The sequence below is a fragment of the Luteimonas sp. Soil_N_1 genome (assembly GCF_057656255.1).
This window is the reverse complement of sequence record NZ_JBDGKS010000003.1, coordinates 1-55,864: the sequence shown is the minus strand read 5'-3', so window position 1 is coordinate 55,864 and position 55,864 is coordinate 1. Positions and strand designations below refer to the sequence as shown.

General features: G+C 66.2%; 54 protein-coding genes and 2 pseudogenes (1 of these 56 cut by a window edge). 35 read left to right on the top strand and 21 right to left on the bottom strand.

Annotated elements, in window-relative coordinates:
• On the top strand, nucleotides 1-53 hold the end of the coding sequence (locus AC3A4E_RS16035; RefSeq protein ID WP_487632484.1) for a hypothetical protein. Its footprint begins 325 nt before the window's first position; only the last 53 of its 378 coding nucleotides appear in the window; the start codon falls outside the window, past its left edge; the stop codon is at nucleotides 51-53.
• 66 nt (nucleotides 54-119) lie between these two features.
• On the top strand, nucleotides 120-731 hold the full coding sequence (folE, locus tag AC3A4E_RS16030; protein ID WP_232148388.1) for a GTP cyclohydrolase I FolE: 612 nt from the start codon (nucleotides 120-122) through the stop codon (nucleotides 729-731).
• Between the two features lie 19 nt (nucleotides 732-750).
• Here the strand turns inward: folE and AC3A4E_RS16025 are convergent, their stop codons facing one another.
• Entirely contained in the window at nucleotides 751-1,527 is a 777-nt protein-coding gene (locus AC3A4E_RS16025; protein ID WP_487632483.1) for a sulfite exporter TauE/SafE family protein, read from the bottom strand.
• A gap of 97 nt (nucleotides 1,528-1,624) precedes the next feature.
• Between AC3A4E_RS16025 and argS the strand changes: the two genes are divergently transcribed.
• Nucleotides 1,625-3,325 (top strand): arginine--tRNA ligase, encoded by a 1,701-nt coding sequence (argS, locus tag AC3A4E_RS16020; protein ID WP_487632482.1) that lies wholly within the window; start codon nucleotides 1,625-1,627, stop codon nucleotides 3,323-3,325.
• Nucleotides 3,325-4,116, top strand: a complete 792-nt coding sequence (locus AC3A4E_RS16015) for an SPOR domain-containing protein (RefSeq protein ID WP_487632481.1) — start codon at nucleotides 3,325-3,327, stop codon at nucleotides 4,114-4,116. The genes argS and AC3A4E_RS16015 overlap by 1 nt, the downstream gene beginning before the upstream one ends.
• A 73-nt stretch (nucleotides 4,117-4,189) precedes the next feature.
• Here the strand turns inward: AC3A4E_RS16015 and AC3A4E_RS16010 are convergent, their stop codons facing one another.
• Complete coding sequence (locus AC3A4E_RS16010; RefSeq protein WP_487632480.1) at nucleotides 4,190-4,735, bottom strand: glutathione peroxidase; 546 nt, start codon at nucleotides 4,733-4,735, stop codon at nucleotides 4,190-4,192.
• Nucleotides 4,736-4,887: 152 nt separating this feature from the next.
• Nucleotides 4,888-6,339: a DNA recombination protein RmuC gene (locus tag AC3A4E_RS16005; protein WP_487632479.1), complete on the bottom strand. Its 1,452-nt coding sequence runs from the start codon at nucleotides 6,337-6,339 to the stop codon at nucleotides 4,888-4,890.
• 82 nt (nucleotides 6,340-6,421) lie between these two features.
• Here AC3A4E_RS16005 and AC3A4E_RS16000 point away from each other — a divergent pair, with 82 nt between their 5' ends.
• The 5 genes from AC3A4E_RS16000 (at nucleotide 6,422) to AC3A4E_RS15980 (ending at nucleotide 9,121) form a co-directional block, all read left to right on the top strand.
• Nucleotides 6,422-6,667 carry a hypothetical protein gene (locus tag AC3A4E_RS16000; protein WP_487632478.1) on the top strand — a complete coding sequence of 82 codons (246 nt, stop codon included), beginning with the start codon at nucleotides 6,422-6,424 and terminating at the stop codon, nucleotides 6,665-6,667.
• Nucleotides 6,668-6,693: 26 nt separating this feature from the next.
• On the top strand, nucleotides 6,694-6,945 hold the full coding sequence (locus AC3A4E_RS15995) for a DUF1653 domain-containing protein (RefSeq protein ID WP_487632477.1): 252 nt from the start codon (nucleotides 6,694-6,696) through the stop codon (nucleotides 6,943-6,945).
• The gene (locus AC3A4E_RS15990; protein WP_487632476.1) at nucleotides 6,942-7,340 is read left to right on the top strand and encodes a VOC family protein; all 399 of its coding nucleotides are present in this window, start codon (nucleotides 6,942-6,944) and stop codon (nucleotides 7,338-7,340) included. Before AC3A4E_RS15995 ends, AC3A4E_RS15990 begins: the two co-directional genes overlap by 4 nt.
• Nucleotides 7,341-7,392: 52 nt before the next feature.
• The gene (locus tag AC3A4E_RS15985) at nucleotides 7,393-8,517 is read left to right on the top strand and encodes an alpha/beta hydrolase family protein (RefSeq protein ID WP_487632475.1); all 1,125 of its coding nucleotides are present in this window, start codon (nucleotides 7,393-7,395) and stop codon (nucleotides 8,515-8,517) included.
• A 178-nt stretch (nucleotides 8,518-8,695) separates the two neighbouring features.
• Nucleotides 8,696-9,121, top strand: a complete 426-nt coding sequence (locus AC3A4E_RS15980; protein ID WP_487632474.1) for a YcxB family protein — start codon at nucleotides 8,696-8,698, stop codon at nucleotides 9,119-9,121.
• On the opposite strand, the gene AC3A4E_RS15975 is transcribed toward AC3A4E_RS15980, so the two are convergent.
• Nucleotides 9,087-10,235 (bottom strand): aldo/keto reductase, encoded by a 1,149-nt coding sequence (locus AC3A4E_RS15975; protein WP_487632473.1) that lies wholly within the window; start codon nucleotides 10,233-10,235, stop codon nucleotides 9,087-9,089. The genes AC3A4E_RS15980 and AC3A4E_RS15975 overlap by 35 nt on opposite strands.
• Before the next feature lie 171 nt (nucleotides 10,236-10,406).
• Between AC3A4E_RS15975 and AC3A4E_RS15970 the strand changes: the two genes are divergently transcribed.
• Complete coding sequence (locus AC3A4E_RS15970; protein ID WP_487632472.1) at nucleotides 10,407-11,024, top strand: LysE family translocator; 618 nt, start codon at nucleotides 10,407-10,409, stop codon at nucleotides 11,022-11,024.
• Nucleotides 11,025-11,033: 9 nt separating this feature from the next.
• Here AC3A4E_RS15970 and AC3A4E_RS15965 read toward each other — a convergent pair whose 3' ends face one another.
• The 3 genes from AC3A4E_RS15965 to AC3A4E_RS15955 are packed head-to-tail and all read right to left on the bottom strand — an operon-like array spanning nucleotide 11,034 to nucleotide 15,562.
• The gene (locus AC3A4E_RS15965) at nucleotides 11,034-13,115 is read right to left on the bottom strand and encodes a gluconolaconase (RefSeq protein ID WP_487632691.1); all 2,082 of its coding nucleotides are present in this window, start codon (nucleotides 13,113-13,115) and stop codon (nucleotides 11,034-11,036) included.
• Nucleotides 13,116-13,143: 28 nt separating this feature from the next.
• A complete protein-coding gene (locus AC3A4E_RS15960; protein WP_487632471.1) occupies nucleotides 13,144-14,313 on the bottom strand; it encodes a class I SAM-dependent rRNA methyltransferase in 1,170 nt (389 codons plus the stop codon).
• A gap of 52 nt (nucleotides 14,314-14,365) precedes the next feature.
• Complete coding sequence (locus tag AC3A4E_RS15955) at nucleotides 14,366-15,562, bottom strand: GGDEF domain-containing protein (protein ID WP_487632470.1); 1,197 nt, start codon at nucleotides 15,560-15,562, stop codon at nucleotides 14,366-14,368.
• Nucleotides 15,563-15,692: 130 nt separating this feature from the next.
• Between AC3A4E_RS15955 and AC3A4E_RS15950 the strand changes: the two genes are divergently transcribed.
• The 9 genes from AC3A4E_RS15950 to AC3A4E_RS15910 all read left to right on the top strand — a co-directional run bounded on the left by AC3A4E_RS15950 (nucleotide 15,693) and on the right by AC3A4E_RS15910 (nucleotide 23,218).
• Complete coding sequence (locus AC3A4E_RS15950; RefSeq protein ID WP_487632469.1) at nucleotides 15,693-16,487, top strand: rhomboid family intramembrane serine protease; 795 nt, start codon at nucleotides 15,693-15,695, stop codon at nucleotides 16,485-16,487.
• 87 nt (nucleotides 16,488-16,574) lie between these two features.
• Nucleotides 16,575-17,660 carry a two-component system sensor histidine kinase NtrB gene (locus tag AC3A4E_RS15945; RefSeq protein WP_487632468.1) on the top strand — a complete coding sequence of 362 codons (1,086 nt, stop codon included), beginning with the start codon at nucleotides 16,575-16,577 and terminating at the stop codon, nucleotides 17,658-17,660.
• A complete protein-coding gene (ntrC, locus tag AC3A4E_RS15940) occupies nucleotides 17,657-19,084 on the top strand; it encodes a nitrogen regulation protein NR(I) (RefSeq protein ID WP_487632467.1) in 1,428 nt (475 codons plus the stop codon). Before AC3A4E_RS15945 ends, ntrC begins: the two co-directional genes overlap by 4 nt.
• A gap of 45 nt (nucleotides 19,085-19,129) precedes the next feature.
• Nucleotides 19,130-19,681: a superoxide dismutase family protein gene (locus AC3A4E_RS15935; RefSeq protein WP_487632466.1), complete on the top strand. Its 552-nt coding sequence runs from the start codon at nucleotides 19,130-19,132 to the stop codon at nucleotides 19,679-19,681.
• A gap of 101 nt (nucleotides 19,682-19,782) precedes the next feature.
• Nucleotides 19,783-20,397 (top strand): superoxide dismutase family protein, encoded by a 615-nt coding sequence (locus AC3A4E_RS15930; protein WP_487632465.1) that lies wholly within the window; start codon nucleotides 19,783-19,785, stop codon nucleotides 20,395-20,397.
• 150 nt (nucleotides 20,398-20,547) lie between these two features.
• Entirely contained in the window at nucleotides 20,548-20,919 is a 372-nt protein-coding gene (locus AC3A4E_RS15925; RefSeq protein WP_487632464.1) for a hypothetical protein, read from the top strand.
• 36 nt (nucleotides 20,920-20,955) lie between these two features.
• The gene (locus AC3A4E_RS15920; RefSeq protein WP_487632463.1) at nucleotides 20,956-21,519 is read left to right on the top strand and encodes a methyltransferase family protein; all 564 of its coding nucleotides are present in this window, start codon (nucleotides 20,956-20,958) and stop codon (nucleotides 21,517-21,519) included.
• A 76-nt stretch (nucleotides 21,520-21,595) separates the two neighbouring features.
• Nucleotides 21,596-22,369: a UPF0149 family protein gene (locus tag AC3A4E_RS15915; protein ID WP_487632462.1), complete on the top strand. Its 774-nt coding sequence runs from the start codon at nucleotides 21,596-21,598 to the stop codon at nucleotides 22,367-22,369.
• 96 nt (nucleotides 22,370-22,465) lie between these two features.
• A complete protein-coding gene (locus AC3A4E_RS15910; protein ID WP_487632461.1) occupies nucleotides 22,466-23,218 on the top strand; it encodes an SDR family NAD(P)-dependent oxidoreductase in 753 nt (250 codons plus the stop codon).
• Between the two features lie 21 nt (nucleotides 23,219-23,239).
• On the opposite strand, the gene AC3A4E_RS15905 is transcribed toward AC3A4E_RS15910, so the two are convergent.
• Nucleotides 23,240-24,196 carry an MBL fold metallo-hydrolase gene (locus AC3A4E_RS15905; protein WP_487632460.1) on the bottom strand — a complete coding sequence of 319 codons (957 nt, stop codon included), beginning with the start codon at nucleotides 24,194-24,196 and terminating at the stop codon, nucleotides 23,240-23,242.
• Nucleotides 24,197-24,414: 218 nt separating this feature from the next.
• Between AC3A4E_RS15905 and AC3A4E_RS15900 the strand changes: the two genes are divergently transcribed.
• Nucleotides 24,415-24,861 (top strand): EF-hand domain-containing protein, encoded by a 447-nt coding sequence (locus AC3A4E_RS15900; RefSeq protein ID WP_487632459.1) that lies wholly within the window; start codon nucleotides 24,415-24,417, stop codon nucleotides 24,859-24,861.
• 12 nt (nucleotides 24,862-24,873) lie between these two features.
• Here the strand turns inward: AC3A4E_RS15900 and speA are convergent, their stop codons facing one another.
• Entirely contained in the window at nucleotides 24,874-26,763 is a 1,890-nt protein-coding gene (gene speA, locus AC3A4E_RS15895) for an arginine decarboxylase (RefSeq protein WP_487632458.1), read from the bottom strand.
• A gap of 83 nt (nucleotides 26,764-26,846) precedes the next feature.
• On the bottom strand, nucleotides 26,847-28,730 hold the full coding sequence (locus tag AC3A4E_RS15890) for a M48 family metallopeptidase (protein WP_487632457.1): 1,884 nt from the start codon (nucleotides 28,728-28,730) through the stop codon (nucleotides 26,847-26,849).
• Between the two features lie 157 nt (nucleotides 28,731-28,887).
• On the opposite strand from AC3A4E_RS15890, the gene speE reads away from it, so the two are divergent.
• Nucleotides 28,888-29,739, top strand: a complete 852-nt coding sequence (speE, locus tag AC3A4E_RS15885) for a polyamine aminopropyltransferase (protein ID WP_487632456.1) — start codon at nucleotides 28,888-28,890, stop codon at nucleotides 29,737-29,739.
• Nucleotides 29,740-29,837: 98 nt separating this feature from the next.
• Here the strand turns inward: speE and AC3A4E_RS15880 are convergent, their stop codons facing one another.
• Nucleotides 29,838-30,176 (bottom strand): P-II family nitrogen regulator, encoded by a 339-nt coding sequence (locus tag AC3A4E_RS15880; protein WP_232136472.1) that lies wholly within the window; start codon nucleotides 30,174-30,176, stop codon nucleotides 29,838-29,840.
• Nucleotides 30,177-30,396: 220 nt separating this feature from the next.
• On the opposite strand from AC3A4E_RS15880, the gene ubiK reads away from it, so the two are divergent.
• The 4 genes and pseudogenes from ubiK (at nucleotide 30,397) to AC3A4E_RS15860 (ending at nucleotide 33,502) form a co-directional block, all read left to right on the top strand.
• Entirely contained in the window at nucleotides 30,397-30,693 is a 297-nt protein-coding gene (gene ubiK, locus AC3A4E_RS15875) for a ubiquinone biosynthesis accessory factor UbiK (protein WP_487632455.1), read from the top strand.
• Between the two features lie 9 nt (nucleotides 30,694-30,702).
• Nucleotides 30,703-31,623, top strand: a pseudogene (locus tag AC3A4E_RS15870) (YifB family Mg chelatase-like AAA ATPase); the annotation flags it as partial.
• Between the two features lie 251 nt (nucleotides 31,624-31,874).
• Nucleotides 31,875-33,098, top strand: a complete 1,224-nt coding sequence (locus AC3A4E_RS15865; protein WP_487632454.1) for a tyrosine-type recombinase/integrase — start codon at nucleotides 31,875-31,877, stop codon at nucleotides 33,096-33,098.
• Nucleotides 33,095-33,502, top strand: a complete 408-nt coding sequence (locus tag AC3A4E_RS15860) for a helix-turn-helix domain-containing protein (RefSeq protein WP_487632453.1) — start codon at nucleotides 33,095-33,097, stop codon at nucleotides 33,500-33,502. Before AC3A4E_RS15865 ends, AC3A4E_RS15860 begins: the two co-directional genes overlap by 4 nt.
• On the opposite strand, the gene AC3A4E_RS15855 is transcribed toward AC3A4E_RS15860, so the two are convergent.
• Nucleotides 33,475-33,642: a hypothetical protein gene (locus AC3A4E_RS15855; protein WP_487632452.1), complete on the bottom strand. Its 168-nt coding sequence runs from the start codon at nucleotides 33,640-33,642 to the stop codon at nucleotides 33,475-33,477. The genes AC3A4E_RS15860 and AC3A4E_RS15855 overlap by 28 nt on opposite strands.
• A gap of 372 nt (nucleotides 33,643-34,014) precedes the next feature.
• Here AC3A4E_RS15855 and AC3A4E_RS15850 point away from each other — a divergent pair, with 372 nt between their 5' ends.
• Entirely contained in the window at nucleotides 34,015-35,310 is a 1,296-nt protein-coding gene (locus tag AC3A4E_RS15850; protein WP_487632451.1) for a hypothetical protein, read from the top strand.
• Nucleotides 35,303-35,839, top strand: a complete 537-nt coding sequence (locus AC3A4E_RS15845) for a GIY-YIG nuclease family protein (RefSeq protein WP_487632450.1) — start codon at nucleotides 35,303-35,305, stop codon at nucleotides 35,837-35,839. The genes AC3A4E_RS15850 and AC3A4E_RS15845 overlap by 8 nt, the downstream gene beginning before the upstream one ends.
• Before the next feature lie 180 nt (nucleotides 35,840-36,019).
• On the opposite strand, the gene AC3A4E_RS15840 is transcribed toward AC3A4E_RS15845, so the two are convergent.
• From AC3A4E_RS15840 to AC3A4E_RS15830, 3 genes are all read right to left on the bottom strand, one after another.
• Entirely contained in the window at nucleotides 36,020-36,670 is a 651-nt protein-coding gene (locus tag AC3A4E_RS15840) for an alpha/beta hydrolase (protein WP_487632690.1), read from the bottom strand.
• Nucleotides 36,671-36,679: 9 nt separating this feature from the next.
• Nucleotides 36,680-37,003, bottom strand: coding sequence for a hypothetical protein (locus AC3A4E_RS15835; RefSeq protein WP_487632449.1), 324 nt, complete (start codon nucleotides 37,001-37,003; stop codon nucleotides 36,680-36,682).
• Nucleotides 37,004-37,222: 219 nt separating this feature from the next.
• Nucleotides 37,223-37,492 (bottom strand): hypothetical protein, encoded by a 270-nt coding sequence (locus AC3A4E_RS15830; protein WP_487632448.1) that lies wholly within the window; start codon nucleotides 37,490-37,492, stop codon nucleotides 37,223-37,225.
• A 119-nt stretch (nucleotides 37,493-37,611) separates the two neighbouring features.
• Here AC3A4E_RS15830 and AC3A4E_RS15825 point away from each other — a divergent pair, with 119 nt between their 5' ends.
• The 5 genes from AC3A4E_RS15825 (at nucleotide 37,612) to AC3A4E_RS15805 (ending at nucleotide 42,493) form a co-directional block, all read left to right on the top strand.
• Complete coding sequence (locus AC3A4E_RS15825; RefSeq protein WP_487632447.1) at nucleotides 37,612-38,091, top strand: ABC transporter substrate-binding protein; 480 nt, start codon at nucleotides 37,612-37,614, stop codon at nucleotides 38,089-38,091.
• Nucleotides 38,088-39,056 carry a cation efflux transmembrane domain-containing protein gene (locus tag AC3A4E_RS15820; RefSeq protein WP_487632446.1) on the top strand — a complete coding sequence of 323 codons (969 nt, stop codon included), beginning with the start codon at nucleotides 38,088-38,090 and terminating at the stop codon, nucleotides 39,054-39,056. Before AC3A4E_RS15825 ends, AC3A4E_RS15820 begins: the two co-directional genes overlap by 4 nt.
• A 292-nt stretch (nucleotides 39,057-39,348) precedes the next feature.
• Entirely contained in the window at nucleotides 39,349-40,122 is a 774-nt protein-coding gene (locus tag AC3A4E_RS15815) for a response regulator transcription factor (RefSeq protein ID WP_487632445.1), read from the top strand.
• Nucleotides 40,123-40,208: 86 nt separating this feature from the next.
• Nucleotides 40,209-40,883, top strand: a complete 675-nt coding sequence (locus AC3A4E_RS15810) for a hypothetical protein (RefSeq protein ID WP_487632444.1) — start codon at nucleotides 40,209-40,211, stop codon at nucleotides 40,881-40,883.
• Nucleotides 40,884-41,929: 1,046 nt separating this feature from the next.
• Nucleotides 41,930-42,493 (top strand): YfbU family protein, encoded by a 564-nt coding sequence (locus AC3A4E_RS15805; RefSeq protein ID WP_487632443.1) that lies wholly within the window; start codon nucleotides 41,930-41,932, stop codon nucleotides 42,491-42,493.
• 238 nt (nucleotides 42,494-42,731) lie between these two features.
• On the opposite strand, the gene AC3A4E_RS15800 is transcribed toward AC3A4E_RS15805, so the two are convergent.
• The 4 genes from AC3A4E_RS15800 to AC3A4E_RS15785 form a co-directional block, all read right to left on the bottom strand.
• Nucleotides 42,732-43,442, bottom strand: a complete 711-nt coding sequence (locus AC3A4E_RS15800) for a hypothetical protein (RefSeq protein WP_487632442.1) — start codon at nucleotides 43,440-43,442, stop codon at nucleotides 42,732-42,734.
• A 52-nt stretch (nucleotides 43,443-43,494) separates the two neighbouring features.
• Complete coding sequence (locus AC3A4E_RS15795) at nucleotides 43,495-46,017, bottom strand: S8 family peptidase (protein WP_487632441.1); 2,523 nt, start codon at nucleotides 46,015-46,017, stop codon at nucleotides 43,495-43,497.
• A gap of 29 nt (nucleotides 46,018-46,046) precedes the next feature.
• A complete protein-coding gene (locus tag AC3A4E_RS15790; RefSeq protein WP_487632440.1) occupies nucleotides 46,047-47,036 on the bottom strand; it encodes an AAA family ATPase in 990 nt (329 codons plus the stop codon).
• A 624-nt stretch (nucleotides 47,037-47,660) separates the two neighbouring features.
• Nucleotides 47,661-48,218, bottom strand: a complete 558-nt coding sequence (locus AC3A4E_RS15785; RefSeq protein ID WP_487632439.1) for a hypothetical protein — start codon at nucleotides 48,216-48,218, stop codon at nucleotides 47,661-47,663.
• 497 nt (nucleotides 48,219-48,715) lie between these two features.
• Between AC3A4E_RS15785 and AC3A4E_RS15780 the strand changes: the two are divergent.
• Nucleotides 48,716-49,336 (top strand): annotated as a pseudogene (locus AC3A4E_RS15780) (ATP-binding protein); the annotation flags it as partial.
• Between the two features lie 106 nt (nucleotides 49,337-49,442).
• Complete coding sequence (locus tag AC3A4E_RS15775; RefSeq protein WP_487632438.1) at nucleotides 49,443-51,536, top strand: S9 family peptidase; 2,094 nt, start codon at nucleotides 49,443-49,445, stop codon at nucleotides 51,534-51,536.
• 78 nt (nucleotides 51,537-51,614) lie between these two features.
• On the opposite strand, the gene aceA is transcribed toward AC3A4E_RS15775, so the two are convergent.
• Nucleotides 51,615-52,946: an isocitrate lyase gene (gene aceA, locus AC3A4E_RS15770; RefSeq protein ID WP_487632437.1), complete on the bottom strand. Its 1,332-nt coding sequence runs from the start codon at nucleotides 52,944-52,946 to the stop codon at nucleotides 51,615-51,617.
• 56 nt (nucleotides 52,947-53,002) lie between these two features.
• The gene (gene aceB / locus AC3A4E_RS15765; protein ID WP_487632436.1) at nucleotides 53,003-54,622 is read right to left on the bottom strand and encodes a malate synthase A; all 1,620 of its coding nucleotides are present in this window, start codon (nucleotides 54,620-54,622) and stop codon (nucleotides 53,003-53,005) included.
• Nucleotides 54,623-54,743: 121 nt separating this feature from the next.
• Between aceB and AC3A4E_RS15760 the strand changes: the two genes are divergently transcribed.
• Nucleotides 54,744-55,715 (top strand): LysR family transcriptional regulator, encoded by a 972-nt coding sequence (locus AC3A4E_RS15760; RefSeq protein WP_487632435.1) that lies wholly within the window; start codon nucleotides 54,744-54,746, stop codon nucleotides 55,713-55,715.
• The last annotated feature ends 149 nt before the right edge of the window (nucleotides 55,716-55,864 follow it).

Sequence of the window (55,864 nt, the reverse complement as noted above, 5' to 3'; positions counted from 1 at the left end):
CCGACGACGACGTCGACGTCGCGCTTGATTCGCCCGAACCCAGGGTCGGCTGAGCACGCTGCCGCAGTTGCGGTGAATACGACGCGGTACCATGGCGCTCTTTGCCGCGGTGCCCGCCCATGACCCGTTCTTCTGATTCCGACGCCCGCCACGGCGTCAGCCGCGACGACGCCGAATCGGCGGTCCGTACCCTGCTGCGCTGGGCCGGTGAAGACCCGGCGCGCGAAGGCCTGCTCGACACCCCGCGCCGCGTCGCCGATGCCTACACAGAGTGGTTCAGCGGTTACGCGACCGACGCCGATGCGTACCTCGCCCGGACGTTCGAGGAAGTTGCCGGCTACGACGAGATGATCGTGCTGCGCGACATCGAGTACGAAAGCCACTGCGAGCACCACATGGCGCCGATCATCGGCAAGGTGCACGTGGGCTATCTGCCGGCCGGCAAGGTGGTGGGCATCAGCAAGCTCGCGCGCGTGGTCGAGGCCTATGCCAAGCGCTTCCAGGTGCAGGAAAAGATGACCGCGCAGATCGCCGGCTGCATCCAGCGCGCCTTGGCGCCGCTGGGCGTGGGCGTGGTGGTGGAAGGTGCGCACGAGTGCATGACCACCCGCGGCGTGCACAAGCGCGGCGTGAGCATGATCACCTCGACGATGCTCGGCAGCTTCCGCGAAGACGCGCGCACCCGCGCCGAGTTCCTGCGTTTCATCGAAGTCGGCGGCAGCCGCCGCTGAGATGTGTGTCCGCCGGCGCTCAGGCACCGGCGAGCGTGTCCCAGCCCATCTTGGCGATCAGCACGACCACCAGGGTTACGAACAGCTTGCGGATCACCGGCGTGCCGCCCCGCAGCGCGAGCCGGGTGCCGGCGAATGCCCCAGCGACGTTCGCCACCGCCATCGGCACCGCGAACGCCAGCAGCACATGGCCCGAGGGCACGAAGAACGACAGCGCGGCCAGATTGGTCGCGATATTGACGATCTTCGACGCCGCGGTGGCGCGCAGGAAGTCGAGCCCGAAGAAGCGGATGAACAGAAAGATCAGGAAGCTGCCGGTGCCGGGGCCGAACAGGCCGTCGTAGAACCCGATCGCCGCGCCCATCAGCAGCGCCAGCCCGAGTTCGCGGCGGCCGACATCGCGCGGCCGGTGCAGCGCACCGAAATCCTTCTTGAGCAGCGTGTAGGCCAGCATCGCGACCAGCAGCACCAGGATCAGCGGCCGCACCGCGTCGCGTGGCAGCAGCGTCACTGCGGTGGCGCCCAGGAACGAGAACACGAAGGCGGTGGCCGCAGCGAACAGCACCGGCGCCCACGGGAACCGCACGTTGCGCGCGTAGCGCCAGCCGGCGGCAGCGGTGCCGAAGAACGAACTGAACTTGTTGGTGCCCAGCAGCGCGGCAGGCGTGTGCTGCGGCAACGCGGTGAACAGGCCCGGCAGCTGCACGAGGCCGCCGCCGCCGACCGCGGCATCGACCAGACCGGCCATGAAGGCGATGCAGACCAGCCAGACCAGTTCGGGAAACAGCGCGTCCACGCGGGGAGCCTGCGGCGGGGGGCGGCAAGCATACGCCTGCCGGGGGCCGGGGCGCGCTCGCGTACAATGTGAGGCCGTTTTCCGCGACAACGCCCCCGTGAAATCCCAGCTCCGCGCCCTCATCGAGCCGCTCGTCGAGCAGGCCATCGCCGCCCTGCGCACCGCGGGCACGCTGCCTGCCGACTTCGCCACGCCCGCCTTCACTGTCGAACGTCCGAAGGACCGCAGCCATGGCGATGCGTCGACGAACGCGGCGATGCTGCTGGCCAAGCCCGCGAAGTCGAACCCGCGCGCGATCGCGCAGGCGCTGGTGGATGCGCTGCCGGTCAACGATGCGATCGCCTCGGTCGAGATCGCCGGCCCGGGTTTCCTCAATTTCCGACTGACCGCGAATGCCTGGCGCGACCAGCTGGTCGCCGTGCACACGCAGGGCGATGCGTTCGGCCGCAACGACAGCGGCGCCTCGCAGACCGCGGGCGTCGAGTACGTGTCGGCGAATCCGACCGGTCCGCTGCATGTCGGTCACGGCCGCGCGGCGGTGATCGGCGACTGCATCGCGCGCGTGCTCGATGCCAACGGCTGGAACGTCAAGCGCGAGTTCTATTACAACGACGCCGGCGTGCAGATCGAGAATCTCGCCCGCTCGACCCGCGCGCGCGCCAAGGGTTTCAAGCCCGGCGACGCCGAGTGGCCGGCTGAGGCCTACAACGGCGACTACATCGGCGATGTCGCACGCGCGTATCTCGATGGCGCGACCGTCGAAGTCGACGGCCACACCGTTGCGGGCGTCGATGACGCCGACGATGTCGACGCGATCCGCCGCTTCGCCGTGGCGTGGCTGCGCCGCGAGCAGAACGAGGACCTCGCCGCGTTCGGCGTCGGCTTCGACGTGTATTTCCTCGAGTCGTCGCTGTATGCCGACGGCAAGGTGGAAGAGACCGTGCGCGAGCTCGTCGCCCACGGCCACACCTACGAGGAAGGTGGCGCGCTGTGGCTGCGCAGCACCGACTACGGCGACGACAAGGACCGCGTGATGCGCAAGTCCGACGGCACCTACACGTACTTCGTGCCGGACGTGGCCTATCACCTGTCGAAGTGGCAGCGCGGCTACACGCGTGCGATCACCGAACTCGGCGCCGATCACCACGGCTCGCTGGCGCGTGTGCGCGCGGGTCTGCAGGCGCTCGATGCGGGCATCCCGCAGGGCTGGCCGGAATACGTGCTGCACCAGATGGTCACGGTGATGCGCGGCGGCGAGGAAGTGAAGCTCAGCAAGCGCGCCGGCAGCTATCTGACGCTGCGCGATCTGATCGACGAAGCCGGCCGCGATGCGACACGCTGGTTCCTGGTCGCGCGCAAGCCCGATTCGCAGCTGGTGTTCGACATCGATCTGGCGCGCAGCCAGTCGCTCGACAATCCGGTGTACTACGTGCAGCTCTCGCACGCGCGTATCTGCGGCCTGCTGCGCAAGCTCGGCGACGCGGGTCTCGCGTTCGATCTGCAGAACGGCCTGGCGCAGTTGCCGGACATGGCGGACGTCGCATTGCGCGACGTGCTGATCGACCTGTCACGCTGGCCGGAAATCGTGGCCGCCGCAGGCGCGCAGCTTGAACCCCACCTGATCGCGACCTATCTGCTGGAGCTGGCACAGGGCTTCCAGACGTACTACAACGATCACCAGTTCCTGGTCGATGACGCCGACGTGCGCGATGCACGTCTGGCGCTGGCCACTGCAGTGCGACAGGTACTGCGCAACGGCCTCACGCTGCTCGGCGTGCAGGCCCCGGAGGCGATGTAATGGCGGCACGACGCGGCAAGACCCAGGCCCGACGCAACGGCGGCAGCTCCGGCGGATTGCCGGGCTGGGCATGGATGATCATCGGTGTGGTGCTCGCGCTGGGCCTCGTGCTGGCGGTGCCGCGCCTGCTCAAGCCCGACTCGCAGGACGGCTTCTTCCGGCCGAGCCCGAATCCCGATGCGCAGCCGGCGGTCAGCACCACGGACGCCGATGCGGAACCCGAACTGCCGACACCTGCGGGTCAGCGTCCGCAGCCGGCGGGCCAGCAGTCCGCTTCCACGGACTACGATTTCTACACGATGCTGCCGGAGCAGGAAGTCCCGATGACGGACGCCGAACTCGCCGCAAGCGCGCGTGCCGAAGCCGATCGCCAGCGCCGTGCCGAAGCCCAGCAGCAAGCGCTGCAGTCCCGGCATCCCGATGCTGCCGATCTGGCAGGTGGTACGTCCACGACCGGCCCGCAGCCCCTGCCCGAAGGTCGACCGGCTGCAGCGCCGCAGCAGACGCCAACGGCCAGCGCGCCGGCGGCCTCGTCGCCCACACCCGCGGCGGCCGGCGACGCGCGCTACATTCTGCAGGCGGGTTCGTTCAGCGCCTCCGGCGATGCCGAAGCGCTGAAGGCACGCATCGCCCTGCTCGGCCTGACCGCGCGTGTGGAATCGGGCGAAGCTGCCGGTCGCACGGTCTACCGTGTACGCATGGGGCCCTACGGCACCGCGACCGATCTGGCCGAAGCCAAGCAGAAGCTGGGCAACGGCGGACTGCCGGCGCTCGCGATCAAGGCGCAGTAAGCCGGCTCACGGCGGTCGACGCGCGTCGACCGCACGTCGTCGCCACACCGACCGCGGGACGCGACCCGCGGACTCAAGCCGTCAGCGCAGCTGCCACCGCCGCGCGCAGGCGCGGATCGTCGGCGGTGACATCGGGCGCAAAGCGGCCGATGACCCGACCGTCGCGTCCGATCAGGAACTTCTCGAAGTTCCACAACACGCCGGGCGCCGGATTGGGTGTCATGCCGTAGCCGCGCAGCTTCTCGCGCATCGGGCCGTCGCCGGTGGCTTCGGTCTGCGCGGCCGTCAGCGCCGCGTACAGCGGATGGATCGCATCGCCGGTGACCGCGATCTTCGAGAACATCGGAAAGCTGACGTCGTAGGTCAGGCTGCAGAACTGCTGGATGTCGGCTTCGCTGCCCGGCTCCTGGCCGGCAAAGTCGTTGGCCGGAAAGCCCAGCACCTCCAGTCCCGCGTCGCGCTTCTCGCGGTACAGCGCTTCGAGACCTTCGTATTGCGGCGTCAGGCCGCACTTGGACGCGACGTTGACCACCAGCAGCACCTTGCCGGCATGCGCGCCGAGGGTGGTCGTGTCGCCGTCGATGGTCTTGAGCGGGATGTCGGTCAGCGGTGCGGTCATGGCGGTACGCTCGCGAAGAAGAAGAGGCCCGATGTTAGCGGCCCACGCGTCTCCACAGACTGACGGTTCGACCACAACCGCCGGATGGGTCCAGCGCGGCGAAACCCATCACCACGCCAATCACGATCCACGCGTCATCGCGCGGAAGCGCGTTACGGTTCCTGCGACCCCTCGTCGTCCTCGTCGCCCGCCACGTCGTCCAGTGCCTCGCCCAGCAACGCCTGCGCATCGGGGCCGGGCAGGGTTTCCACACCGCGCAGGCGGCGCTCGATCGTGCGCGTCTTGCGGCTCGCTTCGCCGAGGCTCTTGCCGACCGTGGTGATCTGCTTTTCGGCCTTTTCGAGAATGCCGGCGAACTTGCCGAACTCGCTCTTCACCGCGCCCAGCACCTGCCAGACCTCGCTGGAGCGCTTCTCGATCGCCAGCGTGCGGAAGCCCATCTGCAGGCTGTTGAGCAATGCAGTGAACGTGGTCGGGCCGGCGAGCACCACGCGGTGTTCGCGCTGCAGCAGATCGACCAGGCCGGCGCGACGGATCACCTCGGCGTACAGACCTTCGGTCGGCAGGAACATCACCGCGAAATCGGTCGTGTGCGGCGGGCACACGTACTTGTCGCTGATCGACTTCGCCTGCACGCGGATCGCGCGTTCGAGCTGCGCCGCCGAACTCTTGAGCGCATCGACGTCACCCTTCTCCTGCGCGTCGATCAGGCGTTCGTAATCCTCGCGCGGGAACTTGGCGTCGACCGGCAGCCACACCACCGTGTCGTCGCCGCGACCGGGCAGGCGGATTGCGAAGTCGACCGCTTCCGCGCTGTCGGGCTTCACCCGCACGCCGCGCGCGTACTGCTCCATCGTCAGCGTCTGCTCGAGGATGTTCTCCAGCTGCACTTCGCCCCAGCCGCCACGGTCCTTGACGTTGGTCAGCACGCGCTTGAGATCGCCGACGCCGGTCGCCAGCTGCTGCATTTCGCCAAGGCCGCGCTGCACCTGCTCCAGTCGCTCGGACACGATCTTGAACGAGGCATCGAGACGCGTATTGAGCGTGGTCTGCAATTTTTCATCGACGGTCGCGCGCATCTGGTCGAGCTTGCTGGCGTTGTCGGCCTGCAGGCGCTGCAGCTGCTGTTCCAGTGTCGTGCGCATTTCGCCGATGCGCTGTTCGTTGCGCTGGGTGAGTTCGTTGAGGCGTGCGCCCAGTGCATCGGCAAAACGCTGTTGCTGCTCCGCGCCTTCGGTGCGCGTCTTGCGCGCATCTTCGGTCAGCGCCGCGCGCAGCACGCCGAGGCGCTCGTCGGTGGTCCGGGTGAAGGTATCGAGCCGGGCATCGGTGCGCAGGGTGAACTCGTCCAGGCGCTGGTCGGTACGCGCGGCGACGGCCTGCAGCTGCGCACCGAAGGCGTCGATGCGCTGCGCCTGCGAGGCCGCGGAGGCATCGAGCTGCTGGCGCAGTTCGCCACGGCCGTCGCGCTGTTCCTCGCGCAGTGCGCGTTCCAGTGTGTCGCTGCCCTGGCCGGGTCGGCGCAGCAGCAGAACGACGAGGATGCCGGTCGCGATGGCGACGAGCAGGAGAATCAGGACGAGCAGTACGAGCGTGGCATTCATCCGGTGATTCTAGCGGTCGGCGTCTCAGCGGCTGCGCCTGCATGAGAAACTCGCATCCTCTCCGGAACACGAGGCGACGACGATGCAGCGCAACCGGTCGATCGACGAAGCGAAACGACGGTTCACCCGGCCGCTGGTGATGGTCGGCCGATGCCTGCTGCTGATCGGCGCAGGCGTGCTGGTGGCCATCCACCTGTTCGCCACAGACGCCGGCGCGCGCGATCTCGGCCGGATCGTCGGCGGCGCCGTCGTGCTGGTCGGTCTGCTCGTCTACGGCTTCGGCCTGCTGGTGTCGACGACCAACCGCGCGCCGCGCGGACGCCGTTGATCCGCGCACCCTCACCGGAGGCTCCGATGTCCGATCTGCCTGTCCTGCCCGCACTCGCACCGGGCCGCTACCGCCATTACAAGGGCCGCGACTACGACGTCATCGGCGTGGCGCGGCACAGCGAGACGCTGGAGCCGGTGGTGGTCTATCGGCCTCTGTACGGTGCGGGCGGCTTGTGGGTGCGTCCGTACGCGATGTTCGTCGGGACCGTCGACGTCGATGGCAGCGAGGTGCCGCGCTTCGCGGCGGTCGAGACGTCCTCGGAGCGCACGGCATGAACGCCATTCCCGCGATCGCGTTGCGCCAGGTCGCCGTAACCGTGTCCGACGTCGACACCGCGCTCGGTTTCTATCGCGACGTGCTGGCGCTCGAATTCCTGTTCCGTGCGGGTCCCGGCCTCGCGTTCCTCGATGCCGGCGGCGTGCGCCTGATGCTCAGCACGCCACAGGGCGCAGGCGAACCGGGCCGCAATTCGGTGCTGTACTTCCACGTGCACGACATCGTGCGTGTTTTCGAGGGCTGCGTCGCGAAAGGGGCCGTGCCGGAACGCGCGCCCGCGCTCGCCGCGCGGATTCCCGACCACGACCTGTGGATCGGCTTCCTGCGCGACCCGGACGGCAATCTCGTCGGGCTGATGGAAGAAGTGCGCGAGGCGCCGCCCGCCACCGGCTGACCGCGCCCCGGCGTCGTGCGATGCTTCGCCGCAGGCCCGGGGAGGTTCGACGATGCGACACCATCCGCTGCGCGGCGCCGCACTCGCGGTCGCCATCGCTCTGCTCGCAGGCTGTGCGGGCACGCCTGTCCAATCGCCGGCGCCGGTCGCACGCGCGGCGCCGGTGATCGACACCGGTACGCTCGCCGGCGCGCCCTACCGCTTCGAGATTCCGGCCGACTGGAATGGCGAGCTCGTCGTGCTGCTGCACGGCTACGAGCCGCGCGGTGCACCGCGCGACACACCCTGGCCGGCCGATCCGGCGACGGCGATCTTCCTCGCCCGTGGCTATGCGGTCGCCGAGAGCGGCTACGCCTCGCAGGGCTGGGCGGTCGCCGATGCGATCGCCGACAGCGAGCGCCTGCGCGCCCACGTCGCCGCGCGGCATGATCCCGAGCGCAGCTGGCTGGTCGGCATGTCGATGGGGGGACTGGTCGCGCTCGCCAGCCTGGAGCAGCACGGCGCGGCCTACGACGGCGCGCTGTCGCTGTGCGGCGTCAACGTGCCGTCGACGCAGGTGTTCGCCGAGACGCTGCGCTCGCTGGCGGCATTCGATTTCCTGTTTCCCGGGGCCGGCCTGCCGGGCGGCAGCCTGTCCGATCCCGCGGCACCACCGCTGGACGATCCGCGCGCCGACCAGACTGCAGTGATGCAGGCGATCGGCACTGCGCTCTCGGCCAACCCCGACGCCGCCGCCACGCTGGCGCGCGCTCTGGAAGTCGCGCCCGATGCGCTCGCCGGCACGCTCAGCCTGCACGTGCTGGTGCAGCGCGAAATGATCGCGCGCGCGGGCGGCCTGCCGGTCGGCAACCGCGACACGGTGTACAGCGGCTTCGGCGACGATGCCGCGTTCAATGCCGGCGTGCGCCGTTACACGGCAGATCCTGGCGCGATGGCCTATCCCGGCGCGACGACCGGCCTGGTCGGCAACATCGCCAGGCCCCTGGTGATCCGCTACAACCGGGACGATCCGACGATCCCACCACGCTGGCAGAGCGTCTATCCCGCACTCGCGGCGGCGGCCGGACAAGCCGACCGGGTGACGGTACTGCCACCGGCGGGCGACGGGCATTGCGGCTTCTCGCCGGCGCAGGTCGACGAGGCCTTCGATGTGCTGACCGCACGTCCGGTGCGCTGATACGCATGGCACGGACAGGCAGGACGCGGAGCGGTATCCGGGCACGCATGACCGCACCGCGCCGATGTCTGCAGGCACCGCTGTGCATGCACGCCCGCGCGGCGCCGTCCGGGCAGCGCGTCGATTGAGCGGGGCCGACGGATCCAGTGATGAAACCGTCGCACCGCTCCGGTTCGAGGTGCGTTATCGCCTGGGCGAGTACGTCGCGTTCGCGGTTGCCGATGCGCTTGCAACCGATGTCTTCGTGCGCGATGCCGCGCGCTGGAAGCAGTGGATCTTCGCCGGCGTTCTCGGACTCTTCGCGACGGTGACCTTCGTCTGGAAGTCGCTGCGTGTCGGGCAATGCGCCTTCATCATCGATGCGCACGGCATCGAGCGGACATCGAGACGCGGCGTATCCGGTGTGCCGTGGACGCGCTTGCGGGCAGTCCGCATCTACCGCCGCGGCTACCTCGTCGAACTGGCGCAGGGCGCGGTCCCGATACCGTTCCGGGTGCTGACGCAGGACGCGCAATGCATGTTCGAACGCCTGGCCGGACCGCTGCTGCAATCCGGCCAGGACTGCGCGATCAACCCGCGCCCGGTACCGGCGCGTTCGCGGTGATGATGTCCGCGGCGCGCAGATCGGACCACACGCCTTCCGGAATCGCGACCGACATCGACTCGACATTCGCTGCAACCTGCTCGGCGTTGCGCGAGCCCGGCACGATCGCCGAGACGACTGCCGGCGCGTTCGCGAACTGCAGCGCGACCGTACGCAGATCGACACCGTGCGCCCGCACGATCTCTTCGGCCTTTGCACGTTTGCGCTCCGAATCCGGCGGCACCGGCTGCGAACCGTAGAGATAGCGGTCGCGACCGGCGAGGAAGCCGGCCAGCAGCGGCGAACCGACGATCACCGAGATGCCGCGCGTGGCGAGATGCGGGAAGGTGTGTTCGAGCGCGTGCGCGTGGTCGAGCAGCGAGTACTGGCAGGCGAGCAGGAAGATGTCGGGATCGGCGACTTCGATCGCGCGCATCGCCGGGTCCGGCGTGTTGACGCCCATGCCCCAGGCCTTGATCAGGCCTTCTTCGCGCATCTTCGTCAGTTCCGGGAACGCGCCGGTGCGGGCCTGCTCGAAGTATTCGAGCCAGCGTTCGCCCATGTCGCCGTTGTCGGGCGACAGGTCGTGCACGAGCACGATGTCGAGCGAATCGATGCCCAGGCGCTGCAGGCTGTCCTCGACAGAGCGGCGCGTGCCTTCGGCGCTGTAGTCGTAGCGGTAGTCGAACGGCGGCGGATCCTTCCAGCTGACTTTCGGCGTCTCTTTCGTTGCGGTCAGCAGGCGACCGACCTTGCTGGAGATGACGTATTCCTCGCGCGGTTTCTGGCCCAGCACATGGCCCAGACGGCGCTCGGAGCGGCCCAGGCCGTACCAGGGCGAGGTGTCGAACAGGCGCATGCCACCGTCCCATGCCGCCTCGACCGTGGACGCAGCATCTTCCTCGGTGACGACCGCCCAGTTGTTGCCGATCGGGGCGCAGCCCAGACCGACGCGCGAGGTCGGCCGGTACTTGCGGCTGCCGGCCGGATTGGTCGGCAACGGACTGGCACCGCGTCGACCCTGCGTCGGCAGGACATCACCGGGCGTGGTCTGTGTGCTGGCCATCAGCGGTGCGGCAGCGAGCGTGGCGGCGCCGAGCGCGGCGGCGGACAGGAAGGTGCGACGTGAATGCATGGAGATCTCCGGCGGCAGGGAATTGCGACCATCGCCTCCCGGCCGTCTGGCCGCCCTGCGTCGATGCCCGCGACGTCACACGGTGCCAGCCCGGCCGGCTGCGCACCGTGAACCGGCTGCGAGGCGACGCCCGGTGCGTATCATCCGGCCTCGATCCGCGGCGGTGACGACATGGGCTGGATGGGCATTTCCGATCTGCCGACCTTCGTGGTCGCGGTACTCGTGTTTCTCGCGATTCCCGGTCCGGGAACGTTCGCACTGCTGACCGCGACCGCGCGCGGCGGCGTGCGCGGCGGCTATGCGGCGTTCTTCGGCCTGGCACTCGGCGACCAGGTGCTGTTGTGGCTGGCCGCAGGCGGCGTGGCTGCACTGCTCGCCGCCAATCCGGTGCTGTTCCGCGGCGTGCAGTGGCTGGGCGCTGTGTATCTGGTGTGGATCGGCCTGCAGTTGCTGCGCAGCCGCGGCGACGGCGCGGGCGTGGTGGCGCTGGGCAACGGCCACTGGTTCCGTCAGGGCGTGCTGATCACCCTGCTCAACCCGAAGGCCGTGTTGTTCTACATGGCGTTCTTTCCGCTGTTCATCGATCCCGCGCAACATCGCGGCTTCGCGACATTCGCCACGATGTCGGCGCTGATCTGCACGCTGGGGCTGCTGTATTGCTCGCTGCTGATCCTCGCGGGCCACGCACTGCGCGCACGCGTCGCCCGCGATCCGCGCATCGCGATGTGGCTGCGGCGGATCGCCGGACTCTGTCTGGTCGGTTTCGGCGTCCGGCTGGCGCTGCCCTGAGGTGCGACCTCAGCGGAGCCGGATCGGCAGGTCGCGCGTTGCGGTGTTGCCGCTGGCATCACGCACCACGGCGCGCAGCACGTAGTCGCCGGCGGCCCGCTCTGCCGGATCCCACAGCGCCGGCTCCAGCCGGCCGTCGCGCACGAGGTTGTTGACCGCGTAGCGGAAACGCGTGCGCGAGGCGCCATGCACGGTGATGCCGCTGTCGGCGGCATAGGCGACGCGCACCGCCTCGCGATGCGGCGGCATGCGGTCGAAATCGATCGTCATGCGGGGCGTGCCGAAGTCCGGCAGCGACAGGCCGGCGGCGTCGAGCAGTTGCCAGCCCAGCGCGTGCAGGCCCAGACGCCGACGCGGCAGATTACCGTCGACCTGGTCCCAGGCTTCGACGACGATCTGCACGCCGCCGCCCTCGCGTGGTACGACCAGGCGTCCGTCCTCGCGCGTGGTCATCGGCTGGTCGAACGCGTCGAGCAGGGCGAGATCGTCGATGCGCGGCGCCACGGTGTCGACGAAGTTGTGGAACCCGAGCGCGACCGCGTTGCGCTGGTAGCCCGGCGGGCCGACAACCAGATGCACGTGCGCCTGCGCGTTGATGGTGCCGAGCGCGTCGCCTGCACGCAGGTGCGTGCCGCGCGCGATGCGCACCCGGGCAGTGCGGCCGTCGTCGCCGGCGACCAGTCCGAAACGCGGGTCCAGCGCGTCGCCGCGCGGCGTGCGGCCGACGCGCATGTGCACGTAGGCCAGATCGTCGACCGTCAGCTGTTCGGCCTGGTGGCCGTAGCCAGTGGCGCCCGTCGGCAACAGGACCTTCGCATCGGCAATCGCCATCACCGGGCTGCCGACATCGCCACGCACGTCGAATCCCGCATGCAGGTGGCTGCGCGACTCGCCACTGAAGTTGCCGCGCACCTCCCCCAGCGTGCCGACCAGTTCGTGCCAGCCGTCCTGCGGCGCCAGCGGCCAGCGGCCGCGCGTGTCCGGCAGCGCCGCATCGGGCGCAGGCCCGACCTGCGCGTTGGCGAGATTCTGTTTGGCGCGCTGCGGGCGCACCTGCACGATGCGCTGCACGCGATACGCGGCGGCATCGGCCACCCACAGCCGGTCCTGTGCGTCGAACGCGAGCCCGGTGGGGCGCGCGAGCCGCTGCGCCATGTCACGCCCGGTCAGCACACGGGCGCGACCGTCGGGTTCGATCTGCAACACGCGCCCCTGGGCCAGCTCGCCGACATACAGGCGCTGCTGCGCATCCAGGGCGATCGACACCGGCGAGGCCGGCGCCGCATCCGGTTCGTCTCCGTGCAGGGCCAGGGTCGTCGTCATACCGTCGCTGGCGACATGGCGCAGCGCGTGGTTGCCGGTATCGGCCACCCAGAGTCCGCCATCGGTGTCGACGGCGATCCCACCCGGCATATCGAACTGCGCCACGGCGCCCGCGCCATCGGCGAGACCCGGACGCCCCTCGCCCGCCAGCGTGCGCACCGTGCCGGCTTCGATGACACGGATGCGGTCGTTGAAACCGTCGGCGACGAACACGCGGCCCATGGCGTCCACCGCCACACCGGTCGGCGCGTGGAAGCGCGCCTGCAGCGCCGGGCCGTCGGCGAAACCTGCATCGCCGGTGCCCGCGAGCGTGGTCACCACACCATCGGACGTGATGCGGCGGATCGCGTGGTTGCCGGTATCGGCGACATACAGCGTACCGCCCGCGTCGAGCGCGAGACCGGACGGCGTGTGGAAACGCGCATCGGCGCCGCGCCCATCGACGAAACCTTCGAGGCTGCCGGCGAGCGTGTCGACGCGGCCATCGGGGTGCACGCGACGGATGCGGTTCGACGCGCCGCCATCGGCGACGAAGGCAGTGCCGTCCGCCGCCACAACGATGCCGAAGGGATCGTCGAACCGCGCCTCGGAACGCGCGCCATCGCGCACGCCACGATGGCCGTCACCGGCGGCCAGTTCGATGCGCGACGGCAGGCCCGCCGGTGGCGGGCCGAGTACGGGACGCTCGGGCGTACGCCAGTCCCAGAAGAAGCTTGCCGCGAAGGCGACCGCCGTCAACGCGGCGACGCCCCACAGCGCGCGGCGCAGGCCGGGCCGCACCTGCCGCCTCACGCGGTCAGTCGACCACGCGGCAGAACACCGCCTTCAGATAGCGCGATTCCTGCACATGGGCCATGAACGGATGATCCGCGCCCGCGCCCGAGACCTTGAGGATCTGGATCGTGCGGTTGGCATAGAACGCCGCGCGCCGCAGCATGTCGAGGAACTGTTCCTCGCTGACCAGACCCGTGCACGAGAACGTCGCCAGCAGGCCACCCGGCTTGACCACGCCGAGCGCGAGCTTGTTCATGTCGAGATACTTCTTCAGCGCCGGAATCACCTGCTCGCGGTCGCGGGTCATCTTGGCCGGGTCGAGCACGACGACATCAAAGGCATCGCCCGCGTTCGACGCATCGCGCAGCCACGGGAAGATGTCGGCCTGGACGAACTTGATGCGCGCATCGTTGAGCTTCGCGTTGCCCTTGGCGATCTCGATCACGTCTTCGTCGATGTCGATGCCGACGACTTCGCTGGCGCCACGCACTGCGGCATACACACCGAAACCGCCGGTGTTGCAGCACAGGTCGAGCACGCGCTTGCCGGTCACCTGGCGGCTCAACCACTCGCGGTTCTCGCGCTGGTCGGCGAAAAAACCGGTCTTGTGGGCGCCGGCCGGATCGGCGCGGAAGCGGATGCCGTACTCGGTGATGATCGCCGGATCGGCCGGCACGCTGCCGCGGTAATCGAAGCTTTCCTGCTTCTGCACGTGCTCGTCGGCGAAGCTGTGGAAGCGGCAGCCGGGGAACTGTTCGGTCAGCGCTTCGTAGATCCACTCGCGATGGCGGAACATGCCGGCGCTGAAGAATTCGACGACCAACAGGTCGCCGTAGCGGTCCACGACCAGGCCCGACAGGCCATCGCCTTCGCTGTGGACGACGCGCCAGGCATTGGACACGTCATCGAGTTTCAGGACCTCGCGGCGCAGCGACACGGCCTCGGCGATCTTGCGCGAGAACCAGCCGGCATCGACCGGCACGTCGGGATGCGTTTCGAGGATGCGCACGGCGATGCGCGAATGGCCGTTGTAGAAACCGCGGCCGATCCACTCGCCTTCGACGCCGACGACATCGACGATGCTGCCCGGCTTGGGGCGCTGCGCCGGCTTTTCGACGAGGCGCTGGAAAATCCACGGATGGCTGGAGCGCCAGGCGTTTTTCAGCCGGACGACGGGATAGGAAGTCTGCATGCTGCGAATTCTACGGGGTCGCCGACGGCGACGCCCGCAGTGCGCACGTCGATCAGGCCGGCACCGGCATCGCGACCTCGACATCGCGGTCGATGACCCGGTCACGGCCCGCGCGCTTGGCCAGGTACAGGCGGCGGTCGGCCATCGCCAGCAGCGCGCCGAGATCCGGTGCGCGGCCTTCGCGGACGTGGGCGATCCCGATCGACAGCGTGACTTCGATGGCGGTGCCGTCGATGACCGGCGGCTGCGCGGCGAGCAGAGTGCGCAGCCGCTCGGCGCATTCGGCCGCTTCGCCGAGACCGCAACCGGTGAGCAGCATGCAGAACTCGTCGCCACCGAAACGCCCCACGAGGTCGTTCTCGCGGGTGCCCGTACGCAGGCGTGCCGCCACCGCCGCCAGCACCGCGTCGCCCGCGGCATGGCCATGGGCATCGTTGATGGCCTTGAAGCTGTCGACATCGATCATCAGCAGGGCGGCCAGCCCGTCGTTCTGCGCGCGTGTGAGGCGCCGCTGTGCGAGCTCGAAGAACGCGCGCCGGTTGTGAATGCCGGTCAGCGCGTCCTCCGCCGCCAGCCCCTCGAGCCAGCGCTGCTGGCGTTCGAGCTGCAGCAGCAGGAACGCGAACGTCGCCAGCACCGGCGCGATCAGGAAATAGGCGAGCGCGATCTGCTGGCCGGGCGTGATCTCCGGCCCGAATGCGGGTCCGCTCTGCGGCCACCAGGCCTGCTCGACAAGCCGGTAGACACAGACCAGCGCCGCGGTGACGAACAGCACCACCAGCGCGCGCTCGGGCCACGGTCGACGGCCGCGCCGCCGCAATGGCGCACGCGCGGCCAGCAGCACGGTCAGCAGCGCAGCGGTCCAGAACATGCCGATGCGCTGTTCCGGGGCCGGCCCGGGCAACAGCAAGGCGAGCAGCAACAGCACCGACGGCAGATAGACCACCGCCCATGACAGCGCAGTCCGACCCGGCACCGCCGGCAGGCTGCGCAGCAGTGCACGCAGCATCGCCGCATAGCCTGCGACCAGCAGGGCGCAGGCGAGCGCCTGCATCGCGCCACCGAGCACCGTCAGCGGCACGCCGAACAACGGCCAGGCGAGGGTCTGCAGTGCAAGGCCGGCCGTCCACTCGCGCAGCCCGGCGCGTTCGCGGATCCGCTGCTCGCGCAGCACCAGCCACGTCATCGCCGCCAGCGACAGCGCCAGCAGCACGAACATCGACAGCAGGGTCACTTTCGCAGCACCCATCGGAACCCGCACCCATTCACGACAGCACGCAACGTTAGCGCGTGCGGGATGAAGCCGATGGTGCCTGCGTCACGCATCGGACGCTGCGGTCCCGGCTTGCAACCGCGGGATCCGTCGCCATGCTGGGGACATGCACCTCGACAGCCCCGACGACGTCGCCGATTCCGACACGCAGCGCCAGCACGACAGGCGCCGCCTCTCCAACGCACTCAAGGCGAGCGTGCTGTTCGTGCTGCTGCTGTGCATCGTGTTCGGCGTACAGGCGGCGATCGACTGGCGCTTCCTCGCGGTGAAGCCCGGCGAATGGAGCGGTCTGCTCGGCCTGCTGACCGCGCCGCTGCTGCACGGTTCGCCCGAACACCTGATCGCCAATGCCAGCGCACTGCTGCTGCTCGGCTCGCTGGCGCTGGTGGTCTACCCGCGCGCTACGCTGCGCGGCCTGCCGCTGATGTGGCTGGGCTCGGGCCTGGGTGCCTGGCTGATGGGCAACCCCGGCTCGCATCATCTCGGTGCCAGCGGCGTGACCCACGGGCTGATGTTCCTGGTGTTCGTGCTGGGCCTGCTGCGCCGCGACCGGCCCTCGATCGCCGCCGGCATGATCGCCTTCCTGTTCTACGGCGGCATGCTGCTGACGATCCTGCCGCAGGAGCCCGGCGTGTCCTGGCAGTCGCACATGGGCGGCGCGATCGGCGGCCTGCTGGCCGCGTTCTGGTTCCGCCATGCGGACCCGGTGCCGCCGCGCCGGCGCTACAGCTGGGAGATCGAAGAGGAAGAAGCCGCCCGCGCCGAACTCGAACAGCGCAATACCTACGAGCCGCCCGCGCCGCACGATGTGCCGGTGCTGTGGGAGCGGCCGACGGAAGAACCGCGTGGTGTGGTGCTGCGGTTTCCGGATCGGCGACGCGATCCGGATGGCGATCGCTGACGGCAGTTCGCGGGACACCGCGGTGAACGGTCCGACCGGCGCACCGCGTGCCTGTCGATACCGGCGTCGATGCACTACATTGGTGCAATGGCCGACGAGACCCCACCGCCGCAACCGTTCGACGCGCTGACCACGCCGCTGGTGTGGGCCGGCCCAGACGGGCGCATCCGGGCCTGCAACGTGGCCTTCGCGCGGTGGCTCGGCGTCGGGCGCAAGCGCCTGATCGACCAGCCGCTGGCAGCGCTGGAGGTCGATGGCGAGGTCCTGCGGCTGGCGTTGCGCACGCCCGGCGATCCGTCCGACGGCCCGCTGCGGGTGCGCCGGCTGGTGCTTGCCTTCCTCGGCGGCGATCCGCGCTTCGCCGATGCGTGGCTGACCTACGAGGCCGATGGCGGGCTGCTGCTCGAAGCGCATCCGGTCGACGAATTCCCCGGCGCCGATCCGACGCTGGCGATGCCGCTGGCGCTGTCGGCGGCGCTGCGCGGACTGGCCCACGAACTGCGCAATCCGCTGGCCGGGCTCAAGGGCGCCGCGCAGCTGCTGGCGCGGCGCGTCAGCGATGGCGAATCGCGCGAACTGGTCGCCCTCGTCGATACCGAAGTCGCACGGCTGGGCACGCTGGTCGACCAGTTGCTGTCGCCGCGCGCGCCCACGCCGCATCGCCCGCTCAACATCCACGGCGTGCTCGAACAGGTACTGCGTCTGGCCGAGGCCGACGCCGGCTGGGCGGTCCGGATGATCCGCGACTACGACCCGAGCCTGCCGGAACTGTCCGGCGATCCGGACCGCCTCACCCAGACGATCTGGAACCTCGTGCGCAATGCGATCCAGGCCGGCGCCGCCAACATCACCCTGCGCACGCGTGCCGCGCTCGGCGTGCGGATCGGCGACGAGGTGCACGCGATGGTGTTGCGGCTCGAGGTGGTCGACGACGGCCGTGGCGTGCCGGACGACATGGTCGAACAGATCTTCCTGCCGCTGGTGTCCGGCCGCCCCGACGGCAGCGGTCTGGGCCTGGCGATGGCGCAGCAGGTCGCGCGCGAACACCGCGGCGCACTGGTCTACCGTTCGCGCACCGGACATACCGTCTTCACCTTGCAGCTGCCCTTCCCTGTCGAGGACGACGTGCCCGACACCGCCGCCATCCGTGCGCCGGAGGCGCCCGCCGCATGAGTACGCCCGCCCCCCGCATCTGGGTCGTCGACGACGACCGCTCCGTCCGCTTCGTGCTGGCCACCGCGCTCAGCGAAGCCGGCTACGACGTGTCCGGTTTCGACAGCGCGCAGGCCGTGCGCGATGCGCTGGCCCAGCGCCCGCCGCCGGACATGCTCTTCACCGACGTGCGCATGCCCGGCGATTCGGGTCTGCAGCTGCTCGATGGCCTGAAGCAGAAGCACCCGCAGCTGCCGGTCGTGGTGATGTCGGCCTACACCGACGTTGCCAGCACCGCCGGCGCCTTCCGCGGTGGCGCGCACGAGTTCCTGTCCAAGCCCTTCGATCTCGACGAAGCCGTTGCGCTCGCCGCGCGCGTACTCGGCGATCACGACGTCGCACCCGATGACGCGCCGCAGCCGACCGGCGACAGCGATGCACTGGTCGGCGACACCGCCGAAATGCGCCAGCTGTTCCGCGCGATCGGCCGCCTCGCGCAGGCGCCGGTGTCGGTGCTGGTCACCGGCGAGACCGGCACCGGCAAGGAACTGGTCGCGCGCGCGCTGCACCGCGAATCGCCGCGCGCGCGCAAGCCTTTTGTCGCGCTCAACACCGCGGCCATTCCGGCCGAGCTGCTGGAGAGCGAACTGTTCGGCCACGAGGCCGGTGCGTTCACCGGCGCGTCGCGGCGCTACATCGGCCGCTTCGAGCAGGCCGACGGCGGCACCCTGTTCCTCGACGAGATCGGCGACATGCCGGCCTCGCTGCAGACGCGCCTGCTGCGCGTGCTGGCCGAGGACGAATTCTTCCGCGTGGGTGGACGCGAACTGATCCGCGTCGACGTGCGCGTGATCGCCGCGACCCACCAGGACCTGGAGCATCTGGTCGCCGAAGGCCGCTTCCGCGCCGACCTGCTGCATCGCCTCGACGTCGTGCGCCTGCGGCTGCCACCGCTGCGCGAGCGCCGCGAAGACGTCGGCCAGCTTGCCGAGCGCTTCCTGCAGGCGGCCGCCGAGAAACTCGACGCGCCGCCGAAGCGACTCGGCCGCGCCGCATTGCAGCGGCTGCGCGAACACGCCTGGCCGGGCAACGTGCGCGAACTGCAGAACCTGTGCTGGCGTCTGGCCGCACTGGCACCGGCCGATCTGGTCACGCCGCAGGATCTCGACGGCCTGCTGACCGCACCGGCCGCCGCCCCGCACGATGCGACCGGCGACCCGGTCGCCGCGGGTGACTGGGACGACGCCCTGCGCGCGTGGGCCGATGCACGGCTGCGCGCCGGCGACGACGACATCCACGCGCAGGCCCGCGAACGCCTGGACCGCGCCCTGCTCGAGACGGCACTGGTGCACACGGGCGGGCGGCGCGCGGAAGCCGCAACCCGTCTCGGGGTGGGCCGCAACACCCTGACCCGCAAGCTCGGCGCGCGCCGGCGCCGCAGTTGAACCCCCTTCATCGACGCGCCGTGTGCGCGGGCTAAGGTGACCGCCATGAACCGTACGATCCGACTTCCGATGCTCGCGGCCGCAGCCGCGACCCTGCTCGCCGGCTGTGCCAGCGCCCCGCGGCCCGCCGCACAGACCCCGCCGCCGGCGATCACCGCGATCGCCAGCACCGGCACCGCCCAGGGCGCGATCGCCAACCTCGCCTCCGCGTCCGGTTCGCTGGTCAGCGGCCGCCTCGTGCTGTCGCCCGACGTCGGCGGCGTCCGTGTGCGCGGCGAAGTCGGCGGACTGGTCCGCAACGGCACCCACAACCTGCGCCTGCACACGCGTGGCGACTGCAGCGCGGTCGATGCGACCAGCGCCGGCGCCGAATTCGACGCGCAGCAGGGCACGCCATCGCGACTGCCGGACTCCGGCGAACGCGGCCGCATCGTCGCCAATGGCAGCGGTGTCGCCACGCTCGACCTTCTGCTGCCCGGTGCGGTCCTCGGTGGCGGCGCGGCCAACGACATCGTCGGTCGCGCACTGCTGGTGCTGGGTGCAACACCCGGTGCCATCAGCGCGCGCGTGGCCTGCGGGCCGATCCGGATCCAGTAACCGGCGACGCCTTGCTCACGCGGTCCCGACCGGATCGCACCGATGCTGGCGTCCAGGTTCCACCGCGCGAAGACGCGCCCAACCCCTTCGAGGAGAGCACCATGCGTACCCATCGATTCCTGCTGCCGGTCCCCGCCGCGCTGGCCCTTGCGCTCGCTGCCTGCGGCGGTACCGACACTGCGGACACCGGCAACAACGCCGCCGCCGAGGCCGACCGCGCCGCCGAGACCACGGCCGCCACGCCGCCCGCGACACGCCAGGCCGCAGCAAGCGCGATGGCCGCGCTGCAGCCGACCGCAGGCAACCAGACCGCGGGCGAACTGCGCTTTGCCGTGGTGGATGGACGCATCGAAGTCACCGGCACCGTGACCGGCCTGCCGGGCGGTGGCACCCATGGCTTCCACGTGCACGAAACCGGCGACTGCAGCGCGCCGGACGGCAGCAGTGCGGGCGGTCATTTCAACCCGGGCAGCACCGACCACGGTCGCGTGGGCCAGGGTGCGCACCACGCCGGCGACAGCGACAACATCACCGCGGGCACCGATGGCACCGCGCAGGTCTCGGGCTGGCTCGAGGGCGCGACGATCGGTGACGGCGCGGCGACGGACATCGTCGGCAAGGGCGTGATCGTCCACAAGGACGCCGACGACTACGCGACCCAGCCGACCGGCAACGCCGGCGACCGTCTCGCCTGTGGCGTGATCCAGGCCGGCTGACCGCCGCGCCCGCCGTTCAGGCGCCACGCGCCCCGCCGCACTGCGGCGGGCGCATCGAGGCCGGCCGGCACGCCGTTCCGTGGCGCCCGTCCCATCGCAATCGCAGCCCACGCGATGGCGCTGCGGACAATGGCGATGAGGGAGGGCGTCATGGCCATCGAAGCGGCACTGATCAAACCTGTTGTCGACGCACTGCTGGCGCTGTTCCAGCAGGGCAGCGAGCTGAAGCTGAAACGCAATGCGCAGGCCGCAGTGCGTGAGGCGATCCGCGAGCTGCTGCAGGCCAATCCGGACGAGAGCCGGGCAGCGGCGCGGATCGCGATCGCGCGGGCGGCCGGCATTCTCTCGGAGGATGTGGTGCTGGCCGAAGACATGCTCCAGAAGCATCGCGCCACCCGTGCCCGCACCCGGGGCAAGTCCGCCACGGGACGGCGTCGTGTTCCACCGGTGCCGACCGGAGACACGGCTGCGCCGGGTCAGCCGGCCGAATCACCGCCGGCCGGCACCGCGACATCACGCTGAGCCTGCAAGGCTGCAGCCTGGTGTCCGGAGCGTCCCATGACAGGCATCCTGGTGTTCGCCGCAGTCAGTGCGCTGTGGTGTCTGAGCGAACTGTGGATCGGCCTGCGCCACCGCGCCGCCGACCGCAGTCGCGACGGCGGCACGCTGGCCAGACTGGTGCTGGTGATCGGTGGCAGCGTGTCGGTCGCCTTTCTGGTGTCGGTCTGGCAGCCGGGGCGCCTGCCGCCCGCCTGGCAACCTGCCCTGCTCTGGAGCGGCTGCGTGCTGATGCTCGCCGGGATGCTGTTCCGCTGGTGGGCGGTCCGGGTGCTGGCCCGGCACTTCACCGTCGACGTGGCGATCGCCGCCGACCATGAGCTGATCCGCCGCGGGCCCTATCGACATCTGCGCCATCCGTCCTACACCGGCCTGCTGGTGACGTTCCTCGGCTTCCTGTGCGCGCTGGGCAGCTGGCTGGCGCCGCTGGTGGTTGCCGCGCCGCTGTGGATCGCCCTGCGTGGCCGCATCCGGATCGAGGAAGCCGCGCTGGCGGCTGCGTTCCCGGTCGAGTACCCCGCCTATGCGCGCATGACCCGGCGCCTGGTGCCCGGCGTCTGGTGACCTGCATCGCGTGGATGCAGCGGGTCGGCCCGGGCCAGCAGTTAAGCTGTACCACCCCGCACGTTGCCGACCTCGCATGACCACCCCGCCCACGACCGCCCTCAGCGACACCGAACTCGACCGGCTGGATGTGCTGCTCGACCGTTGCACCGACCCCGAAACCGGCCTCGGCAATCTCGAGATGCTCGACGGTTTCCTGTCCGCGCTCGCGGTCGGTCCGGTCGACGTCGAACTGCCGACCGTGTTCCCGGCGGTCTGGGGCACGGGCGAGGTGCCGCGCCGCGACGAGCGTCAGACCCGCGAAGCCGAAGCGCTGATCACGCGACTGGCCGCCGAGGTCGAACAGCGCATCCGCCACGATCCTTCGGAAGCGGGCGATCGCGAATCGCTGATGCCGCTGCTCGGCCTGCCGCCCGAATCCGAAGGCGACGACGAGAAGGCTGAAGGCGCCAGTGCGCTCGACGGCATTCCCGAAGACTTCCCCTTCGCCGCCGCCTGGGCCGCCGGCTTCCTGCGCGGCGCTGCGCAATTCGAAGACGACTGGGCGAAGTGGATGGAAGACCACGAGGCGATCGACAACGATCTGGGCGTGATCACGCGCCTGGCGATCGTGGATCCCGCGCAGCTCGCGGACGCGGAGATGACGGCCGAGGAAATGCTGACCCTCGACGAGCGATTCGACCTGACCTACGACCTGCCGGACATGCTCTACGACATGTACCTGCAGCGTCTGCACGACCGTCGCCCCGCGCCGGCCAAACGCGCCGACGTGCCCGGCCGCAACGATCCCTGCAGCTGCGGCAGCGGCAAGAAGTACAAGAAGTGCTGCGCGGACCAGGCCTCCGCGTAAGCTGCGACCCGGCGCGGACGACACGCGCCGACGTTGCCTGATCCCGCATCGATCGCACGCCGTCTGCCGGCGCGCCGCGTTTCAAGGAGCCCCGTCATGACCCGCACCATCCTCATCACCGGCGGCACCTCCGGTTTCGGCGCCGCTGCCGTCGCGCGTTTTCTCGCCGGCGGCTGGCGCGTCGTCGCCACCGGCCGTCGCGCCGAACGGCTGCAGGCGCTGGTCGATGCGCACGGCAGCGAACGCCTGCACACGGCCGCGTTCGACATCCGCGACGAAGCCGCGATGCACGCCGCGCTCGACGCGCTGCCCGCGGAATTCCGCACCATCGACGCACTGGTCAACAACGCCGGCCTCGCGCTCGGTACCGCACCGGCGCAGCGCGCGGACCTCGCGCAGTGGCGGCAGATGATCGACACCAATGTCACTGCGCTGGTCACGCTGACGCACGCGCTGCTGCCGACGCTGATCGAACGCCGCGGCGCGATCCTCAATGTCAGTTCGGTTGCCGGCAGCTATCCGTATCCCGGCGGCAACGCCTACGGCGGCACCAAGGCCTTCGTCACCCAGTTCTCGCTGGGACTGCGCAGCGATCTGCACGGCACCGGCGTGCGTGTGACCTCGATCGAGCCGGGCCTGGCCGAGACCGAGTTCACCCTCGTGCGCACCAGCGGCGACCAGTCGGCATCCGACACGCTGTACACCGGCGCGCAGCCGATCGTGGCCGACGACATCGCCGAGACGTTGTGGTGGGTGGCCAACCTGCCGCCGCACCTCAACATCAACCGGCTCGAAGTGATGCCGGTGAGCCAGTCGTTCGCCGGTTTCCAGATCCACCGCGACGCCTGATCCAGCGTCGCGGTCTGCCGGTTACGGCAGCGGCGCCCAGACCAGTTCGCCGTCGCGGCGCACGATGTGGCCCAGTCCCGGATACGGGAAATGCGGCGAGGCCACGGTGACGCCGCTGTCGGCCGCGCGCACCAGCAGGGCTTCGCGGCTGGCTTCGGCGGCCGGCGCATCGCCGTCGAACGCGATCGTCCACTGCGGCCGCTGCACCGACACTGCGAAGTGGTGCGCGCCGTCGCCGATGTAGAGCAGGCGCGCGTCGCCGTCGACGATCTCGTAAGCGCTGTGACCGGCTGTATGGCCTTCGACCGCGACTGCGGTGACGCCCGGCACGACTTCGGCGCCGGGTGCGAACGCATCGACGCGCGGTGCGATGGCGGCCGCCAGCGCGGCATTCGGTGCTTCGGCCTGCAGCGCCTGCCATTCCGGCGCCGAGAGGTGCACGGTCGCGTTCGCGAACACCGCCTGGCCGGCGTCGTCGACGAGCCCGCCGACGTGGTCGGGATGTGCGTGGCTGATGAAGATGTCGGTGACCTGTGGCGGCTCGACGCCAGCGGCGCGCAATGACGCCGGCAGACGGCCCGCATCGGCGAAGTCGGCGTCGCCGGCACCGGTGTCGAACAGCAGCACACGATCGCCGCTGCGCACCAGCAGCGCCTGCACGCTCAGGTGCACGGTGTCGGTGGGTTCGCCGGCCTTCGTCAGCAGCGCATCGACTTCGGCCTTCGGCGCGCCGATGCCGAGCGTCTTGCCGTCATTGGGAAAGCGGATGTCGCCGTCGCGCAGCACCGCTGCGTCGAGCGTGCCGATCCGGAAGTGATGCACGTCGGCGTTGTCGGCAGCAGGCGCGGCGTCGGTCGTGGCCATCGGCGGCGGTGGTGCATCGACGGTGGCCGGCGGCGGCGCGGGCTCGGCGCAGGCCGCGAGCACTGCGGCGAGCGCGAGGGTCAGAACGGCACGGGTGGGATTGAAGTGGCGCATGACGGATCTCCATTCGACGTGGAACGCGGCAAGCCGCGATAGCGCCGCAGCATAGACCCGCCACCGGATCCGATTGCCTGCACGGGTGGCCCGCTGCATGTCACCCGGACGCGACGCGATGGCGATGCGTGCGGAAAATTCCGATGCGACAACGCGGTGCTGCGCACGCAGCCGCGTTGCTAACGTGTCTGCCACACCCTCGGCAGGACGCCATGCCCATGAAACGAATTTCCGTCGCGGCGCTCGCGTCGCTGTTGCTGCTCGGCGCGACGCTGACCCAGGCCAATCCGCGCGGCGCCGCCCATGTCGAGTTCGTGTTCCAACTCGCGGACGCGAACCGGGATGGCGTGATCACGGCTGCCGAAAGCCACGCCGCGACGGCGATCGAGTTCCGCAAGCACGACATCGATGGAGACGGTCTGCTGAGCTATGCGGAAATCCGCAAGCAACAGCTCGATGCCGGCGCTTCGCAGCTTCCGCCGGACGTCCAGTCGAAGGTCATCTCCGCCACATTCGCTGCTTACGACGTCGACGGCGACGGACGCATCACGCTGGACAACTACCAGCAGGCGCAGCTCGGCCTGCTGCTGCAGGCCGACTTCAACAAGGATGGCCAGGTGACACTCCAGGAGGCGCGCCAGCTGCATGGCGTGGACGCGCCCTGACCGCCCGGCGCGTCACTCCAGCGGCGTGTCGTCCAGATACGTGTAGCCGGTGAGTCCAGCTTCCAGCGCATCCTTGAGCCGCTGCGATTCGTCGGCGGCCAGCGCGGCATCGTCGACCAGCGCGGTGTAGCGCGCGCGCAGGTCCTCGAGGCGATAACCCACGTAATCGAGCATCACGTCGGTGGTATCGCCGCGACGCTGCTGCACGACCGTGATGCCGTCGCCCTCGATCTTCACTTCCACCGCGTCGGTGTCGCCGAACAGGTTGTGGATGTCGCCGAGGATTTCCTGGTACGCGCCGACCATGAAGAAGCCGAGCCGATACTGCTCGCCCTTGCGCAGCGGATGCAGCGGCAGCGAGGTGTCGAGATCCTCGTTCTCCACGTAGATGTCGATCTTGCCGTCGGAGTCGCAGGTCAGATCAGCAATCACGCCGCGACGCTCGGGCAGTTCATCGAGGCGCTCGATCGGCACGATCGGGAACACCTGGTCGATCGCCCAGACGTCCGGCATCGATTCGAACACGCTGAAATTGACGAAGTACTTGTCGACCAAGCGCTCGTTGAGTTCGTCGAGCAGCGGGCGATGACTCTTCTCGTCGAAGGTCAGCCGCGCGCGCACCGCATGCGCGATCGCATAGAACAGATCGTCGATGCGCGCGCGATGCGTCAGGTCCATCTGACCGAGCGCGTACAGCGCCAGGCCTTCAGCGTGCTGGTGCTGCGCTTCGTGGAACAGCTCGACCGCCGGACGCGAGGTGAGTTCGGCATGCAGTTCGCGCAGGTTCGCGACGACTGCAGGCTCGTCATCGTGCACGTCGGGCACGCGGCCTTCGGGCGCACGTTCGACCTCGGACACGTTGGCGACCAGCACCGCGTGGTGCGCGGTCATCGCGCGGCCGCATTCGGTGACGATGCGCGGCGGCGTGAGGCCGTGCTCGACGCAGGCCTGCGCAAGCGGCTGCACGATCGAACCGGCGTACTGGCGGATGCCGTAGTTCACCGAGTTGTAGCTGCGCGAACGTGTGCCTTCGTAATCGACACCCAGACCACCGCCGACATCGACGTGGCTGATCGTCGCGCCGAGCTTGGTCAGCTCGACGAAATAACGCACCGCCTCGCGCATGCCATTGGAGATGTCGCGGACGTTGGAAATCTGCGAGCCCATGTGGAAATGCAGCAGCTGCAGGCAATCAGCCATGCCGGCGTCACGCAGCTTCTTCCACAGGTCCAGCAGCTGGCGCGGATTGAGGCCGAACTTGGCCTTGTCGCCGCCGCTGTTCTGCCACTTGCCGGCGCCGAGCGACGCGAGGCGCATGCGCACGCCGAGGCCCGGCTTCACGCCGAGCGCGGCGGCTTCTTCCATCACCAACGCGAGCTCGGACGGCTTCTCGACGACGATGAAGGTCTGCAGGCCCAGCTTGCGGCCTATCAGCGCGAGGCGGATGTACTCGCGGTCCTTGTAACCGTTGCAGACCACGAGGCCGCCTGGACGCGACAACGCCAGCACCGCCATCAGTTCCGGCTTGCTGCCCGCTTCCAGACCGAAGCCGTCGCCGTGGTGCGTGGCCAGCGTGCCGGCCACGCCCTGGTGCTGATTGACCTTGATCGGATAGACGGCCGTATAGCCGCCCGGATACTCCCACTCGGCCTGGGCCTGCGCGAAGGCCTCCTGCAATCGCGCGAGGCGATCGCCGAGGATGTCGGGGAAGCGCACCAGCATCGGCAGCTGCGCGCCGTTCGCGCGCGCGGCGTCGACCGCCTCGGGCAGCGCGATCGACGGGCCGTGCTTGCCGCGCGGCGACACCACGATGCGGCCGGCGTCATCGACGTCGAAATACCCCTCGCTCCAGTGCGGGATCGAGTAGGTCTTGCGGGCGAGGTCGGTGGACCAGGCGGTCATCGGCGGCATTCCGGTCAAGCGTGAAGGCCGCATAGTCTAGGGTCTGGCAGCCGAACCTGTGGTGACACCGGCCGCAGCCACGCTCAGAGCGCCTGTCCCTTCCCTCGTCGATAGACCGGCGCGCCGCACAGGCGCCGCACCTGCTTCGTCAGCGTCGCGGCGTCGCTGCCGGTGAACACGGTGTGGCTGCCCGGCAGCTGCAGTGCTTCCGACACCGCGCGCAGGCCGGCGGCTTCGCTGGCGATCGAGCCGCGCCAGTCCAGCAGCAGCACGTAATGCGCGGACTGTTCGACCATCGCGACCTGCTTGCGCACCAGCCACGCGCTGACGATGCGTTCGTGGCTGGCAAGCGTGGCGGTCAGGCGCCCCAGCGCGGCGGTGTCGAGATCGTGCGGCTGCAGCGCATCGCCATCGGCATCGGCAACAGCATCGCGATCACGCAGATCGTCGGCGCGCGGGGCAAGTTCGTTACGCAGCGCGGTGATCCGGGTGGCCGTGTCGGCATCCACATCGGGATCGCGCAGAAGTGCCGCCAGCGCCTCGCCGATCGGTCCGACCGCGCCGGCATCACGCGCGACCGCCTGACGCAGATGGGTGATGCCGCCAACATCGCCCGCCTGCAGCTGCCGCAGTCCGAGCCGGAACGCGACCATCGCGCTGTCCGGATGCGCGGCATGCGCGCGCGCCAGTACCGGTAGCGGATCACGGTCGATCTCGACTGTCTCGAACAGACGCGCATGTTCGACGGCTTCGTCGGCCGAGCGCTCCGGCAAGGCGTCGAGCGCATGGAAACGTGCGCGATCGTCCGCGCCCGCGGCGTGCAGCGCCCGCCATTCCGTCTTCAGTTGCGTGCGCCAGTGCTGGTCCAGCTCGCGTTCGATGGCGTCCAGCGCGTCGCCGAGCCACACCGATGCAGGTTCGCCGGGCGTGCGCAAGACGGCAGACACGCCCAACGCTTCGAGACGCGGCGCCAGCACCGGATGCGTGTCATAGGGGTCGACATCGCGATCGGCAATCGCGAGCAGACGTGCCGGATCCGGCTGTGGCGCTGCGCGCAGGCCATCGATCAACGGCGCAAGCAGCTGCGCCGGCGGATGCGATTGCACGCGGGCGCGAGCTAATACGCGCGGCCACAGCGTCGACTGCATCCGCCCGCTGCCGTGTTCGATGCGCAGCAGCGCACTGGCCATCGCGTCCCGGCTGACCACCCGCGCCGCAGTTGCGTCGGCGCGGAACTCGTGCGCCCGCGCGAGCACGAAGCTCCACGCATCGAACAACGGCGCGTACCAGGCATAGAAATGCGCGATCGGCAGCGAGAGCAGGAAGCCGCTGCGCGTCAGGCCGTCGACGGCGCGATACCAGGTGAAGCGCACCCGGTAGAGCCAGCCGGCGAGGCGGCCGTGCTGTTCGCCGAAATGCCCGAACTCGTGCGCGATCACCGCGGCAGCCTCGTCGCGATCGAGCAGCTGCAGCAGCGGTAAACCCAGCACCAGGTAATGCCGGTGTCCGGCGAGGCCGAGCAGACGCGGCAGGCTGGCCGCGGCGGCATTGAGCTGGGTGTCGATGACGATGCCGGCCAGCGGCGGTGCACCGGTCGCCTGGCGCAGACGCTCGACTTCGGCCTGTAGTGCTGGCGCCTCGTCCGGTGCCAGCAATCGACCGTCCGGCACCTCGAAGCGCACCCACAGCGCGCGGACGAGCGCGGCGATCCCGGCACCGGCGATCAGCAGCACGATCGCCAGTTGCGGCTCGAAACGGACGCCCTGCACGAGCACCCGCCATGCGATCGCGAGCGGCGCGGCCAGGAGCAGCAGCAACAGCCCAATCAGGAAACCGTAACCGGCGAGTGCCAGCAGCAGGACCCGGATCAGATATGCGCGCGGGGCGGCGGCGGCGAGGGTTTCGAGGCGCTGGACCCGCGCGCGATGGCGGGCAGTAGCGGCCTGCGCCGCGCGGCGATCTTCCATGGGCTCGGGCGGCGTCGGCAGCGGGTGCGTCGCAGTATCGCATCGGCCCGGACACGAAGCCGACACCTGGACTTCGCTACAATTTCGCCCCTCGCGCACGGCCCCGCTGCCACCGGCCGCAGCCCGATTTCCCTTTATCCGCTTTGCAGGACACCTCATGACCGCGCCCAACTGGCTCTACGAAAACTTCGAAACGGCCGGCTCGGCCATCGGCTTCCGCGTCAACGCGAAGCTGGACGAGGTGCAGTCGCCGTTCCAGAAGATCGAGATCTACGAGAGCACCGACTGGGGCAACGTCATGCTGATCGACGGCGCGATGATGGTCACCACGCGCGACAACTTCCTCTATCACGAGATGATGTCGCACCCCGCGCTGTTCACCCATGCCGCGCCGAAGACCGTCGTCATCATCGGTGGTGGCGACTGCGGCACGCTGCGCGAAGTGCTGCGCCACCCGGGCGTCGAGAAGGCCGTGCAGTGCGACATCGACGAGCAGGTCACGCGCATGGCGGAGAAGTACTTCCCCGAGCTGTGCGAATCCAATGGCGATGCGCGTGCCGAGATCCTGTTCGACGACGGCATCGCGTACATGGCGAATTGCGAGCCCGGCAGTGTCGACATCGTGATCGTGGATTCGACCGATCCGGTCGGTCCGGCCGAAGGCCTGTTCAACAAGGCGTTCTTCGAAAGCTGCCACCGCGCGCTGAAGGACGACGGCATCCTCGTCCAGCAATCCGAATCGCCGCTGGTGCTGCTGGAGCTGATCCAGGCCATGCGCGCCGAGATGGGCAAGGCCGGTTTCACCACGTTCCAGACCCTGCCGTTCCCGCAGCCGTGCTACCCGACCGGCTGGTGGAGCTGCACGCTGGCGCGCAAGGGCCAAGGCTTCGATTTCCGTGAAGCCGACGCACGCGCCAAGCCGTTCGAAACGCTGTACTACACCGCCGACATCCACAAGGGCGCGCAGTCGCTGCCGCCGTTCGTGGCGAAGGCGCTCGGCGAGGGCTGAACGCAGGCTTCGGCCACCCGTTGCAGATACGACGAGGCCCCGCATTGCGGGGCCTCGTCCGTTCCGGCGGCGCGATTCTCTGCGCCCGCCGTGGGACCTCAGATCGCGTCGGAATCCAGCTCGCCGGTCCGGATCCGCACCGCGCGCTCCAGGTCGTAGACGAAGATCTTGCCGTCGCCGATCTTGCCCATGCCGGCCGACTTGAGGATCGCTTCGACGACGTTGTCGACGATGTCGTCGGTGATCACGATCTCCAGCTTCACCTTCGGCAGGAAATCGACGACGTACTCGGCGCCGCGATAGAGCTCGGTGTGGCCCTTCTGGCGACCGAAGCCTTTCACTTCGGTGACGGTAATGCCGTTGACGCCGACATCGGCAAGCGCTTCGCGCACGTCGTCGAGCTTGAACGGTTTGATGATGGCCATGACCATTTTCATCGCATGGGCCTCCCCGGTATGGATTCGCGGACAGGATACGCCACGCTCACGCGACGCCCGACACGATCACGGCAACCGCGGCTTGTCGCGGCCCCACCCGCATGCTGTAGTGCCGCCCCGCTAGGCGCCGGGATTCTCCTACCGCGCCCCGGGAGCGCTGCCGACGGCATGTCCGCACCCCGCGCGCGAGTCTGGCCATGCTGCAACCGAGGACATTGTCATGATCGACCTGAACACCATCGACGAGTTGGCCCGCCGCCTGAGCGGACTGGTGCCGCCGGGCCTGCGCGAGAGTCGCGAGGATATCCAGGAGAACTTCAAGGCGGTCCTGCAGTCGGGACTGGCCAAGCTGGATCTGGTGACCCGCGAGGAGTTCGAGGTGCAGCGCGCGGTCCTGCTGCGCACGCGCGAGAAGCTCGAAGCCCTCGAGGCGCAGGTGCGCCAGATCGAAACCCAGACGTCGCCCGCGCACACCACCGCCGGCCCGTCTGACACCGCAGGCAACATCGCCCACTGAGGAACCGCCATGGGACTTGCGCTCGTGCACGGACGTGCGCGCGCAGGCATCCGCGCCCCCGAGGTCAAGGTCGAAGTGCATCTCGGCGGCGGCCTGCCGTCGATGTCGATCGTCGGGTTGCCGGAAGCCGCGGTACGTGAAGCCAAGGACCGGGTGCGCGCCGCGATCCAGTGCGCGCAGTACGAATTCCCCGCGCGCCGCATCACCGTCAATCTCGCACCGGCGGACCTGCCCAAGGGCGGCGGCCGGTTCGACCTGCCCATCGCCTTGGGCATCCTCGCCGCCAGCGGCCAGATTCCCGCCGAGCCGTTGCGTGACTGGGAATTCGTCGGCGAACTCGGCCTGACCGGCGAACTCCGCGCCATCGACGGCGCCCTGCCGGCCGCGCTCGCGGTCGCCGGCACGGGACGCTCGCTACTGGTGCCCGCGGCGAACGGCCCCGAGGCTGCGCTCGCGTCCGAGGTCGCGGTCCACACCGCGCGCACCCTGCTCGAGGTCTGCGCGATGCTGGGTGGCCAGAAGTCGCTGCCGCAGGCGATGCCACCGCCACAGCGCGACGTGCCGGCGATCGACCTGCGCGATGTCCGCGGCCAGACGCAGGCGCGGCGCGCGCTCGAGATCGCGGCTGCCGGCGGGCACCATCTGCTGCTCGTCGGGCCCCCGGGCTGCGGCAAAACGTTGCTGGCCTCGCGCCTGCCGGGCCTGCTGCCACCGGCGAGCGAAGCCGAAGCACTCGAAGCGGCGGCGGTCCGGTCGATCAGCGGCCGCGGCTTCGACCCGACCGCCTGGCGCACACGCCCGTTCCGCAACCCGCATCACACCGCCAGTGCCGTCGCGCTGATCGGCGGCGGTGGCGAACCGCGTCCCGGCGAGGTGTCCCTGGCACACCAGGGGGTGCTTTTCCTCGACGAACTGCCAAGTACCCAGAGATCTCCCTCTCCTGAGAGAAGAAAGCTGAGCAAGATAAACGACTGATTTTCAAGGGATCGATTGATACTCCCGACAGAATTGCCCAGGCCAATGCAACCTCTGGTGTCAGGAGGTTGCGAATCGCACCCAACGGGCGTATCGGTCAGATCACAGTCTGTTTTGGATGCCCCAAAATCCGGTGCTATGCGTTAAAGCATGGACACCCAAACCACAGCAAAGGCGCGCGCGCGCCAATTTCGAGGGGCGCAGGCATGACCGCGACCATCCTCACTTTTCCCGGCCGATCGCTTGGAAGCACCCCGGGCACGCCGCTGGACACCGGCAATGCCGCGCGCGCGAGCGAAGATCCGCCGCGCGCGTCACCAACCCACATGGTCGATGGCAAGCGCGTCCCGCTCACCGTCAAGCCGCTCGACCGTCCCCAGCGGACTCTCTCCAGCCCGGAAGTCGAGCTCCAGACTCGGATGCTGGACGGGTTCTTCGCCGGCTCGCGTCCCGCCCGGAACCATGAAGCCAAAACCATCCGCCGCGATCGGCGCACAGTCGAAGACTTCCTCGCCTATGCGGGACAGGCCATCTGGGACTGCACACCGTCCGATTTCGAGTGCTGGGCCGCACACCTGTCGGTTGAGCGCCGGCTTGCCGCCGGCACGCAGCGCGTCCTGCAAGGGGCAGTTGCCACTTTCTACGATTATCTGGCTGAGAGCGAAGACTGGCAGAGCGCCGCTCTCAGAATCGGCAAGCGCATCCGGCAGGTCGCCACACGCGAGTCTCGCGTCGTGCATACGTGCGAAACGCGCGTGCGCGAGCGCAGCCATCTGTCTGCGGCCGAGCTGACACAGATCTTCGCCGTTCTGGACTCTATGGTTGAGCAGGTCGCGATCGAGGCGCCACGGCAACTCAAGACCCTGCAGCGCGATCGGGTCATGTTTTACACCTACTACGCCTACGGCCTGCGGCTGAGCGAAGGGCAGATGCTCAACCTCTCGAGCTTCTATACCAATTCTGATCTGCCACAGATGGGGCGGTTCGGCTACGCGGGTGTGTTTGGCAAGGGGTCGCGGGGAAGTGGCCCTCGCTTTCGCGCAGTCGCATGCATTCATCCTGACGTTCCGCCCGCGCTTGAGTGGTATCTGGCCGAGGTGAGGCCGCAGTTCAAGTGCAAGAACGAGGATGCGATGTGGCTGTCGGAGCACGGGCTGCGTCTGTCGCATGCCTCCATCGCAGCGCGTTTCAAACATATGCTCGAGATCTGTGGCTTGGATTCGAGTCTCTTCTCGACCCACGGTCTGCGCCACATGTCGATCTCGCATCAGGCAGAGGCGGATGTGCCGTTGCCGTTCATCTCGGCCAACCATGGCCATCTGCACATGGCGACCACGACGATCTACACCCATCTGTCTAGCAACTTTGTGCGCGATGTTGCGAAGAATCACGTGCGCGGCCTCACCAACATCGATTCGGAGGATCCGTGACGTCCACGAGCGAGGAACACACGCTGACCTGGCATCTGCGCGAATGGATGGAGTATCGGAAGATCGCGTCCCCCGCAGAACTTGGCAGAGCGCTTACAGGCATCGGGCACCCGACGTCGAGTGTCCACGCCGCGCGCATGGTACGGATGCCGCAACGCCTGTCGATGACCATGCTCGACGCCTTGTGTCAGCTGCTCGACTGCACTCCGGGCGAGCTCCTGCGCTCCGCAGGGCAACCGCCTCCGGTCAAGCTGAAGCCCAAGCGGACCTCGATTTCTCTGCCAGAGCCCGCGCCGCAAAGGCTGCCTGATGCGATCCGCGCGCGAGTGGTCGGCCCCAGCATTCGAGCGCTGCAGGCCCATCGACTGGCGCGCCCTCAGGCAGACGACGGGAGCGAGCCGTAATGGCGATCCCCTGCATGCATTGCAATCGCACGAATGTCCAGATCATCTATCGCAAGCTGTGCGATGGCCACATCTGCCATAACTGCTTCAAAAAAGAGTATCCACGCGTCCAGTGCACCATCTGCAATCGACTGGGACATGTTAAACGCGGGACCAGCGACCCGGTCTGTAGCTCATGTCGTGAAAATGCGAGCTGGCCGTCTAACTGCTCGAAATGCAAACGAGTGCTCGTCAAAGGCAGGCGGTTTCATCTGCCGGACGGCGGCGGCGCCTGCTATGTGTGCATCGACAAGGTCAGGGGGCCTCGGCCGTGCAGCTACTGCAAGGAGCTGAGTCCCCGTCTGATCAGGGACTACGGCACTGGACTGACTGAGCCGGCCTGTAGGCGGTGCCGCTCGGAGCACAAGAAGCTCCCATGCTGTGCTGCATGCCGACGTCCGCGGGTGATGGCAGGCACGCGTTCGGACGGGAAAGAGTACTGCGCGCAGTGTCTGCCCACCGGGGCCCGGCCCTTGATCACCTGCACGCGTTGCAACCAGGTCGGCCATGCGTACAGCAAAAAGCTTTGCGAGGATTGCGGATGGGAGCGCCGGTTTGAATTGCTGATGGCGCGTTCGACTACAACTCTCCAGACAGAATGGGGGCGCGAATTCTTCGCGGCCTACCATCGCAACTCGCGTTGGATGCATACCCACAGCGTGTGGCACAAAGCCATCCGCAAGGATGTCGCCTTCTTCGTCGAACTGGAGAAGCATTTCCAGAACACCGATGAGCTCAACGGCGTGCTGATTGTCCGTAAGCTGGGATGGCCGCTGCTGAGGTGTCATCAGCGTGTCGTGTCCTATCTCGCGCACATCGGGCTCGTCGACATCACGGACCCCGACTACACGTTCGAAAAAGGCATCGCGGCCATTCGCGAGATATTGCCCCGTGAACCTGGATGGGTGACCGACGTTCTGTGTCGCTACTTTGATCATCTGATCGAGCGTCGCAGCCACGTGGTCGATCGGCGGAAGCGGCGACGCACGCCAACCAAGCGCTCCTCGATGAGAAGCATCCTGGCTTCTTCACGATCGTTCCTCGAGCATGCGCGCGACGCCCAAGGCCTGCAGTCAGTGCAGGGCCTCACACAAACGGTCCTCGACTCGTTCCTCGCCCAGTCCAATGGCGAACTTGCGCTCGGCTCCTTCGTGCCATACCTCAACCGTCACGAGAAGCTTTTCCGCCGGCTTAAGATGCCCCCGCCGCGAAAGATGAACTTCCCGTTTCATCTGATCATGCCGGAGCAGGAACGCATCCGGGCACTTCGGCTGCTGCTGGCTGCTCGGACAACTGCGGAAGTTCGCTGGGCCTTAATCGGGCTGCTCACTCTGGTCTATGGCCAGCACACGCATCAAGTCTGTGCCATGAATCTCGACCGGGTGCGCGCTAGCCCTGAAGGCTATGAAATGCGTTTCGCGAAGCACTGGATTCTGCTGGATCCGCAGACCAATCGGATCATGGAACTTTGGCTTTCGATGCGGCGGGAATTCTCTAACTTCGAACTGACCGACGAGAACGTGTTCCTCTTTCCTGGCAGACACGCCACGAGTCACGTCAGCCCGAGTTCCGTAACGAAGATCCTGCCTTTCAGGGCCCGCAAGCTGCGCGCCACCGGTATCGCAGCTTTGGTCAAGTCCGGGGTCAATCAGCCTCGAGTCCTCATGGATGGATTTGGGATCAGCCGCCCTTCTGCTTTGACGTATTGCGAGCATCTCGGAGGTCATTTGGGCGCTCGCGCACGCATCGTGGTGAGCAAATATGACTAGCTCGCAGTGGTACCTCTATCTGCTCGAATGTCATGACCGCACGTTGTATCTGGGTATAACCCAAGACGTGTCGCTCCGTGTGCACCAGCATTGGCGAGGACACGGAGGGCGCTATACGCGCTCACGGGGCGTAGCGGCCGTTGTGGGCGTTTTGGAAGCGGGGCCGAGCCGCACGGATGCTTCCAAGCAAGAGCGGCGACTCAAGCGCCTGTCCTGCATCGACAAACGGGCCGCCTTTTGCGATCGGGCACGTTTGGAAGCGCTGACGCTTCCAGATTGGCAGTTCCGCTCCATCGATGGTAGCGACGCATGTTGGCTACCGCCCAGGTTGCTTCTCAAAGGCGAGGAAGTGAACACAGGACCTCCCGGACGCGGCCTTTCAAAACTCAACGCCAGCGCCGCGACTTGTCTGGTCTCGCTCGAGATCGAGGAGACGCTTGGCGGCGGCGCGGTGCCGTCGATTGCGCAGTGGACCTCGTGGCTTCGCATGCTGAGACAAGTGTCCGATACGCTGAAACAGACCGAATGAAAGACACGCCGGGCGCAACACGCCGCGGGCGCGCACGCTGCGCATGCTATCCAAATCTCCATTCTTCTCTTTGCTGGCGGTGCTCGAGCACGGTTCCGTGTTGGTCGGCAGGGCTGTCAGAGCAAGCGCTTTCCGTTCTGATCGATCACCATCTCTCCATCTTCCTTGGTAAGCGGCTTGTCAACCGCATGAAGGATGTCGAGTACCACTTCTGACGAAAGTGCGGCCAATCTCGCTCAAGTCCACGACAGTACGCCCGAGCAAAGTGGTGTCGTCGTGCAGCAACTCGTCGGCCATTTCAGAGATGCGTGCCCGCAGCTCGGGGAAGTTCAGAAGGCGACCCATAAAGCTACGGATGTCCTTGCCCGGCACCTGCTCTAGCCAGGCGGGCTTGTCACCCGCGTAAGCGACCAGACGGGCGACCGTCCCGGCTTGTTCGGGCGTCAAGAACGCGCGGCCGACGTCGTCAGTGATCCGCGTGCGCTGGCTGATCTCCCATTGGAGCGCCCCCTCCGGCGGCACGAGCCCGTCGAGAATCAGTCCGTCGAGTTCAACCGGGGCCACCTGCAGCATGCGCAGTGCGAGCTGGGTGCCGTAGGACACCCCATAGAGGTACACCGGTCCTTCGCCGCGATGCGTGCGGATCAGGCCCGACAGGTCTCGCGCCGCATGGGTGATGGTGAAGGCCTGAGTACGCGCAGCATTGGCGTACATGGCGCCGATGCACGGCCCCCATTCCTCGCCAGCCAGATCCAGACCCGAGGCGCTGTCGCGTGACTCCTGCTCCGGGCAAAGCTTCGTCGAATAGCCGGTGCCCCGATGGTCGGGGATTACCAGTTCCTAGTCCGGGAACGCGCGGCGCAGCGTTGACAGCGCGGGATAGAAAGACGCGCCAGTCTCGCCAGGGCCCCCGGCCACCAGCCAGACTTCGCCAAGGCGGGTACGGCCCTCGGCGACCGGAAACCTGCGAACGAACAGCTCGACCTCATCGCCGTTTGGCGTTGCGTAGTCGAGAGGCGCATGCGCGCGCAGGCATTGCGAGCCTGAAAGCACTTCGAATTCTTCGGCGTCGTTACAAGGCACAAAAGAGGCGGCCTGCACGGAGCCGGCTGTAGCAAGCGCGGCCAAGCCCAAACCCATGCGCAAAACGAAATTACGGGACACGAGGCCTCCCAGCCGATGCGTGATCCGGCTAACCCGAGGAAGCCGTGGAAACGCATAGTCGCATTCATCTACTGGGCGAGAAGTGCCGGTAGTCACGTTGAGAACGGCGACTGCTGGTCGTCGCCGCGTATGTCGCGAGGTGCGCAGAAAACACCGAGTGCAGCGGTCGTATGCTCTCCCCGACTACGCAACCCGCCTGTCCGACGAGGCGATCCGGAGCTACTCGCCGGAAACAACTTCCACGAAAAGTGGCTGCCCCAAAGTTTGTATCGCCTTCAGCAGCGCCTGCCGGCTCATTGTCGACAGCACGTAGGTCACATGACTGTCGGAGCGCAACCCAGGCAGGCCCGCAAACTCGCCTGTCGGCTTGAACTTTTCGTAATGCTCGACCGTGCCGTCGAGACCCTTTTTCTCGATCAAATCTGCAGGCTGGTTCAACAGCTCGCGCCGGCTGTGCCAACTACCGCCGATGAAGGTCGCGTATCGCATCGCCCGGATGCCTGCTGGAGGGGCTGATGAATATACATATCGATGCAGATCCGGAATGCATGCGCCATTGGGCGGTCGGCGTGACGCATTGTTGACCTGGACCGGCGCATAAGACCCGCATGCTCGCGACCCTGATTCGACTCTCTGCCCTTGCCGTGCTGTCCCTCGTCTGCGCGGGGTGCGCGCCCTATCCGCGCGATACGGCAGAGTCCTCAAGCCGAGGCGCGCAGTACGGCATGACGGTGGGCGCAAGCGCCGATCCGCCGCACGTGGTGATCGGTCCGGACGATACGGTGAGTGGCAGCGATGCGGAGATCGTGGAGCGGTTCGCCCGCGCGCATGGGTTCCGCGTTCACTGGATCGTCGGCGGGCACGATGCCTTGATGGCCCAGCTGGAGGAAGCTCGCCTGCACATGGTGATCGGCGGTCACGCGAAGGACTCCCCCTGGGAGCCCCGCGTGGGCTGGTCGAAGGAAGTCCCGACCCGAGAAGCACGTCCATCACCGCTCGCGCTTAGACGCTTCGCCCTGCCGCCAGGCGAAAACGCATGGCACCTTCTGCTGGATCGTTATCTGGTTGCCCACGAGTCGGCCCGATGAACGTCAATCGTCGACCAACACCGCGTGCGCTCCCTCAGGAGCAGCAAGCTGCCCTGCATCGCGCAGAACGTCTGTGCGCTTGGACGTTGTTCTGGATGTCGCTTGTCTCGGTGATGATGTATCTCGCGCTGGGTGGGTCGCAGGCGATGAAAACAGCGCTGATCGAGGACCTGTTGAGCATGCTCCCCGCGTCAGCCTTTCTGGTTGCCAGCTGGTTCCGCAGAAAGGGTGTGGACGCCGAATACGTCAATGGTCGGGAACGCGCTTTCGACGTGAACTTCCTGATTTCGGCGGTGGCGCTGACCGGCGTGGGCCTGGCCTTGGTCTTCGAGAGCCTGCACACATTGATCTCCGCAACCCGGCCGGTCGTCGGCTCGGTACGCATCGGCGACGCGGTGATCTGGCAAGGCTGGGTCATGATGGCGGCCCTCGCCGCCTCGGCGATACCGCCCATCATCCTGGGCCGCAAAAAGCTCGCTTTGTCGAAGACACTGTCTCTCAAGCCACTGCGCACGGACGCGGATGTCGGGCGTGCAGACTGGCTGACCGCGCTCGCGGGCATCGTCGGTATCGCCGGCATCGGCTTCGGGTTCTGGTGGGCCGACGCCATGGCAGCCCTCGTCATTTCAGGCAGCATTCTTCATGACGGCGCGAGCAACCTCCGCGGCGCCGTGCGTGATCTTCACGATGCGAAGCCGCAGGCACTCGAACGCGACAGCACCGACTCGACGACGTCGCAACTGTGCGATGTAATCTCGCGACTGCCTTGGGTAGAGGGATGCTCGGTGCGGCTGCACGAAGAAGGGGTGCATCTCTCCGGCATCGTGTATCTGCAGAACGTTGACCTGACGGCGGTGCAGGTGCAGGAAGTGCGCGACGTTGCGCGTGCATCGAGCTGGCGGATCGATCAGATCGATGTCTCTCCGGCTGGCCGCATACCTGCTTCATCTGAAGACCGCCCATAGTGTCCCGAACCGAAGGCGCGGCCAGTACCATCTCAGGCTGATGTGAACGCGCATGTCGTAACCGCGCTTGGGCTGCACCCCTCACCGGACTGCTCTGTCAGTTCTACGTCGCTTTTAGACGATGAGAAATGTCATAGAAGATTCGAGTGCAAAAACACGGCGACGGGCTGTCGCCTTGTGTGCGAAATCGCACGGAAGACGTTCGCTGCGATGACCCAGAATTTTCTCCTTTGAAATGAAAGTCGTGGGATCTATCTCTCCCCCGCCTTCACAGCCGCATGGAGGATCGGTAGTGAGCAGCAAACGGCAAAGGGAGGTCACGGTTTTGCTGGTCGATGACGACGCCCGGCTGTCTGGGCTGGTGGGGGACTGGTTGGAGAACGGTGGCTACTCTGTGGACTTCGCCGCCTGCGGAAAAGAAGCGCTGACCTTGGCAGCCCAAGACCATTTTGATGCCATCGTTCTGGATTTAGAGATGCCTGGCATGGGCGGGTTGGCGGTTTGCCGGGCGCTTCGGGACACGTCCAACCCCACAACGCCCATCATCTTTCTGACCGCTCGGAATAATGTCGAGAGCAAGGTGGAAGCCCTCGCATCCGGCGCCGACGATTACCTGGTCAAACCGTTCTCGCCCCAGGAACTGTCCGCCCGAATCGAAGCCTTGGTGCGGCGTAGCCGCAACGAAGTCGCCCCGGAAGCTTTTGAGATAGACGACGTACGAGCAGATCCCTGGAGTGGATTCGTGACGCGTGCTGGAAAGCATCTGCACATCAAGGACACGGGTATGGCGATCCTCGTCGAGCTCATGCGTGCCCATCCGCGCGTTGTGACACGCGAAGAGATGCTCAAGAAGATCTGGGGCACCAGAACACCCGAGTCAGACGCGCTTCGCAGCCACCTTTATCAGTTGAGGAAGTCCCTCAATACCGGGTTCGACGAGGAGCTCATTGCGACCATCCCGGGTGTCGGCTACCGCTTTCGAGAGCCGCGTGCCTGTGACCCGATTCTTCCGGAACTACCCGGGATCGGGATTTCAGATGACACCTCTTCTACCGCCGCTGACTGACAGAAAGCAAGGGGTCTGACATCTTGAGACGGCGTCTGCCAGCGGAGCTCTGACTCAAAGCTACAGACCTCTAGTAGGCTTCCAAGATGCGAAATTTCGAAACCGAACAACGCGAGCAACTCCGCTTCCTCATTGCGTCGGGCAACATCCGCGCGGCGCTGGAACTGCTCAACGATGAATCAAAGCTTCGGTTCACGGCGCTCTATTTGCTGGATGACAATTTCGCGATCAACTTCATGCTTGTTGATCGCGACGACACGCCCAGCGGCTTGCCCAACAAAATTCCGCTTGAAGGCTCCTATTGCAGCCTGGTCAAAGATGTGGCCGAGCCTGTAGTGATCACGAATGCCAGCATGGATCCACGACTCGACGGTCATCCCGCCCGAGACTCAATGTCCGCGTACTGCGGTGTGCCTCTCTTCGACTTAAACGGCGAGGTGCTGGGTACACTCTGTCAGTTCGACCCCGTCGCCACGCACATCACCGATCGAACCGTCGCGTTGATGACCGAAGTGGCCGCAGGACTCGGTATGGAAGCCGCCGCCGAGCTGAGCATGAAGCATCTCCACGTCCGGGTAGAACGCCTTTCCGACATGCAGGAACTTCTGGCTTCTGTGGACGCTGGCGATGCGCGGGCGGTGTTCGATGATTTCGCCGCGCCTCTTCTGGAAGAGGCGAATCGCAATTTGCCGCCCGCAGCAGCGTTGGAAGTGGAAGCCCGGAGCAGCGCAATCTGGTGGAGCATTCGCCAGAACGCTTAGGCAGCCCAACTTGCTGGTTCAAAATTTGAGGCCTCGAAGTGGCCGGTCAACTGTCGCCTTTCTCGCGCTTTTGACTCGGCGTCGCGATCGTTTCGTTTGCCATAGCGCCGCTGCTTACGTAACTCTGAAGAGCCAGGACTGGCCGGCCGTTGTGCGCAACTGTTGTCAAGCTGAGACACGGTACCTCTGCGCGGTCTGGGCCTGCGCACCTTTGAGCACGTCCGCTGTTGGCCGGAAGAAGACGCATGCGAGATCTAACCGCCTCGCCATTACTTGAAGGCACGATGGCGGAGAGGGTACGTGCGGAGCCCTGATACGGGATCCTATTGTCAGAGGCCTGAGAAAGAAGAATCAACTCTTCGAGAAATCACGCTCCGCATCTCCATATGCTTGTACTTCAAGCTCGGATGGGTCGCGAGAGTTACCAACGCAGTAAGCGGTCGAACCCGCACCGTAGTCTTCCCTGAGCCCTTCCATTGCACACGAGTAGGCTTCTTTGTATTCGAGCGTGTCGCGGGCGCTTGGCACCTGTACGGAGTTCGGCGCAGCTCCCGTGTGTTCAGGTGACAAGGGCGGCATCTGGGTTGCGACTTGTGGATTGGTACAAGTCCCGCTTTCGCAGATTCGATCACCCTTGCAGTCTGTGTCCTTCCCACACTGGAGTATGGGTGGTGCCTGAGCTACATCAGCGACATGTGTCGCGCTTTCTTCGGCTGCACAACCACTGAGGACGACAACAGCGAGGAACAGTGCAAACACTTTCATGAAAATTCTTAGCCTTTGTGTGTGATCTGAGTTGAAACGGTGCCTCAGCGCAGCTTCGCGGGTGGCTCATGTCCGCAGGCCCCTTTAGGAGCAACGCCAGTTGGCGTAGGGCTGGGCTTCTGAGGCGACTCCAGAATTCCATTCTTCGCGACTACGATCTATCGGCTTCAGAGACGAGTCTTTGTAGGTAAAGCGCTCATTCCAGAGTCTCCCGCTCGCAGCACGAAACGTATCAGAAATTTCCGACTGGCAAGGTCACAACCGCGCAGTAGTCTGCGCTCTTGCCAACCTGGAAGAAGATGATGGCTTTTGATGCGCAGACCCGTTTGATCGTGACGCTGCTAGTCGAGATTGCGCGAGGCAATCAAGATGGTCATGGCCTAGACCTCGATCTCGTAGAAGAGGCGATTGTCGGGGACAACGCTTGGATTCTGGCCAAAGCCTATCCAAACTTGTTCCCAGATATCGAGTATCCCAACCACGTCAGGGAGACGATGAACATCCTCGATATGTGGCGGATCCTCGGCGATTCGCTTGAGCGGCTCAGTGATGCTGATCGGACTCGACTTGCCGGTGTCGCTACCGCCGTCAGTGGCGAGTTGCGGAACTTCCCAGGCTTTGATGGGAACAATGAACCCGAGTACCACCATGCCGCCGACGTCCTGATCAACAAGCTCGGTCTCTGGCAGGAGCAGAAGGATCGCCCGCTGAATTCACACGCGCCGCTACTCGACAATCAGCTACGAATGCTGGAGAAGTTCCGGCCAAGGTGGGAGGCCAACGGATATCGGCCGCTCGATGTCGACAGGCTCATCGAAGTACACAGCGAATGGCCGCACCGCTGATAGCAAGCGCTTTGCCTGTCGCAACCTCAGAAGGCCGCCGCACGTTGTGGTCAGGAAATGTCCAATTATGCGGTTTGCAATAAAACCGCATAAAACCGGGGAGCGGGCTAGCTCCGCACTCGACTCAAATGAATGTCATCGACTCAGCTGACTACCCGTAGGGCAGTCGGCGCAATACGAACTCGTCGATTGAGTGAACATTGCGACACCGATGTCGCCGATGTTGTGCGGCGGCAGGTCAAGGCGAACCATCCGATGAAGCTGGGTCAGATTTGAGCGTCGCCCTGAGTGTCAGTCTTTCTACTGAGGTTGCTTGCACGATCGTCACCGATCGACTGAAGGGACTGTAGAAGATGTACTCGCCTCCGAGCCGTCCAACGAATCGCAGCTCACCATCTGAAGTTGCCGCATCGCGTTTGAGGTCGTCGCTCAGGACGAGGGCGCGATCCGAGTACTGGACCGTGTTGGCTTTGTGTTGACCGAAGTAGTGAGAAGCCATCGGAATGTAGGCAACCGCTAGTGCGGTGAAGCCCAGTACCCTGATGTGCTTGAACCTCTCGGGTATGTCGGGTGAGTACATGACCAACCAGACAAGCGCCCATGTCAGGAGCATTCCCAAGAGCAGATAGATACCGAAGTCGACGAAGACTGCGAGTGCGAGAAGCCCAGCGGCGAGCCCGCCTACCAGTACTGCAAGCACCAGCTTGCTCTTTGGCACATGCTGGACCAGCGCGTCTCCAAGATATCCTCCAAGAAGCGCGGCGCCCGCCATGAAGGCGAGCGTCACCCCGATTCCCGTGAGGCCCACGATCGCAAGATCGCTCGCGTTGCTGAACTGGAATGGATCCAGACCAAATCGCCCCCAATACGATTTGAGATAGATCACGCCTTGAGTAACGCCGAAAGCCAGCAAGACGGACATCCACGCCAAGACCTGGGCGGAGGTCACGGTTGATCTGTTCGCGGTCATCCAGTCGCTCTCATCCCAGTGCCGAACGGCCTCATTCGGAGTCAATCTCGATAACGGTCGGCACACCGATAAGCGTGGCAATCGGCGTGTACAGATCGACGTCGATATCCTCGGACACCTCGAGCGAGACGATCATGGAGTAACGCACTGCAGAATTCGGCCGGCCCGCTTTCTTCCAGTCTTTCCACCACCCGCCGACGGGGAACACTGCGATGTGGGACTTGGTCGATAGTCGCGCAGCCGTCCCCTTCCAGACGTCGGAGTGCACCGATCCACGGTTGCGCATGTTCGCTCCCAACACCCATCCGCCAGAATCCGGATCGAGCCTGGAGTCAGCATCCTCACCATCGTCGCCAGCTGCAGCGTCCCGATCGATCTTGTTGATGCGCTGGTGGAACTCTCCGACGCTTTCGGTGGAGGCTTGAACCGCAAATCGCAGACCATGGGATTGGTAGCGGAACTTTGACTGCCATCCCCGCTGACTGGGGTTCGGATCGATGAAGTACGACAGCGTAATGCGCAGCTCCACCTTTGCTTCGCCTAACGCAAGCAACGCCTCTGCCGGCCACGGCAACGCGTGCACCTTCATCTCGTTGAGCTTGGCATTCGATTTCACGAGGCGGAACGGATGCATCGAATCCTGCACCACGAGCGTGGGTCGGTGTTCCGAGGATGTCAGCGAGACGTCCTCGTTGATCACGCCATAGCCGTAGCGGCGTAGCAGGTTCCGCTTGTCGTTTATCTTGGGCTGTTTGGGAAGCGCAGCACGCATGGCCGGCGTGTGGCGGGCACCGTGGATCACGAGCGCGCGAATCGTCTCTGGCCAGTGATTGGGATAGCGATGCGAGACGCGCGCGCACAATCTTGCTACCTCTGCAGTCGCTGCGCTTGTATCGCCACTGTCGGTGATCAGGTTCTGAATGAACTCGCGATGCGTTGTGAGGACACGCACGCTATCAGGTCCTGCAATCACACCAGTGGTATCTATACAGCCGTTTCCCCCCTCGGCGACGACATCTGGCTTGAAGGGCCATGTCGTGTGCCACACCAATGAGGTGGTTGAAGAGGGAGACAGCCCTCCAGACTCGGCGATCACCTTTGCCGTCGGCCACTGGGTCGCATTAACGGTCGTCAGATGGGTGCAAGCACCTACCGTAATCGCGTTCCAAGCCTGACCTGGGCTTTCCACAGAGGAAGTCAGGTTGATGTCCGGATAGCCATCCCACTGAGGCCACGGTACGTTGCCTGCTGATAGGACGAACAGCCTTGGGGCAGCCTGCGCGTTCTCCGCTCCTGCGGCATCGATATCGGATACTGCCGAGAACGTCAGCTGATCAATCGCAGCCGACCATTCGGATGGCGCGCCTGTTGTCTGTCCATCTGCGGTAATGGGCATAGCGAACGCACGACGACGTTCGGGGTACGCAGTCTCGACAAGGCGAGCGGCTTCCTTGGTTACCCACCCGTATAGGTGCGGTGGATTCTCACCATCGGGAGGTAGGACCGTGACTGATTCCAGTCGGTGCTCGATCTGCACAGGATCTGCTGAAGCGAGTGGCCCCACAAGGTTTCCATGCAGGGCGATTCCCGCCATCTGCGTGCCGTGTCCATGGTGATCTGTCTTGATCCACTTACTTGAGATCGCATGGAGATCACCGGGGGCAACACCAGGCTCGAGCAGCGGGTGGTTGAAGGCCACGCCAGTGTCGAGCAAGGTGACGTAGCTTCCAGCCTCGCCGTCGGGCAGATAGTCCGCCCTTGCCGCGAGATTGCGAATCCACTCTGCCTGCTCGGCCGGCGTCAAATCGGCGAGGAAGAACTCGGCAGTCTCCTCGGCGTGGCGGATTTCAGCGATCGCGTCTAGCGCATTGACGTCACTCTCGATCTCTCGACGGGAAGCGAACAGGGCTACGACAACACGGCCTGGAAAGGTCAGGTATCCCTGCTCGAGTTCAACATTCAGTCGCTTACACACTTCGGCAAACTGCTGGAACGTTACCTCAGGTCCGTCGGGACGCAGACGTAGCCAGATCTGAAGCCAGACTTTATCGTCTGGTTGAGGCACGCTCTTTCGGTCTGTCCAGAGTTCATCGAAGGCAGCGCTCCGGATGTTCTCGATGACGTTCACAAGTGACGCCATGCGAGGCGTTTTGTTGTCCTTCTTCAGCTCGGTCAGATACAGCCTGACGCGCTTCTCCAACTCCGCGATCTTACCGTCGGGCACAAACAACACCGCCGTGTCCGACGCCTTTCCCTCGACAACGTTGAGCAGCTCAATGTTCGCGCTGGACCAATCGATATCTGCGAAGTCGAGAAATCCTTTCGGCTTGATCTCAAGGACGATCGCCATGCCCTCGCGGCGCGTATCGTCTGAGTCTCCATCCTCGCCTTCGGGCGCGTGTCGTTGCCGCAGCGCGGCGAGCTGAGCAAGCAGCTTCTCTCCGTGAGGGATTCGATCGCGCGGCGCGGGATCTGGCTGCCGCCCTGTGCGAGTGGACTTGAACTCCCGGGACTCGCCCGGAATGACAACCTGCAGATGATCGAGTCTTGCCATGGCCCCTGTCAGGCCATCACAGCCTGTCCTTAGCTGGTCTTCAATCTGCTCAGACTATCAGAGCGCTCAGCAAGGTGAAGCAGCACGCTCTCCTCGGACACGGAGGGCAGCGCTTCCAACACGGCGTCCTTCATTGCATCGCGGCAGGCCCGCACGATGTCCGAATGCGAGAGACCGTTCGCGGCCTCTGACAAGCGCAAGTAGTCGAGCTCAGTCACAGCTAAAGGAGCCAAGCTGTTCTTCAACAGAGTGGAGATCTCACCACCCTCAGGGTGGCGATACCGAATCACATCGTCGAAGCGGCGGAATAGTGCGGTGTCGAGCGCGTCACCATGATTCGTCGCTGCCACGATCAGGCTGTCGGAATGGTCCTGCTCGATGAGCTGCAAAAACATGTTCAAGGTGCGACGCATCTCGGCAACGTCATGCTGACTGCCACGTTGAAGGCCGAGCGAATCGAACTCGTCAAACAGGTAGACGCCGCGCGTCGTTGCAAGTGAATCGAACAGCAGCTTGAGCTTGGACGCACTCTCGCCCATGAACTTGGTGATGAGCGTGTCGAACCGTGTCACAAACAGCGGCAGACGCAGCTCGGTCGCCAAGACGCTCGCAGTCAGAGTTTTGCCCGTCCCAGGCGCACCGACCAGAAGGAGCTTTCGACGCGGCGACAAACCGTGCCCACTGAGGCGCTCGTGCAGGCGCTGCTCCTTGAGAACTCGGTCGAGTTTTGCGCGCACATCGGAGGACACCACCATCTCGTTTAGATAGTGGCGCGGGTACTTGACCGTCAGCAATTCCGCCAGGTCGCCCTTGGGCTGCGCCATCGGAACAGGCTGTGTCGACTTGGCGAACTGGCGTGCTTTTGCAGAGTCGATCAGCGCACGCATTTCCGCTGCGAGCCGGATGTGTCCCCGCTGCGCTTCGTCCGCGGCCATCTGCAGCGCAACCGAGTTGAACTGTCCCGGCTCATCGCCCGCGTAGGCACGAAGCAGTGCTTTGAGTTGATCAGCGCGGGCCATCAGAACCTCTCCATGGGCGGGGATGGTAGCAACCGGCCGCCGACCAGTTGTCGTTGTTCGATAATAGCACATCTGTGTAATAATCGAACCATGTCACAACTTCGTTTTCCTACGTCTCAGCGCGTACTTCTCGTGCAGGCCAGAGGCTCAGCAACGCAAACGGAATTCGCCCGAATACTCGGCGTCGACCGGAGTTGTCTGTCGCGCTACGAACAAGAGAAGTTGGGTGCTCCTGTGGGGGTGCTCAATGCGTGCCTCCAGATCGTCTCGAACAAAATTGCGGAGTCAGGCAACGAAACTGCTGTGCAGCGTGCGCTCTCTCATGTGCGTCATGCGGCAGCCGCACTCGAGCAGGAGGTCAATCTTCCTCCCAAGAAAATCCTTTCGATCAATCGCTCAAGAGCAGCACCCAAGAAACGATAACGTCGGCTGGCAAGCTGAATTGGCTCTCTCGAACTTGGCAAATAAATGCCAATCATGCGAACCCGAATAATTGCCCATAAAAGACCGCATCAAGCCTGGCGAGATCGCAAGAAGCGATGCAACGACATGCGGTCAGTATGGATAGGCCGGTCGCACGGATTGAGAAATTCAGCACAGAGTCGCGAGAGATAAGCTCCTGCGTCAGATCCCGAACCGCATCGTCAGTCCGGCGACTTGCATGGATTCGGCAATCCTGCAGGCGAACGCCCACGCTTCGTCCCATGTCGCGAGATAGAGGGTTTCGTTGAAGACCCGATTTGCATCAACCTGATAGTCGCGGCGTGTGTCGAGTTGACTTCGGACTGTCTCAGGCCGACCAAACGCGCACAGCAGGGTGTACGTGTCGCGACTTCCGTCGGGCGAACGGAACTCCAAGGCTAGGACACCTTGGTGACCGCTCGTTTGCCAGATCGGCGAGAAGCCGATCAGCTCGACCCCACCTCCGCGGAACCGCTCGAGGTGGGCGCTGGCTACCTCAACACTGGCGAACACGAAGTCTCGATCGTGATTCTTGTTGTACGAGGAACCGAAAGACTTTGCCGGCGCGTTCATCGCGAGCACTTCCCAGACCGCGCGCGGCAGGCCTTCCAGGCCATCGTTTGATTCATTGCTCGAGTCAAAATCCATTTCCGATATCTCCTTCAGGTGTGGAATCAGATGCAGCGGACGAAAGAAGCCCGTGTCGCGGTACTGCGACATCGAGCAATGGTTGAGCAGACAGGCGCGCGCGCGCGCCCCTGACCTGAAGGCCAAGGCGGCACAAAAATGTTCTCGAAATCTGGCCGTTGCTGGCCGTTTCAGATGCGTCTAGGTTTGACTTCCACACCGAAGGAGGCTGACGGTCCGCACCGGGCTTTGGATCCAGACCTGCTCTAAGCGCTCTTGGCGATCGTTCCCGGTTGAGGACATCTCGGGAAACTTGGAAGGCGCTCTTACAACCCTTCCGGTCGGTTCTGGATCGATGTCGCAAGAGGACTTCGCGCGCGCGGCGATTCGTTAGGCGCGCGCGGACAGGCCGCTCTGCATTCAGGCGGCACAAAAAAAGGCTGGAAATGTGGCCATTGCCGGCTTGATCAGATCGACCTAGCCTCGATCCGCACCCACTAGGAGACAGACCGCACGCACCGGAATCACAGGCTGCTGGAAGCTTCCCCGCTCGCGAATGGTGGAAGGGATCTCTGGAAGCTACGGAAGCGCTCTTTAGAACCTTCCTGTCCGAATGGAGCCGGCAGGCGCTCGAGGTCCTGCGCGAGCCGCTCGAGTCGGGCGTGGTGACGATCTCTCGGGCCGCTCGGCAAAGCGAGTTCCCAGCCCGCTTCCAGCTGGTCGCGGCCATGAACCCCTGCCCGTGTGGCTGGGCCGGTGATACGTCGGGCCGCTGCCGCTGCTCTACAGAAGGAATCAATCGATACCGGGCGCGGATCTCGGGACCGCTGCTGGACCGCATCGACCTGCATGTCGAAGTGCCGCGATTGCCGCCGGCGGCACTGCGACCCGATGCACCGGACGGTGAGTCGAGTGCGGATGTCGCGGCACGCGTCGCATGTGCGCGCGAGCGGCAGCACACCCGGGGCGGCGTGCTCAATGCACACCTCGACCAGGGCGCGACGGCACGCGACTGCCGTCTCGCGGCGCCTGACCAGGCGTTGCTGGAGCGCGCGATCGACGCCCTGCATCTGTCCGCCCGTGCGATGCACCGCATCCTGCGGGTCGCGCGGACGATCGCCGATCTGGATGGCCGCGCGTCGATCGCTTCCCCGCACCTCAACGAGGCACTGGGCTACCGGGGCGTCGCACCTCGACCGCCGGGTCGATGACGCGGCCCCTGCCATCGGTCACCCCCTGCGCTTAACGCGTTGCAAACACCGGCGACGCGCCGTCGCGCTAGCGTCACGCAGCACTACTCACCCCGGGGACAACCGAATGCGTCAACTCATGCTCGCGACCGGCATTGCCGTCGCGCTGGCCGCCTGTGGCGGTCGCAACGAACCTGCCGACCCTGCCGCGCAGGCACCTGCCGCCGCCGTGCCGACGACGCTCGCCGATGTCGAACTCATTCCGCGCGAGGCGCTCTTCGGCAATCCCGAACGCGCCGGCGTGCAGCTGAGCCCCGACGGCCAGTACCTGAGCTGGATCGCACCGGTCGAGGGCACGATGAATGTCTGGGTGGCGCCCGCCAATGATCTGGGCGCGGCGAAGGCGGTCACCCAGGACACCGCGCGCGGTATCCGCAGCTATTTCTGGACGTACGAGCCGGGCACGCTGCTGTATCTGCGCGACACCGGTGGCGACGAGGATTTCCATCTGTTCGCGGTCGATGTCGAAAGCGCGCAGGCGCGCGACCTGACGCCGTTCCCGAAGACCACCGCGCAGGTCGTCGGCGTGAGCCATCGCCAGCCCGACACGCTGCTGGTCGGCATGAACGACCGCGACGCGCAGTGGCACGATCTCTACAAGGTCGATCTCGCCAGCGGCGAACGCACGCTGGTCGAACAGAACACGGACCAGATCGCCGGCTACATCGCCGATGCCGATTACGCGCTGCGCTTCGCGTCGCGCAGCCGGCCCGACGGCGGCATGGACGTCCTGCGTCGCAACGGCGATGCCTGGGAGGTGCAGGACGACATCCCGTTCGAGGACGTGCTGACCACGGCGCCGGCCGGCCTCACCGAGGACGGCAGGACGCTGTACATGTCCGACTCGCGCGAGCGCAACACCGCGGCGCTGTATGCGATCGACACCACCACCGGCGAGAAGACGCTGGTGCATCAGGATCCGCGCGCCGACGTCGGCGGCAGCCTGACCGATCCGCGCACCGGCGTGCTGCAGGCGGTGTCGGTGAACTACCTGCGCGAGGAGTGGACCACGCTCGACGACAGCATCAAGGCCGATCTCGCCAAGCTCGAAGCAATCGGTCCGGGCGAAGTCTCGATCAACAGCCGCACGCTGGATGACAAGCACTGGCTGGTCGCCTATTCGGCCGCCGAATCGCCGGTGAAGTACTACCGCTACGATCGAGCCGAGGCCGGCGCGGAGGGCACGCTGACCGAACTGTTCTCCGGCCGCCCCGCGCTCGACGGCAAGCCGCTGGTGCCGATGTGGCCGCTGGAACTGAAATCGCGCGACGGCCTGACCCTCGTCAGCTATCTCACCCTGCCCAGGCACGCCGACGCCGACAACGACGGCAAGGCCGATGCGCCGGTGCCGATGGTGCTGCTGGTGCACGGCGGCCCGTGGGCGCGCGACGGCTACGGCTACAGCTCGATGGACCAGTGGCTGGCGAATCGCGGCTACGCGGTGCTGAGCGTCAACTTCCGTGGCTCGACCGGTTTCGGCAAGGAATTCACCAACGCCGGCAACGGCGAGTGGGCGGCGAAAATGCACGACGACCTGATCGACGCCGTGCAGTGGGCGGTCGGCAGCGGCGTCACCACCGCCGACAAGGTCGCGATCATGGGTGGCAGCTACGGCGGTTACGCCACGCTGGTCGGTCTGACATTCACGCCGGAAACCTTTGCCTGCGGCGTCGACATCGTCGGCCCGGCCAACCTCAACACCCTGCTGTCCACGGTGCCGCCGTACTGGGCGAGCTTCTTCGAGCAGCTGACCCGGCGCATGGGCGACCCGCGCACCGATGTAGGCAAGGCCTGGTTGACCGAGCGCTCGCCGCTGAGCCGCGCCGACGCGATCACCAAACCGCTGCTGATCGGCCAAGGCGCCAACGACCCGCGCGTGAAGCAGGCCGAGAGCGACCAGATCGTCGAGGCGATGACCGCCAAGAACATCCCGGTCACCTATGTGCTGTTCCCCGACGAGGGCCACGGCTTCGCACGGCCCGAGAACAACAAGGCGTTCAACGCGGTGGCCGAAGGTTTCCTCGAAACCTGCCTCGGCGGACGATCGCAGCCGATCGGCGAGGAGTTCAAGGGTTCGAGCATCACCGTGCCGACGGGTGCCGATGGCGTGCCCGGCCTGGCGGATGCGCTGAAGTCGCATACGCAGGAAGTCCGCAAGTAACGACTAGCCGTCCTGGCTTGCATGCAACGGAAGAGGCCGGGCATTGCCCGGCCTCTTTGCGTCATGGCGACCGGGCCCTCAGGCCGCCCTGGTCTCGTAGAACTGTTCCTCTTCGGTCGAACCCGTCAGCGCGGTTACGCTCGACGTGCCGCCCTGGATCACCGTGGTCACGTCGTCGAAGTAACCGGCACCGACCTCCTGCTGGTGCGAGACAAAGGTGTAGCCCTTGTCGCGCGCGGCGAATTCGCGTTCCTGCACCTGTTCGACGTAGTGCTTCATGCCTTCGCCGCGGGCGTAGTCGTGGGCGAACTGGAAGCTGTTGAACCAGTTGATGTGGATGCCGGCCAGGGTGATGAACTGGAACCTGTAACCCAGCGCCGCCAGGTCCTCCTGGAAGCTCGCGATCTGGCGGTCGTCGAGGTTCTTCTTCCAGTTGAAGCTCGGCGAGCAGTTGTAGCTCAGCAGCTTGCCGGGGTGCTTCGCATGCACGGCTCGGGCGAATTCGCGGGCGAAGCCGATGTCCGGCGTGCCGGTCTCGCACCAGACCAGGTCCGCATACGGCGCGTAGGCCACACCGCGGCTGATCGCCTGCTCCAGACCGTTGCGCACCTTGTAGAAGCCCTCGGCCGTGCGCTCACCGGTGACGAAGGGCGCGTCGTTGGCGTCGAAGTCCGAGGTCAGCAGATTCGCGGCCTCGGCATCGGTGCGCGCCAGCACGATCGCCGGCACGCCGAGCACGTCGGTGGCCAGACGCGCGGCGACCAGCTTCTGCACCGCCTCTTGGGTGGGCACCAGCACCTTGCCGCCCATGTGGCCGCACTTCTTGACCGCGGCCAGCTGGTCCTCGAAATGCACGCCCGAGGCGCCCGCGACGAGCATGTTCTTCATCAGTTCGTAGGCGTTGAGCACGCCGCCGAAACCGGCCTCGCCGTCGGCGACGATCGGCAGGAAGAAGTCGATCGCGTCGCGTTCGTCCAGCTTGCCGTCGGCAATGTTTTTCCACTGGATCTCGTCGGCACGCTGGAAGGTGTTGTTGATCCGGCGGACCATCGTCGGCACCGAGTCGTAGGCGTACAGCGACTGGTCCGGATACATCGTCTCGGAGCTGTTGCCGTCGGCGGCGACCTGCCAGCCGGACAGATACACCGCTTCCAGACCGGCCTTGGCCTGTTGCATCGCCTGGCCCGCGCTGATCGCACCGAAGGCGTTGACGTAGCCCTTCTTCGCGTCGCCGTTGACGAGGTCCCACAGCTTCTCGGCGCCGCGCTTGGCCAGCGTGTGCTCGGGCTGCACGCTGCCGCGCAGGCGCACGACATCGGCGGCGGAGTATGGCCGCTGGATGCCGTTCCAGCGCGGGTTGGTGCTCCAGTCCTGTTGCAGGGCGTCGATCTGTTGCTGGCGGGTACGCATGATGGAACTCCTTCGCAAACGGATAGGGAATCGGGTGGTGTGGTGAGGCGTGGGCTTCAGTCGAGGCGCGCGTATGCCGGCAGCGTGAGGAAATCCTCGAGCGTGTCGCGATGCGTCAGGTCTTCCAGCAGCGCGATCGCCTCGTGCACACGCGTCGCGCCCGGGATCTCCTGGCCGGCGAGCTTCGACGGCAGCGACAGCAGTACGCGGTCGAGCAATGCGTCGTCGATCGCGGTGCCGTCGTCCAGATGCAGCGGCGCATGGCCGTCGTCGGCGTAGTGGATCCATTGCCAGAGTTGCGCGCGTGCGATTTCGGCCGTCGCGGCGTCTTCCATCATGTGGTGGATCGGCACGCAGCCGTTGCCGTCGAGCCAGGCGGCGATGTAGCGCACGCAGACCTCGACGTTGCCGTCGAATCCGGCGCGGCTGATCGTGCCGATCGACGGCGCGATCAGATCGTCGCGTTCCACCAGCACGTCGTCGCGCGTCATCGCGTGCTGGTGCGGGCCGCGCATGCGCTCGTCGAAGATCTGTTTCGCCAGCGGGATCAGTGCGGGATGCGCGACCCAGGTGCCGTCATGCCCGGCCGTGACTTCGCGCAGTTTGTCGGCGCGCACCCGCGCCATCGCCGCATCGTTCGCCGCGTCATCGCCGGCGATCGGAATCTGCGCCGCCATGCCGCCCATTGCATGTGCGCCGCGGCGGTGGCAGGTCTGCACCAGCAGTTCCGAGTACGCCTTCAGGAACGGCTGCGTCATCGTCACCTGCGCGCGCTCGGGCAGCACGCGGTCGCGGTGGCGGCGGAAGGTCTTGAGATAGGAAAAGATGTAGTCCCAGCGCCCGCAGTTGAGACCGGCGATGCGATCCCTGAGCGCGTGCAGGATCTCGTCCATCTCGAACACGGCCGGCAGGGTTTCGATCAGCACGGTGACGCGGATCTGCCCGGCCGGCAGGCCCAGGCTGCGTTCGATGTGGGCCAGCACGTCGTTCCACAGCTGCGCCTCCTCCATGGACTGCAGCTTGGGGATGTAGAAGTACGGGCCGCGGTCCCGGGCCGCCAGCGCATGCGCGTTGTGGAAGGCGAACAGGCCGGCATCGAACAGCGCGCCCGACATCGGCGCGCCGTCGATGCGCACGTGCTTCTCGTCGAGATGCCAGCCACGGGGCCGCACGATCAGCACCGCGCGCTGGTCTTCGGGCTTGAGCGCATAGCGCTTGCCGGTGGGCGAGACGAATTCCAGCGTGCCGTCGATCGCTTCGCGCAGCGCGCGCTGGCCGGTCAGCAGATTGTCCCAGGTCGGCGAGGTCGAATCCTCGAAGTCGGCCATGTAACAGTTCGCGCCCGAGTTCAGCGCGTTGATGACCATCTTCGGATCGACCGGCCCGGTGATCTCGACCCGGCGGTCACGCAGCGCAGCCGGCAGCGGCGCGACCCGCCAGTCGGACTCTCGGATGCTGCGGGTGGCGGTGCGGAAGTCCGGCAGCGCGCCGGCGTCGAATGCAGTCTGGCGTTCCACACGCTTGGCCAGCAACATCTGGCGGCGATCTTCGAAGTGGTCGTGCAGGTCTGTCAGGAACGCCAGTGCAGACGCGTCAAGCAGATCGGTCGGGGTACCGGCCGGCACAGTCGCGCGGAAGTCTTCGGTAGGCGGGAGCGGTTTGATAACGGCATTCACGGGGTCGGTCCTTTGTCGTGCTTCACGCTATTGCGGTGCAGCAGAACCTCCTCCGAACTGGCTTATTTGACAATCCAGTTATGTCAATGCGTACCATGAGTTCCGCTTATAGGAATCTCCATTGGCTCCCAAGTCCCCGCCCACGTTACGGTTTCCGTACAAGAGCGATCGGCTCAAGCCCCTGCGCGCGTTCTGCCAGACGACCCGGCTAGGGTCGGTGTCCCGAGCTGCAGAGGCGCTCTACGTCAGCCAGCCCGCGATCTCGCTGCAGCTGCAGGCGCTCGAACGGGAGCTCGGCGTCAAGCTGCTCGAGCGCAGCGGCCGACGCCTGGTCCCCACGCGTGCCGGCGAAGTGCTCTACGAACTGGCCCTGCCGCTTGTCGAAGGCCTCGACGGCCTGCCGGCTGCGTTCCGGCGCGAGGTAGGCGGACTGGATGCCGGCCAGCTGACCGTCGCGGCCAACAGCTCGACCATCCTGTATCTGCTGCCACGGATCGTGGATCTGTTCCGGAAGCAGCATCCGGACGTACGCCTGACGCTGCAGGATGCGATCACCGCCGACGGCACCGGGTTGCTGCGCGACGACACGGTCGATCTCGTCGTCGGTTCGATGGTCGATATCCCTGCCGATCTCAGCTATACGCCGGTCTACCATTTCGACCCGATCCTGTTGACGACGCCCGACCATGCACTGGCACGGGCGAAGACGCTGACGCTGGAGGAAATCGGCCGGTACGGACTCATCCTGCCGCCCCGGCGGCAGATCACCTATCGCCTTGTCGACCAGGTGTTCCAGCAAGCCCGCGTGCCTTACACGGTGGCGCTCGAGGTCGGCGGCTGGGAAGTCATAAAGCAGTACGTGGCGATGGGCATGGGCATCTCGATCGTGAGTTCGATTTGCCTGGACGGCAGCGCGCCTGATCCACGTCTTGCGACACGCTCGGTCGCAAAATGGTTTCCCGCCCGCAGTTATGGCGTGGTGGTGCGAAAGGGTAAAACCCTGACCCCACAGGCACGGGCCTTCATGGATCTCATCCGGCCGGACCTGTTCGTCCGTCGTGGTCCGGAAGAAGGCGGTCCGTCCGACCGCTGAGTCGGGCGAGCCGATGAACCTCCAGATAAACCCGCCGATGGGAGTTTCTCCATGTCCGGATTATGTTTCGCACAAAGAAAAACCCCCGCCGGAATACCGGCGGGGGTTTTGGGTAAAAACCCTGGCGATGACCTACTCTCGCATGCTAG

What these genes read in the sequence shown, in the direction of transcription:
- AC3A4E_RS15960 (WP_487632471.1), bottom strand. Translation starts at nt 14,313, where the DNA reads ATGCAGACTTCCTATCCCGTCGTCCGGCTGAAAAACGCCTGGCGCTCC.
- AC3A4E_RS15890 (WP_487632457.1), bottom strand. Translation starts at nt 28,730, where the DNA reads ATGGAAGATCGCCGCGCGGCGCAGGCCGCTACTGCCCGCCATCGCGCG.
- speE (WP_487632456.1), top strand. Translation starts at nt 28,888, where the DNA reads ATGACCGCGCCCAACTGGCTCTACGAAAACTTCGAAACGGCCGGCTCG.
- AC3A4E_RS16015 (WP_487632481.1), top strand. Translation starts at nt 3,325, where the DNA reads ATGGCGGCACGACGCGGCAAGACCCAGGCCCGACGCAACGGCGGCAGC.
- AC3A4E_RS15785 (WP_487632439.1), bottom strand. Translation starts at nt 48,218, where the DNA reads ATGTCGCAGTACCGCGACACGGGCTTCTTTCGTCCGCTGCATCTGATT.
- AC3A4E_RS15955 (WP_487632470.1), bottom strand. Translation starts at nt 15,562, where the DNA reads ATGGGTGCTGCGAAAGTGACCCTGCTGTCGATGTTCGTGCTGCTGGCG.
- AC3A4E_RS15935 (WP_487632466.1), top strand. Translation starts at nt 19,130, where the DNA reads ATGAACCGTACGATCCGACTTCCGATGCTCGCGGCCGCAGCCGCGACC.
- AC3A4E_RS15975 (WP_487632473.1), bottom strand. Translation starts at nt 10,235, where the DNA reads ATGCATTCACGTCGCACCTTCCTGTCCGCCGCCGCGCTCGGCGCCGCC.
- AC3A4E_RS15880 (WP_232136472.1), bottom strand. Translation starts at nt 30,176, where the DNA reads ATGAAAATGGTCATGGCCATCATCAAACCGTTCAAGCTCGACGACGTG.
- ntrC (WP_487632467.1), top strand. Translation starts at nt 17,657, where the DNA reads ATGAGTACGCCCGCCCCCCGCATCTGGGTCGTCGACGACGACCGCTCC.
- AC3A4E_RS15810 (WP_487632444.1), top strand. Translation starts at nt 40,209, where the DNA reads ATGCGAAATTTCGAAACCGAACAACGCGAGCAACTCCGCTTCCTCATT.
- AC3A4E_RS15990 (WP_487632476.1), top strand. Translation starts at nt 6,942, where the DNA reads ATGAACGCCATTCCCGCGATCGCGTTGCGCCAGGTCGCCGTAACCGTG.
- AC3A4E_RS15945 (WP_487632468.1), top strand. Translation starts at nt 16,575, where the DNA reads ATGGCCGACGAGACCCCACCGCCGCAACCGTTCGACGCGCTGACCACG.
- AC3A4E_RS15795 (WP_487632441.1), bottom strand. Translation starts at nt 46,017, where the DNA reads ATGGCAAGACTCGATCATCTGCAGGTTGTCATTCCGGGCGAGTCCCGG.
- AC3A4E_RS15855 (WP_487632452.1), bottom strand. Translation starts at nt 33,642, where the DNA reads ATGTCCCAGTCGATTGCAGATGGTGCACTGGACGCGTGGATACTCTTT.
- AC3A4E_RS15775 (WP_487632438.1), top strand. Translation starts at nt 49,443, where the DNA reads ATGCGTCAACTCATGCTCGCGACCGGCATTGCCGTCGCGCTGGCCGCC.
- speA (WP_487632458.1), bottom strand. Translation starts at nt 26,763, where the DNA reads ATGACCGCCTGGTCCACCGACCTCGCCCGCAAGACCTACTCGATCCCG.
- AC3A4E_RS15995 (WP_487632477.1), top strand. Translation starts at nt 6,694, where the DNA reads ATGTCCGATCTGCCTGTCCTGCCCGCACTCGCACCGGGCCGCTACCGC.
- AC3A4E_RS15845 (WP_487632450.1), top strand. Translation starts at nt 35,303, where the DNA reads ATGACTAGCTCGCAGTGGTACCTCTATCTGCTCGAATGTCATGACCGC.
- AC3A4E_RS15910 (WP_487632461.1), top strand. Translation starts at nt 22,466, where the DNA reads ATGACCCGCACCATCCTCATCACCGGCGGCACCTCCGGTTTCGGCGCC.
- ubiK (WP_487632455.1), top strand. Translation starts at nt 30,397, where the DNA reads ATGATCGACCTGAACACCATCGACGAGTTGGCCCGCCGCCTGAGCGGA.
- AC3A4E_RS15930 (WP_487632465.1), top strand. Translation starts at nt 19,783, where the DNA reads ATGCGTACCCATCGATTCCTGCTGCCGGTCCCCGCCGCGCTGGCCCTT.
- AC3A4E_RS16005 (WP_487632479.1), bottom strand. Translation starts at nt 6,339, where the DNA reads ATGAATGCCACGCTCGTACTGCTCGTCCTGATTCTCCTGCTCGTCGCC.
- AC3A4E_RS15950 (WP_487632469.1), top strand. Translation starts at nt 15,693, where the DNA reads ATGCACCTCGACAGCCCCGACGACGTCGCCGATTCCGACACGCAGCGC.
- AC3A4E_RS16000 (WP_487632478.1), top strand. Translation starts at nt 6,422, where the DNA reads ATGCAGCGCAACCGGTCGATCGACGAAGCGAAACGACGGTTCACCCGG.
- AC3A4E_RS16010 (WP_487632480.1), bottom strand. Translation starts at nt 4,735, where the DNA reads ATGACCGCACCGCTGACCGACATCCCGCTCAAGACCATCGACGGCGAC.
- AC3A4E_RS15920 (WP_487632463.1), top strand. Translation starts at nt 20,956, where the DNA reads ATGACAGGCATCCTGGTGTTCGCCGCAGTCAGTGCGCTGTGGTGTCTG.
- folE (WP_232148388.1), top strand. Translation starts at nt 120, where the DNA reads ATGACCCGTTCTTCTGATTCCGACGCCCGCCACGGCGTCAGCCGCGAC.
- AC3A4E_RS15905 (WP_487632460.1), bottom strand. Translation starts at nt 24,196, where the DNA reads ATGCGCCACTTCAATCCCACCCGTGCCGTTCTGACCCTCGCGCTCGCC.
- AC3A4E_RS15900 (WP_487632459.1), top strand. Translation starts at nt 24,415, where the DNA reads ATGAAACGAATTTCCGTCGCGGCGCTCGCGTCGCTGTTGCTGCTCGGC.
- AC3A4E_RS15985 (WP_487632475.1), top strand. Translation starts at nt 7,393, where the DNA reads ATGCGACACCATCCGCTGCGCGGCGCCGCACTCGCGGTCGCCATCGCT.
- AC3A4E_RS15970 (WP_487632472.1), top strand. Translation starts at nt 10,407, where the DNA reads ATGGGCTGGATGGGCATTTCCGATCTGCCGACCTTCGTGGTCGCGGTA.
- AC3A4E_RS15830 (WP_487632448.1), bottom strand. Translation starts at nt 37,492, where the DNA reads ATGCGATACGCGACCTTCATCGGCGGTAGTTGGCACAGCCGGCGCGAG.
- AC3A4E_RS15915 (WP_487632462.1), top strand. Translation starts at nt 21,596, where the DNA reads ATGACCACCCCGCCCACGACCGCCCTCAGCGACACCGAACTCGACCGG.
- AC3A4E_RS15825 (WP_487632447.1), top strand. Translation starts at nt 37,612, where the DNA reads ATGCTCGCGACCCTGATTCGACTCTCTGCCCTTGCCGTGCTGTCCCTC.
- AC3A4E_RS15865 (WP_487632454.1), top strand. Translation starts at nt 31,875, where the DNA reads ATGACCGCGACCATCCTCACTTTTCCCGGCCGATCGCTTGGAAGCACC.
- aceA (WP_487632437.1), bottom strand. Translation starts at nt 52,946, where the DNA reads ATGCGTACCCGCCAGCAACAGATCGACGCCCTGCAACAGGACTGGAGC.
- AC3A4E_RS15790 (WP_487632440.1), bottom strand. Translation starts at nt 47,036, where the DNA reads ATGGCCCGCGCTGATCAACTCAAAGCACTGCTTCGTGCCTACGCGGGC.
- AC3A4E_RS15820 (WP_487632446.1), top strand. Translation starts at nt 38,088, where the DNA reads ATGAACGTCAATCGTCGACCAACACCGCGTGCGCTCCCTCAGGAGCAG.
- AC3A4E_RS15925 (WP_487632464.1), top strand. Translation starts at nt 20,548, where the DNA reads ATGGCCATCGAAGCGGCACTGATCAAACCTGTTGTCGACGCACTGCTG.